A 57671-nucleotide genomic window follows, 5' to 3' on the forward strand; every position below is an offset into this window, starting at 1 on the left:
GCTTCTGGTCGGCGTACGGGCGCGTTTTGCGGCGAGTAGACGAATGGTTCACCGAGTTGCGTTCGGAATTCCCGAACGAAGCTCGAGAAACAATCGCATACTCGAGTTACCGCGTCGCGTTTGTGGATTATTGTCGCACTAGTTTACAGCCATATGAGTGTCAGAAATCCGGCGGTACGTTCGGCGTCACCGAACGCTGCGTTCGGAGTCGCAAAACAACTGGTGAGACGGTTCCAAATCGGTACGACCGAAAGCTCGAACCAGCCCAATGCAGTCCAGCCCAGCCCATCTCGAACCCGACGGTGCGGCTCAGTTCGGCGGGGACTGCAGCTTCAACTCGAGTTCGTTCGTCGCCTCGAGCAACAGGGGCTCGATTTCCTCGTGACAGCGCTCGACGGTGAGTCGGTTAGCTGGCCCTGAAACGCAGATCGCGCCGTGAATCGTTTCGTCGTCGATCACCGGCGCGCCAATGGCGCGCAGCCCGGCCACCGTCTCCTTGTCGTTGATCGCGATGCCGTCCTCGCGGATCGCCTCGAGTTCGGCCCGTAACTCCTCGGGGTCGGTGATCGTGTGCGGCGTGCGCTCGGGGAGCCCGTGCCGATCGATGATCTCGTCGACGCGCTCCTCGGGCAGATACGCCAGAATGAGCTTTCCCGTCGCCAGGTGGTGCAGTCGGGCCCGTCCGCCAACGCTCGCGTGCGTCTGGACGGCCCGCTCGCCCATGGCCTTCTCGAGGTAGACGGCCGTCCCGTGTTCCTCGACGATGAGCCACGCCACCTCGCCCGTCGCGTCCGCGAGGTCCTCGAGGACCGGCTTCGCGAGCCGCGCCAGTTCTCGGTTGTTCTTGACGAACATGCCGTGCTCGAGGAACTTGAGGCCGAGTTCGTACTCGTCGCCGGTTCGAACCACGTACTCGTTGTGTTCGAGCGTCGCGAGGTGGCTGTGAATCGTGCTCTTGGCGAACTCGAGTTCGTCGGCCAGCTCCGCCAAGGTGGCGCCGTTCAGCGACTGGAGCGCCTCGATAATCTCGAAGAGGGTGTCGGTTGTTTTGACCCGCCGATCCGGACCGTCTCCTTTCGCCATGCGATAGCGACGCCAGCGGGAGCCAAAGTCGTTTCGAAGTACGGCGGAAACGACGAGACTCGCCCACCCACGGCGCCGGTCGTTTACAGACATATGGCTGTATTAGTCGACTGCGTCCGATGGAGTCGAACGCGGCAAAACGAGGACGGCCGGACCGGACGATATCGTGTCACTCAGCGAAGCGATAGGTTGACCTCGATCTCGTTGACGGCAGTTTCGATTTCGTCGACGAGCGTCTCGCGATAGGCCTCGTCGTCGAGTCGCTTGATCGGCCCCGCGATTTCGACAGCTCCGTGGGGCCGACCGTCATCGCCGAGTATCGGCATCGCGATCTCGAGTACCCCCTTGATGCTCTCCCCACGGCCGTACGCGATCCCCGCCGTCCGGATCGACTCGAGTTCGGTGTAGAGTTCGTCCTCGTCGGTAATCGTGTTCGGCGCCTCCGGCGGCATCCCCCATCGTCGGACGATCTCGTCGACCCGTTCGGGAGACAGGTGCGCCAGAATGGCCTTTCCCGTGGCCGTACTCGTCATCCGAGCCTGGCCGCCCGGGAGGAACCGTCGACGGATGGAGTTCTCGCCCTCCGCGACGGCGACGTTCGTCGCCAGGCCGTTCTCCTCGACGGCGAAGTAGGCCTGTTCGCCCGTCTCCTCGGCCAGCGTCTCGATCGTCGGCGAGACGATCTGGCGCAGTTCGTGTGACTGCTCGATCGTCCGACCCAGGTGGACGAACCGATAGCCGAGGCGGTACGTGCCGTCGTCGTTGACCAGATAGCCCAGCTGGTTGAGCGTCGCCAGATGCGAGTGGACCGTGCTCTTGGGGAGTTCGAGGTGAGCCGAAATCTCCGAAACGCTCCCGGCCGTCTCTCGTTTGAGGAACTCGACGATCTTGAACGTCGTGCGAACCGACTTGAGCTGTGTCGTGGCCGGGTCTTGGCGTGCCATACCACATGACACAACGTGCGGACAATAAAGCTATCCGATGCTATCGGACAGCGCTCGCCCGGGAGAGACCGATCACCACAACGGGGAACGGCATCCGGCTCGCTATCCCGATCCGCTTACTGCCCTTCGAACTCCGGTTCGCGGCCCTCGAGGCGGGCCGTGAATCCCTCCGTGTAGTCGTCGGTTTCGGTCAGTTTCTCGCCGAGTTCGCCCTCGAGTTCGAGTCCTTGCTCGAGCGGCGTCTCGAGCGCGGCGTTTAGCATCCGCCGGGCGTGTTCCATGCCGAGCGGCGCGTTCTCGGCCAGCGAGTCCGCCCACTCGCGGGCGCGGTCGTCGGTGGCCGATCGATCGTCGACGACCTCGTGGACGAGCCCGCACCGTTCGGCCTCCCGCGGATCGATGTAGTCGCCGGTGAGGACGAGTTCCTTCGCCTTCGAGAGCCCGATCAGTCGCGGCAACCGCTGGGTCGCCCCGCCGGAGGGGAACAGCCCCAGTTCGACCTCGATCACGCCGTACTTCGCGTCCTCGCTGATGATCCGGAAGTCGACCGGCAACACGAGTTCGAACGCGCCCGCGATGGCGGCGCCCTTGATGCTCGCGACCGAGGGGACGGTCATGTCGTCGATGAAGTGCGTGACGTCGTCTAACCCCATCTCGAGGTCGGGCGCGTCGTCCTCGCCACGGCGTTTCATCATCTCGAGGTCCATCCCGGCACAGAAGACGTCACCTTTTCCGCTCAGGACCATCGCCCGGACGTCGTCGCGGTCGTCGACCTCCTCGAGTGCGGTACGGAGGTCACGGAGGAGCGCCTGATTCATCGCGTTCCGCCGTTCGGGTCGGTTGAGAACGACGTCCGCGCGGTGGTCGTCGATACGCAGCAGTACGTTACCGTCGCCTATCTCTCGCATACGCACTCGAGTAGGACGAACGGGTACGTAAAAGTTCAGTCGACCGCGGCGGTCGGCCCGGCAGACGGAGTGACGTACGACGAACGACGATCGATCCCGACCGCCTAGATGGGGTTGATCGATCGCTTTTTCGGCGGCCAGTCGCGGTCGCGGTCGTCGGCGGCCCGGTCGAACGCACGGCGAATTCTCCCTCGAGTCTCCGCCGGCTGAATCACGCCGTCGACGCCGACGCGTTCAGCCGCGCGAACGGCGTCGGTTCGGTCCTCGAAGGTGTCGATCAGTTCCCGCCGGCGGGCCTCGGGGTCGTCCGCCGACTCGATCTCGCGCTTGTACGCGATGTCGACGGCGCCCTCGATCCCCATCGCTGCGAGTTCGGCCGTGGGCCACAGCACTGTGAGTTCGGAGTCGAGCGAGCGGCCCCCGCCCATCGCGACGTAGCCGAACCCGTAGCCGCGGCGCAACACGACGTTGGCGATCGGCACCGTCGCGCGAGCCAGTTCGAACGGCAGCTTCGCGGAGTGGCGCGCGATTCCTTCGCGTTCGGAGTCCGGCCCCGGCAGGATCCCGGGGACGTCGGTCAACGTGACGATCGGCAGCCCGAACGCGTCGCAGACGGCGGCGAAGTGAGACGCCTTCTCCGAGGCGGCGGTGTCGATCGTCCCCGCTTTGAACCGCGGATTGTTCGCGATGACGCCGATCGGTTCGCCCTCGAGGCGAGCGAAGGCGGTCACGATGTTTCGGCCGTAGGTCGGCTTGAGTTCGAACGTCGATCCCCGGTCGACGATTCCCTCGATGATCGCGTCGATGTCGTATCCCTTGCGCGGACTCGAGGGGATGATGTCGCGCAGTCGCTCTCGAGCGTCCTCGTCCGGCGGTTTCGCCTCGACGGTCGGCGGTTCGCACTCCGCGTTTCGCGGCAGGTACGAGAGGTACGTCCGGATCGCGTCGAGACACGCCTCGTCGTCCTCGCAGGCGAGGTCGGCCATCCCGGTTTCGGTCGTCTGGAACCGCGCGCTGCCGAGTTCCTCTTTCGTCTCGTCGACGCCGAGGGCGGACTTGACGAGCGACGGGCCGGCGACGCCCATCGTTCCGGTCCCCTCGACGATGGGGACGAAATCCGACAACGCGGCGAAGTTCGTCGGCGCGGCAAACGCCGGGCCCATCATCGCGGAGACGACGGGGACCCAGCCCGAGAGCGTCGTCTGGAGGTTCGAGAACCCGTTGTCACCGCGCGCGAACGGCGCCGCGTCGAGTCCCTCCTGGATCCGGTGGCCGCCGCCGTCGTGGAGCATGATCAGCGGCGTGCCGCGCTCGAGGGCTCGTTCGGTGACGCGCTTGATCTTCCGGCCGCCGGCGTGGCCGATCGACCCGCCCTTGACCGTAAAGTCCGTCGCGAAGATGGCGATCGGCCGGCCGTCGATCCGACCGAATCCAGTGACGACGCCGTCAGCAGGGGCGTCCTCGCGTTCCCAGTCGGTCGTCTCGGGCGTCGTCGGCATCGGCGCGGCGAGCCGTCCGATCTCGTCGAACGAGTCCTCATCAAGCAGGTAGTCGATTCGCTCTCGAGCGGTGAGTTTCCCGAGGTCGTGTTGGTACGCGACGGCGTCCTCGCGAGTCTCGTCCGCCAGTTCGTCTTTCGCGGCGTCGACGGCCGCAAATGGATCATCGTCAGTCATCGAAGAGTTGGTCTCTCAGTTCGACCTTCCGCATTTTATTCGTTTCCGTCGTCGGGATCTCGTCGACGACGACCGTCTCGTCGGGGTGCATGAACGAGGGAATCCGTCCCTCGAGGTGCGAGCGGAGCGTCGCCTCGGTCACCGATTCGTCGCCGCGGGGTTCGACCGCGAGGGCGATCCGATCCTCGCCGCCCTCCGGGGCCGGAACCGGAAACACGGCCGCCGCGTCGACGGACTCGTGGCTCGCGACGGCGTCCTGAATCTGCATCGAGGAGATGTTCTCGCCGCGCCGGCGGATTACGTCGCCGAGTCGGTCGACGAAGTAAAAGTCCCCGTCCTCGTCGCGGTAGGCCGCATCGCCGGTGTGAAACCACAGGTTCGTCGTCGCCTCTGCCGTCCGTCCGGGTTTGGCGTGGTAGCGCTCGAGCAGCAGTCCCGGCTGTCTGGGTCTGACGCAGAGTTCGCCGACCTCGCCCGTCTCGACCTCCTGGTCGTGTTCGTCGAGGACGGCGACCTCGACGATATCGTCGCGGACGCGGCCCATGTAGCGTTCCTCGTCGACGCCGTCGACCACGGGCAGGTTCATCTCGCGAGCGCGTTCTTCGACGGTTTCGGGCTCGAGACCGCGTCGGTACGACCTGGGCGTCCCGCCCGCGTCGTCCGTCCGAACGACGCCGACGATCGGCGAGCCGGTTTCTGTCTGGGCGAAGGCGACGGTCACGATCTCGAACCCGAACCGCTCGGCGAGCGCCTCGTACTCCTCGGGGAGAGGCTGCATGTGGACCTTGTTGAGCGTGTTCTCGTGATCGGACTCGGTCCGCGGGGCGTTCATCAGCCACGGCATCATCACCGAGATGAGCGTCACCGAGGTCGCCTCGTACGTCTCGATGCGATCCCAGAACTCCCGCGGGGAGAACCGGTTCCAGAGGGCGACCGTGCCACCCGCGACCAGGCCGGCGACGACGTCGGCGTAGACGCCGCCGATATGATACAGCGGTAAGGAGGTGTGGACGACGTCGTCCCCGTTCAACACCGCCCGCTTCGGCGCGATGTAGTTCGCGAAGATCCACCGATGTGGAATGACGACGCCCTTCGGCATCCCCGTCGTCCCGGAGGTGTAGACGATGCTCGCGGTGTCGTGCCAGGAAACGTCGACGTCGGGGTCGGTCGCCGGCTCCTCCCGGAGCGCGTCGAACGACGTCGTCCCGAGGCTCGTCTCCCGGCTCGGGCCGTCCGTCTCGATCACGACGAGTTCGGGCTCGGTCTCGAGGTCGTCGCGGACGGCTTCGAACCGCTCGAGGTACCGATCCTCGAGGACGAAGACGTCGGGATCGGTGTCGTCGAGCTGGTAGGAGAGCGTCTCGCCTTCGTACTCGAAGTTAATCGGCGAGTAGACGCCCCCGGCCTTGTTGATCCCGAACATGCCGTACAACGTCTGTAACGGGTGTGCAGCCATCAGCGAGACGTTCGATCCGCGTTCGACGCCAAGCCGCCGAAGGCCGTTTGCGATCCGGTTTGCGGTCGTATCGAGTTGCTCGTAGCTGACGTGCGTGTCGTCCGGACCGTAGATCAACGCCGTCTCGTCGGGGATCGTGGCGGCCCGCTCTCGAAGCATGCTATCGACGGTGATTTCGTCGATGGGTCTCTCGTCTAGTGTGCTGACAACGCCCATGACTGTGAGTCACCAACACGTCAGTTAAACGTTCTGGTGGATAGACTCGTCGGCCGAAAGCGCTCGGTCTCGGCTCGAGGCCTCCCAAATCATTATATAGTGTTATGACACACCATGTCATAAGATGGCGAAACAGTACGACAGCGAACGAGTAGACGACGGAACCGTCTCGACGTCGGGATTCTTCCGTCTCGACAGGATGTCCTCGGCGATGCTCGTCCTCACGGGGACACTGATCGCGGTCGCGTACGCCCCGTTGCTCACGGGCGCGGAACTGACGATCGCCGGCCAGCCGTGGCTCCTCCTCTCGCAGCCGATCGTGATGATCGTCCTCGGCGCCGTGTTCGTTACGGCGACGTACTACGTCGAACGGGCGGACGGTGACGACGCATGAGTCAGGCGAGCGAACTCGCGATCGTCTTGCTGTACTTTCTGGTCATTCTCGGGATCGGCTACTACTTCAAAGATCACCGATCGGGCGACGAGTACTGGTCGGCGGGCGGCGAGATCGGGACGGTGATGAACACGCTCGCGATCTTCGCCGCCTTCGCGAGCGGCGGAACGTTCCTCGGCTCGATCGGATTCGCCTACACCTTCGGCCTCCCGTTCGGCTGGACGGCGATCACCGGCTCCGTGGTCGGGTTCATCGTCGCAGCCATCCTCGTCGCGAAACCGATGCGACGCGTCGACGCGTACACGATCACCGATATCTTCGATTTCCTCTACCGAGATCGGCGGATCAACCTCCTGGTACCGATCGTCGTGATCCTCGCGTTCGTCTTATATATGGTCGCACAGCTCAAGGCCGCCGGGGTCGTCACGGAGTACCTCCTCGGCATCGGCTACCTCCCGTCGGTGATCATTATCGGGCTGATCTTCATCGCGTACGTCTCGCTTGGCGGCATGTGGGCGATCACAGTCACCGACGTCTTACAGGGCGTCCTGATCTGGGGACTGATGCTCGTTATGGCCGCGATGGGGTTCGCCTACTACGGGTTCTCCGTCACCGCACCCGGCGCCGAAACGCCCGGCCTGCTCGAGATGGCGACGGTTCATCCCGCATCGTATCTCGGATTCTTCGTCATCTGGGCGTCGACGGTCGCGATCCTTCCGCACATCGTGATGCGCGTCCTCTCCGCGGACAGTCCGGAGTCGGCCAAGATCGCCTACAGCTGGGTCGCGATCCTCTATGCCGTCTTCAGCGTCATCGCGTTCTACATCATCCCCTCGACCGCGCTCAGCATCGATCCGGGCCTCGCGGATCCCGACCTCGCGCTCGTCGTCGTCATGGAGTCGCTGCTGCCGGCCATCGTCGCCGGACTGGTCGCGGCCGCGATCCTCGCCGCCGTGATGTCGACGACCGACGCCCTGTTACTCGCGATGTCGGCGTCGATCGCAAACGACATCTACGGGACGGTGCTCAATCCCGAGGCCTCCGACGAACGGGTCGTCCGTATCGGAACGTTCGCCACCGTCGGCATCGGACTCGTTTCGATCGCCATCGCCGCGCTCGACCCGCCGGACGTTCTCGTCGTGCTCTACACCGACGCGACCGGGATGATGGCGGCCGCGTTCTTCTTCCCGCTCGTGCTCGGCATCTGGTGGAAGCGCACGACATCGTCGGGGGCGCTCGCCGGAATGACGGTCGGGCTCGCAAGCTACGTCGGCGCCTGGCTCGTCGTGCCGATGTTCGCGGCGATTCTGGTCGCGCTCCCCCTCTCGCTGCTCGTCACCGTCGGCGTCTCGTTCGCGACGGACGCACCGTCGGTCGAACGAATCGAACGGCTCCGGGAGAAACTCGGCCACGAGGAGACCGGGTGGTGACCGCGGTGAGTTCATCGCGTACACCCGCCGGTCGTCTCGTCGATACCCTGCTCGTCGGCGACCGCTGGCGGACGTTCTGTGGCTGTTCGCAGACAGCGTTTCTCGAGGCGCTCACCGCCGCGCTCGAGGAGTACGACTTCGCCTTCGACGTCGACGAACAGCCCCCCTCGGGGACCGAACGGGTTCTCTACGGCAGCGACGGCGACGGCACCCGAGTGACGATCACCGAACCGCTCGAGACCGAGCTCACGGTCGTTCCCGTCACCGCCGATCCGATCGCCCGCGCGGCGCTCTCGCTCGCGACGCGGGCGGACGGACGCGAGCGAGCGACGGCTAACGTCTGCCTCGTCGACGTCTCGTCGATCCCGGACGAGCGGAAAGACGAGCTCGCGACGCTCATGCAGGGGGTTATGGATCGCCTCGAGTGTGAGCCGTGGGACCTCGCTGACCACCCACGATTCAAGCTCGCGGTGCTTCAGCGGTACAAGATTCGTCGGAAGTGGCGCTACTGGTCGAGAAGGGACCGATCGGTCGCGTGAGCCGCTTGGGCTCTCCGTCCGTAGTGGCTCGCTGGCCGGACGAGCGCAGTTCCGGTTGAATCGTTTCGGTGGTCGACAACGGACCGTCCGTCGTCGTAATTTCGGCTACCTGTAACGAACACGGTAGTATGGTCGGCGCTCCGTCGTTGACCGTCCCGACGACGACAGCGGCTGAAACGCGGTCACGCTATCGATGGCATCGGAGGCCGTAGGGAACGGGCGACAGGATGCGACCGGCGTCCGACTCGAACCCGTCGCGTAAGGCACTTCTCTCATGCCCATCGGAAAACAGTTTCGTAGCAGGCGATCCACCGAAAGGCCGAAGAACCCACTATTTGTTTATTCGTTCTATTACGTTCGGGTTTTGGTAATATTTTGCACGCAATACAGCGTGATTCACCCCACGAGGAACGAGCGCGGATTAGATAATTTCGCCGGATGATAAACGGACGCACGATCTCGGTCCGCAGTAAGCGGAGAATACTCCAGATTTCGTTCAGGATCGAACGCAGAACTATTGCGAACGCGTTGTGAACCGTTCACTCGAGGCTTTGGTTGAATTATAGGAAATGTGAATACTGGAAACGAAGTTGTAGTTTATATTCGTTTTTGGTGCTCACGACGCCACACCATAGCCGGGCGAGAAAACTTGATCACGGCGACTCGAGCGCCGGTGGCGCCGAGCGGACGCCAGCGGTACGGATCCCCACGAAAAGTGTTCTCGGCTCGGCTAGACGGGCTCCCTCGAGACGCCCCGGCGGTTCAATCGTGCATGACGGTCACCGTCGGCGCGTCGACCTCGAGCAGCACCGACTGCGTGATACTGCCGAAGAGCGCCTTTCCGACCGGCGATCGTTTGCGACCGCCGAGAACGAGAAATCGTGGATCGCTCCGGTTTGCCGCCTCGCTGATCTCCTCCGCCGGAGCACCGACTCGGCCTTTGGCGACGACGCGGCTCGTCTCCTCGAGCGTTCGCTTCGCGATCGTTTCGGCCGTGTTCGCGGCATCGTTCGCGCCTTCGTCGACGTAGTACTCCGGTTGACTGCTAGAGCGCGTTTCGAACTGGTCTTCGGTCATCACGTGTAAGACGACGAGGTCGTCGTCGAACGCGTCGGCCAGGTCGCTGGCCGTGCTCACGACCGGTTCACTGAACTCGTCGTCGTCGACTGCACACAGGATTGCCATACGTGTGGTATACGGTCACCCACTACTAAAAGTTCAACCGTACTGTAAGGTGCTGGAAGTTCTGGAAGAATACTACGCGAGCGGATCGGAGGGTCACAAAACAGTCGGATAGACAAGCTCGATTCCGTTCGGCCGAATATCGTTTCGAATTATAAATGTCTGATAGTCGGAATGCTTAACCTCGAGAACGTCCATTGGTAGTATTGACCATGGTTACTGCACAATATACACACGTTACGATCACCGCCGACGATCTGGACGAGTCCATCGACTTCTACGAGAACGTCTTCGGAATGGAGAAAATCCCGACCCCAAACTGGGATCTACCGATTCAGTGGGTGAACTGCGGGGGACTTCAGTTACACGTCGTCGAAACCGACGCGACGGTGCCGAACTTTCATCACTTCGCGGTCCACGTAGACGACCTCGAGTCCGTATACACGGCAATTCGAGCACACGAAACGGCAACGTTCGAAGTGCTCGAGCAGTACGTCAGCGGTGACTACACCGACGGTGCACCACCGGTCTACTATCTGCCGAGCGGAACGGTACAGATGTACGTGCGCGATCCGGCCGGAAATATGATTGAGGTGAACTACCCGAACGTAGACGAACTCGACACGGAAACGGTTCCGAACCTGATCGAGCGCGATGACGTCGCGCCGCCGGAATCCGGGTCGCCTCGGGGAGATATCTACGGCGAATGGGGGGTTCAACCGGCCGACGAAACCAGTTGAGCAGGTATCGATTGCGATGGAAAAAGCACACAGAAAGGAAGCCCCGTGGTGGATTCGATTGTCGGCTAAGAACGGTCGAAAGCCGCGTGAGTCCGATGATCTACTCGTCCTCGTACGGCCGTAACTCGTCCCAGTCTGGAACGAGGCCCAATCCGGGTTCCTCCGGAAGCGTGATCGACCCGTCGGACGGCTGTGGCGGCGACTCGTAGATTTTGTTGGCAACCTCCCAGACGATGTCGTGGAATTCGACCAGTTGACCCGCCGCGAGCCCTGCATAGAGGTGCATATTCTGGTACGGCCACCCGCCGCCGTGGACGAGGCGACGGTTGAACGCGGCGGCCATTCCGGCGACCTTCGTTGCTTCGGTGAAGCCGCCGGTGAAACACACGTTCGGCATACTGACGTCGACGGCATCGTTTTCGATCAGTTCCCGGTGGCGAAAGCGGTGTCCTTCGTTTTGCCCCGCCCCGATCGGAACCTGCGTCCGTCGCCGGAGATCCGCCAGCAGCGACGCGTCGTTTCCGTACACCGGCTCCTCGAACCAGTCGATCGAAACCGACTCGAGTCGGTTGCACAGCTCGAGTGCCTCGTCGACCGAGTACAGGTAGTTCGCGTCCATCGAGAGTCCGATTTCGTCGCCGACCGCATCCCGAACGGCGGTTACCCGCGCCGCGTCGATGCGCGGCGTCGCCCACTCGCCCTTTCCGACGACGACTTTGACTCGAGTGGCACCGTCGGAAACGAGGTCGCTCGCGAGGTCGGCAAGTTGTTGCTCGTCTCGGATCGCTCGGCCGATCGTATGGTAGACCGGAATCGTCTCAGATGCGCCGCCGAGAAGGCGCCAAACGGGCTGGTCGTAGTGTTTCCCTTTGATATCCCAGAGTGCGATATCGACGGCACTGACGGCGGTACTCCAGGTTCCCGTCTGTGCTCGCGGGTTGAGTTCTCGGTAAAGATGATCCCAGATGCGTTCCGTCTCGAGGGGGTTTCGCCCGCGTATCTCGGGCGCGATCTGCTCGTTGATGAACGAAGCGGTTGCCTCTGGATAGAGGTAACCGGTTTCACCGTATCCGGAGATGCCCTCGTCGGTTTCGACGGTGACGAAGACGATCGTATCGTCCAGTTCGTCCGATCCGGGAAGGTCTACCGGAACGGTGTATGTCGTCGAGTGTACGCGTGTGATTTCCATGCAGAAGCTCTCGTCGGTATCAAGCGTTCGGAGCGTCAAATAAGTACCTATCGAACGAACGAGCGGCCTTGAAAGAGAAGATCAGGAATCCATAGCACCGTACTTACGCAACGTGTTGGTAAGCGCCTTCAACAGCGGCAGACCGACGAGCAGAACGGTCAGCGACGTGAGGATCAGCGGGATCGGTTCGTTGACGAAGATCAGCAGCGATCCGTCGGACAGTTGGAGCGACCGAACGAGGTTCTCCTCGGCGATCGGTCCCAGAATAATGCCCAGGACGAACGCGATAATCGAGTAGTTGTACCGCATCAGGAAGAACCCGAACACGCCGAACAGCAAGACGGTAAAGACGTCGAGCCAACTTCCGCGAAGGCCGAGGGCACCGAGCGTCGAGAAGACGACGACGAGCGGAATGAGGTAGTTCGAGTTCACCTGCGTGATGTAGGAGGTCTTTGTGATGAAGAGGAGACCGACGGCGAGGATGATCGCGTTACCGGCCAGCAGCGCGAGGAAGATGCTGTAGGTGGTGTCGATGTTCGTCGTGAACAGTTCCGGGCCCGGGTTCAACCCGTGCATTACGAGTCCCCCGAGGAGGATCGCCGTCGCACCGCTGCCGGGAATCCCGAACGAGAGCGTCGGAATCAACGATCCGGCGACCGTACCGTTGTTCGCCGCCTCGGACGCGATAACGCCGCGGTGGTTTCCGTCTCCGAACTCTTCGTCGCCACCGCCGCTTCGAACCGTCTCCGCGTACGAGACGAAGTTCGCGATCGACGCACCGGAGCCGGGAATGGCGCCGATAAACATCCCAATAAAGCCGGATTTGATCGTCGTTATCGGCGCGCGAACGACGTCGACGACACCGGAAGCGACGTTTCCGCCCATGTCGAGACCGCCTCGAGCGATTCCGCCTCGTTCGCCGGCCAGCTTGATCATCTCGCCGATGGCGAAAATACCGATCAGGACGGCGACGAAGTCGAGTCCGTCGAAGAGCATCATCGTATCGAAGGTGTATCTCGGCTGTCCGGCGGCGATAGGAAAACCGATCGTCGACAACAACAGACCGAACGCACCCGCCGTGAGTCCTTTGACGAGCGATCCGCGTGCGACAACTGTGATAAGCGCGATCCCGAAGAGCGCGATGAGGAAGTACTCTGGTGATCCGAACATCAGGACGATCGTTGTCAGATGCGGGGTCAACAGGATCAACGTGATCGTCGCCAGTACGCCGCCGATGACAGACGCTGTCGCCGAAACCGACAGCGCTGTCATCGCCTTCCCCTTTCGCGTCATCTGGTAGCCATCGAGCGTCGTGGCTGCCGCTGCTGCGGTACCGGGCGTGTTTATCAATATCGCCGCGATACTCCCGCCGTACATCGCCCCGCTGTAGATGCTTATGAGAAGGATGATCGCATCCGGACCGTCGAGACGGACCGTCAGCGGCAACACGATCGCCAATCCGAGGTTCGGTCCCAGGCCGGGAATCGAGCCGATAACGATACCGAAGAGGATGCCGGCGATGAGCCAACCGAGCGTCGATCCCGTCAGCAGGATATCGAGTGCCCCGCTGAGTCCCTCGATAAGCATTTACAGCCCCCCTCGAGTCAGATCAACCGGCAAGATGTGGTTGAACGCGAGTGCGATGACGATTGCGATGACGAGCAACGCCAGTGCGATCCGTCGCCGAATGGAAAACGCCATCGCGTACGCGATAACGAACAATGGCGTTGCGAGAACGAGACCGACGACGTACCCGACGGCTCCGTAGCCGAGGAGGAGTCCGACGAGGATGGTCTGCATGCGACGGGCTTCCGGTTCCATCGTCGACGACTGGGAGCTAGAATCGCGGTCTGACGTCTCCTGGGTGTGCTGTTGGCTACTCGACCGCGTCTTCGCCTCCGTCTCGGTTGATTCGTCACCTGCTTGCTGGTCACCGTCTACCCCGTCGACGTCGACGAAGTCGCTTTCCTCGTAATCGAACACCGATCCCGAATCATCAACGGCGGTTCGAACCGATTCAGGAAGGTAGTTTTTGCTCAACAACAGAAGCGTACCACAGATTGTGACGAGCGCGGCGAACCGAGGGAACAGGCCGACTTCGTAGGAGAACGTGAACGATTCGACGAACATGTATATCGAAACCACGAGCATACTGACGAGCAGCGCTACTTCTGGCGTCGCTCGCTCTCGTACGAAAGAAGACAGTGAACTGAACATGGGTGATACCTACTCCAGGTCGTCGAGGTCGATGTTTGCGGGGATTTCCTCCTGATTCTCCTCCATGACCGACAGCGCCTCCTCGGGTGGAATAAACTCGACGTCGTTACCCGTTTCTTCGGCCCACTCCTCCATTTCGTCGCTCTCGAGCACCTCTTCGAGACTGTCCGTAAGAACCTCGAGTTGATCGTCGTCGACGTCTGGCGGTGCGATGAACGCACGAAGAAATCCACCCATGAAGTCGATATCGTCGTCGTATCCGTATTCGGTGTACGCCGGGAGGTCGGGGAAGACGACGCTGCCGTCGCTGTGCAGTGCAGTGAGGACATCGAGTTGATCTTCGGCGTCCTCCGCGGCCGTCTCGGTCACGATGCCGACCGGGACTTCGTCGCCGGCAACAGCCTCGATGACGGCGCCGCTGCCGTCGTATGCAATGTAATTATCCCATTGGATATCCAGTTCGTTTTGCATCGTCTCGGCGAGGATGTGGCTTGGGGATCCGGTCGGTTGACCGCCGATTGCCTCGATATCGCCGTCGTCGTATGCGTCTACGACGTCCTCGAGGTCGTCGAAGCCCTCGTCCTGATTGGCTACCAGCACCCAGACGTCTCGCGTATAGCCGCCGATGTAGCTGTAGTCGTCGACGCCGAATCCGGGTTCCTGAATGAGAAACTGGGCGACGTCCGGAGAGTTGATCGGTCCCAGCGTGTAACCGTCCGGGTCAGCGCTATAAATGTCGGTCAATCCTTGCATCCCCGCCGCACCTTCGATGTTTTCGAACTGCACGCCGACGTCGTGGTTGTCGGCGATGTGCTGCCAGATCTCGCGCGTATAGAGGTCGGTCCCGCCCCCCTGTCCCCACGAGATGACGACGCGAAGTTGACTATCCGGATACTCACCGTCGCCGTCTTCTCCGAGACAACCAGCAAGAAGCGCCGTTCCGATACCACCAGCTGTAGCACCAAGATAGCTACGTCTATTGAGCATGTAATATGTTAATGATAGACATAGGCATTAAAACTTGTGTATTATACCAATACAATTAATTCATAATTCACTTATAGAATAGGTATGTAATATTTATATTACTATTACTAGATAGTTTTTCAGTGACAGGAGCTAGCCAGACGCTGCTACTGGAGCGTCCACAACGGATCTCGTGTAGTGAGTTCTTCGGGAAGACATAGAATCGGATAGTGTGGAGACGACCCACAAGAGCTAACCGAACGTAGATAATTCATCAGCTATGAGCCTCCCCGAGGAACTCGAGGGCGCGAGAATCATCATCGAGCAGTGTGCCAACGTCGAACCGAGCGAACACGTCGCGATCGTCGGCGATTGGCGATCCGACGACGTCACCGAACGACTCGCCGCGGCGGCCCGAACGATCGGTTCCGAAGCGTCAGTTCACCTGATGGCGCCCCGAGAAGAGGACGGAAACGAACCGCCCGAAGCGATCGCCGGAGCGATGAGAGAAGCCGACGTCGTCGTGTTAGTTCCGACCAGAGCGATCGCCCACTCGGCGGCGGCAAAGCGGGCACTCGAGAACGGGACGCGAATCGTCGCGATGGCGAAACTCTCGCTCGAGGAGTTGCTCGCTGACGGACTTCGCGTCGACTTCGACGAAATCGGCGAGGAAGTGCGGGAGATGGCCGATCGGTTCGCAGACGCGGACACGGCGAGGCTAACCGCGGCAAACGGGACCGACGTGACGTTCGCTCTCGGTGATCGGCCCGGAAACGGACTGAACTGTACCGTCCGCGAACCGGGTGAGTTCACGGTCGCGTACTGTGCAGAGGCGAACGTCACGCCGATACCGGACGGAACAAACGGACGGATCGTCTTCGACGGATCGATACCGAACCTCGGAATCGGGTTACTGCGAGACGAACTCACGATGGAAATCGACGACGGAAGCGTGGTCAGTATCGACGGCGCAGAAGGCGAGCGAGTCGAAGCGATCTGGCAACGGTACGACGACCCGGCGGTCCGGGAGGTCGCCGAACTGGCCGTTGGACTGAACCCTCGTTGTACCGAACTTACCGGTGGCTTCATCAACGATCACGGCGTCTACGGAACCGTTCACGTCGGGTTCGGGACGAGCAGTAACCTGGGCGGGGAAAACCGAACGCCGCTTCACTTCGATTGTACGCTTCGATCGGCCACCCTCGAGTTGGACGGTGAAACTGTCGTACAGGACCGGGACGTACAGCTCTAGTCTCCTCGGCGCCAGAACAGCATACTAGCGGCCGTCGACAGTGCCGGCGGCCATCCGTCGGATCCCCACCGTTTATCTATCGAGACGGCAACGATATCGCATGGTCGAAGATACCACCCAGCAGGATACCGTCCCTGAACCGAGCTTCGAGCACGTACTCGACCTCGAGATCGAGGTCGAAGAGCCGATCGAAATCGGAGACACCGGCGACGGACGGCGACGGATCATCCCGATCGTCGACGGCACCGTTTCCGGCCGAATCGACGGCCACGTGATCCCTGCCGGTGCGGACTACCAGCTGTTTCGCGTCGAGCGACCGACGGAACTAGTCGCGAAGTACGCCTTCGAGACCGACGACGGCTCGCGCGTCTACGTCGAGAACGAGGGCATTCGGTACGCCCCGCCGGAGACGAAAAAGCGGCTTCGGGACGGCGAGCCGGTCGATCCGGACGAGGTGTACTTCCAGTCGACGCCGCGGTTCGAGACCGCCGATCCCGACCTCGAGTGGCTCACCCAGAGCGTCTTCGTCGCCTCGGGGGTTCGACAGCCCAAGGGCGTGAAGCTGGCGGTGTATCGAGTCTACTATAGTAGCCAGTGAAACGATTTACACACCGATCGCGACGCTGTCCTGCGATCGGGTGTGCATTGACTTTCACTGGCTACTATAGANACTATAGTAGCCAGTGAAACGATTTACACACCGATCGCGACGCTGTCCTGCGATCGGGTGTGCATTGACTTTCACTGGCTACTATAGACGCCGCGAAAGAATGAGCCGTTAGTTCCCGTCGTCGACGTAAACGACGCCGTCGTCGACGACGACATCGTAGGACGGGAGGATGATGCTGTCGTCGGCGACGTTCTCGCCGGTTTCGAGGTCGAACGACCAGCCGTGCCACGGACAGGAGATGATCATCTCGTCGACGAACTTCTTCTCGACGCGTTCTCCGGGTTCGACGAACTCGCCGACGAGTTTCTGCGAGACGGGGCCCTTGCAGACCGGACCGCCGTCGTGGGGACACTGGTTGCGGAAGGCGTAGAACTCCCCGTCGGCGCGGACGACGCCGACCTCGACGCCGTCGACGTCGACGAGTTCGTGGTCGCCGTCGTCGAACTCGTCGGCGGCTTTGACCAGCACGAGGTTATCGATGCTCACAGGCCGAACACCTCCGCGGCGTTGCCGGAAAGAATGCGTTTGCGGTCGTCGTCTGAGAGGAACGGAAGATCGGTGATCGTCGATGGGCTATCGAAGTCCCAGTGGGGGTAGTCCGACGCGTAGAGGAGGCGATCGGTGCCGAGCATGTCGAAGCAGAGTTCGAGGAGTCGGGGGCTGGCCGACACCTCGAGGGGCTGGGTGCCGAAGTAGTAGTCGGTGATGTACTCGCTGGGCCGTTTCTCGAGCAGCGGCGCCTCCTCGGGCCGTTTGAGGTACTCCTCCTCGAGGCGGCTGATCAGCCCGGGAACGTAGGTGACGCCCGACTCCATGAACACGATGTCGAGGTCCGGGAACTTCTCGGGGACGCCCCGGCAGGTGACGCTGACGAGTTGGGACATGTTCGACTCGAGGAAGCCGAGCGTGTGCGTCTCGATCATCTCCTCGTAGCCCGCGCGGACGTAGTCGTCGAGACCGGAGCCGCCGGTGTGGTAGACGATCGGGAGCCCCATATCCTCGAGTCGCTCGTAGATCGGGTCGTACTTGCGGTTGCCGAGCGGCGGATTCGCTCCCGCGGTGACGAAACAGCCGCCGCGGATCGCCTCTTCGTCTTCGACCATCTCGAGGATCTCGAGCGAGGAGTCGACGTCGCTGTACGGCAGCGGAACGAGCCCGTAGACGCCGTCGTCGGGATCGAGTACCTCCTCGAGCATGTACCGGATGTGACCCTTGGCGAACGCCTGCGTTCGTTCGTCGTCGGTCTGGACGCCACCCATCGCGAGCGCCAGATGAGAGATCTGGAGGCTCGCGTCGATGTCCAGATACTCCATCCCTTCGCGGATTCGGTCGGGGGTCTCCGGCTCGTCGGGGTAGTTCGAGTGCTCGCGGACGACCTTGCCGTAGGCCTGCCGGTCGCCGGTCGACGTCGGGAAGAACGAACTCAGGTTCTGCTTGACCCCGCTGTCGCCCCAGTTACTTCGCTTGTACTGGGTGCGCCAGGGGTCGTCCATGTACTCCGCGATCTCCTCGAAGGAGTCCTGATAGTGCCAATCGCAGTCGATTATGCGGTGCTCTGCGGCGTCGATCACGCTAACTCACCCATATTGTATGGCATTGCCACACACACTAGTGTTCGTGTTACAAGATAAAGGTTATGCGGCGGGAGTAGAATCGCCCCACTCGAGAGCTTACAGTTGCAGATCCGAACGAATTCGCTCGTGAGCGGCCGCCAGTCGCTCGCGTTCGTCGTCCGCGAGGTCCCACTCGAGGATCTCGTCGGCGCCGTCGGCGGACAGCGTAACCGGGACGCTGAGACAGCCCTCGGAGAGGCCGTACTCGCCGTCGACCGGCGTCGAGAGACAGACCGGCGTCCCAGTGTCGCCGGAGCCGCCATCTGCGATCGTCCGAATTAGTCGGCTGGTGCCGGCGCTGGTAACCCAGCGAGAAGTCTCCGCCGCACCCCGGCGTTTGGCGATCTCGAACGGAATTTCGCGCACGTACTCGCGGACGTCGGCCCGTTCGTCGGCCGAAAGCGTCGCCGGTTCGCCGTCGATTCGGAGCTTCGAGAAGATCGGAACGATCCCGTTGCCGTGTTCACCCATGACGGGGCAGTACACCGTTTCGGGATCGACGTCACGCAGTTCGCCGATACGGTGTGCCGTCCGGGCCGTCTCCGACAGCGAATACCCGAGGAAGTGGCCCCGGGGCCACTCGAGTCGACGCCAGAGACGATACGTGATGCGATCGATCGGATTCGTCATGACGAGTATCGGGATCGGATCGATCGACCGTAACTGTTCGGCGACGTCGTCGACGATCCCACGATTTGCCTCGAGTTCGGCCTCTCGGGCGTCGGTATCGGTCGCGTCGTCGGGTCGCGGAGCCGCCGCGGTGAAGACGGCGAGGTCGGGTTGGGGGTCCAGGTCGCCGATCTCGTCCGCGCCGACCGCTCGAACGGTGCCGAGGGAACCGGCCGTCTCGCCGTCGACGGGCGCGTCGACGGTGTGGAAGACGGAGTGTGTGACGTCGACGGCGTGGGCCCACGCCGGCTCTTCGGCCTTGTCGACGAGCGTGATCTCGAACGTCGGATCGGCCGACGCCAGCGTGTACGCAACCGTCGAACCGATCGTACTCGCGCCGCCAATAATCGCTACGTGCATTGTGGCATCCCTACTCGAGTGTGTGACTGCCACTCACTTATACGGTTGCATCGATCCGCCCACTGACGGACGGTTCGAGCGTAAACGGGGAGGAAAAGCCGCGCCGATCGACGGCTCAGTTCAGGTCCACGCGAGGAGCCTGTGGCGCAGGATCCTGAGGGCGCGGTCGAGTGCGAACCCGAGGATCATGATCGCGATCAGGCTCGCGTACACCTGCACCGAGTCGAACGAGCGGACGCCCTGGATCTCGATGTGTCCGAGGCCGCCGCCGCCGGCGACCATCTCGAAGACGAACGTGATGATCAGCGAGATGGGCAGCGCGATCTGGAGCCCGGAGATGATCCCGGGCGCCGCCGCCGGCACGACGACCCGCCGGAGCAGTTCTCGGTCGGAGGTCCCCATCATCCGGGCGGACCAGATGAGGTTCTCGTCGACCTCGCGGGTCGCGTTACGCGCGTTGATCGCCACCGGCCAGAAGCAACCGAGGGTGACGAGCGCAATCTTCGACACGTCGCCGGTCCCGAACCAGAAGATGAAGACGGGAACGAGCGCGATCACCGGCACCGGGTAGCCGACCTCGATGATCGGATCCCAGAACCAGCTCATGATCTTGCTGCGTGCGCTCAGGACGCCGACGGCGATCCCGAGGACAGTCGCGATGACGAGCCCGACCAGCGCGCGGCGGACCGTGAGGTAGCCGTGGTAGATCAACGTGCCGTCGGCCGTGAGCGCGACGAACGAGGAGTCCGTGGCGAACAGGATGTCCGACAGCGGCGGGAGGAAGTAGTAGTGAATCATACCGAGTTGCGTGACCACTTCCCAGAGGACGAGGACGACGGCCAGCGAGACGGTCCCCTTGGCGAAGCTCACGAGGGAAGACCGGTCGAAGGTCGCGGAGCCTACGTCCATCGAATCAACCTCCGTTCGGCCCACTCGTAGCCACGGACGGCGAAGAACGCCGCCGCGGAGATGATCACCAGAACGGCGAACATCAGCGTGTACGCGCCGACCTCACCGTAGCGCAGGATCTCGAAGCCGACGCCCTCGTTCGACGCGATGAGTTCGGCGCTCACCAGCGCGATGAAGGCGATCGGAATCGCCTGTCTGATCCCGGTCAGGATGCTCGGGAACGTCGCCGGGATGACCACCTTGAGCGGAATCTTCCACGACGGCATCCCCATCATCTGCGCCGACCAGATCAGGTTCTGGTCGACGTCCTGGGCCGCGTTGTAGCTGTTCAACACGATCGGGAGCAGGCAGGCGAGGAAGACGATCAGGATCGCCGTCTCCGTCCCGACGCCGAGCCACAGGATGGCAAGCGGCACCAGCGCAGCCTTCGGAATCGGGTAGATCAGCGCCAGGAACACCTCGAAGACGTTCTCGACCGGCTGCGATCGAGCCATGCCGACGCCCAAGAGGACGCCGACGACGATGCTCAACGCGAGTCCGACGCCGACGCGGTACAGCGAAATCTGCAGGTGTGGCAGGACGTCGCCGGTCACGAGCAGTTCCCACACCGCAGCCCCGACCTCGAACGGCGAGGGGAGGACGACGCTCGGAACGACGGTACCGCTCATCAGTTCCCAGACCCCGACGAGGATCGCGAGCGGAATCCACTCGAAAACGAACCACGCGATCCGCTGGACCGGTTCGGGGACCGATTCTTCCAGGCCGTCCAGTCTAAAGTCTGCGTATGACATCGTCCTAGAGCTGTGCCTGTGGTTTTGTCTCCTCGCGGAGCGACTGCCAGACGTCGTTTTTCATCGCCGTGTACTCGTCGGACATGATAATGTCCTCTCGAGGCTGGGTCCGGTCGACGTCGATCTCGACGGCCGTCTTCTTCGTTCCCGGGTGGCGAGTCATGATCATCACGCGCTCGGAGAGGTAGACCGCCTCCTCGACGTCGTGGGTGATGAAGATCACCGTCTTCTCCAAGTCGCGCCAGATATCGAGGAGGTGATCCTGGAGCGCCTCCCGAAGCGGCTGATCGAGCGCGCCGAAGGGCTCGTCCATCAGGAGGATCTTCGGATCGTAGGCCAGCGTCCGCGCGAGCGCGACGCGCTGTTTCATCCCCCCGGAGAGTTCCTTCGGATACTTATCCTCGAAGCCATCCAGGTCCATCATGTTGATGAACTTCTGGGCGGTGTCCTGGCGCTCTTTCTTGTCGACGCCTTTCTGCTCGAGACCGTACGTGACGTTGCCCATCACCGTCCGCCAGGGGAACAGGGCGTAATCCTGGAAGACGACCCCGCGGTCCGTCCCCGGGCCGTCGATCGGAACGTCATCGACGGCGATCGTTCCCGCCGATTCGTCGAGGAACCCGGCGATCAGGTACAGCAGCGTACTCTTCCCGCAGCCGCTGGGTCCGACGACGCTGAGGAACTCGCCGCTCGGGACCTCGAGCGAGAGATCGTCGATCGCTTTCGTTCGTTCGCCGCCCGACTCGTAGACCTTCTCGAGATTCGAGATCGTAACGTGGCCTTCAACCATTTTGATCAGATACTATGGGAAGTGTGTATTTGTACTTTGTGCGGGGCGGTAACATTGGCCACGACTAGATATCGAGCTGATCCAGGTGAGGTTCGATATACTCGTTGGTCGCGTACTCGTCGACGTCGAAGCTGTCGTCGATGAGGCCAAGTTCGTCGAGTTCGTCCATGATTTCCTGCATGGCGGCGGTGTCGATACCGAAGTCGCGGTAGAAGTCGTGTTCCGTCAGGAACTCGTTGACGACGCCCTCGTCGAGTTCGAAGTGATCGGCGGCGAGTTCCGAAACCTCGTCGGTGTTGTTGTAGATGTAATCGATGACGCCGACGTAGTCTTCCATCCACGCCTCAATGGCGGCTTCTTTGTCGTCGAGCGCGTCGTTGCCGGCGACCACGTATGCGAACGGATACTCCTCCTCGAACGCGTCCTGGCTCGAGAAGACCTCGGTGTATCCCTCGTTGCGCGGCTCGACGGCGTACAGCCCGGGGAAAATCCCCACGTCGATAATACCGTCGGCCATCCCTTCGAGGAACGTCGCGAACCCTTGCTCTTGATAGGTGACGTCGTCGTCGGGATCGAGTCCGAGTTCGGTGAGCATCTTCACGTACACCGCGTGAATTCCGGTCCCGGTCGCGTTGACACCCAGGTCAGCCCCCTCGAGATCCTCCGGTTCGGTGATATCCGAGTCGGGTTCCGAGTAAATCTCGAAGCCGAAGTGATCCGGATGCGCATCCCAGAAGTCCGTCGCGATCGCGGTCATACCTCCCGGGACGGCTTCGCCGGCAATTGCGTTCCCGTAACTTTCCGTCGTCACCAGCGCCATGTCCGCCTCTCCGGCCGCGATTGCGTTGATCGAATCGGGCGTACTGGCGTCCTGTGAAACCTCGATTTCGTACTCCTCTCCCAGATTGTCCAGCTCGTCCTGAATATCGGGGATGTCCAGCATCGAACCGATATTTTCGACGGGAACGACGAAGTTGAATCGAAGCATATCCTCGTCAGTTCCCCCCATACACCCCGCCAGTCCAGTCAAGCCCGCGGTTGCTGCGACTGTACTGGTCTTGAGGAATGTTCTCCTGTCACCAGATAGCATATGCCTCCAATNCCCCGCCAGTCCAGTCAAGCCCGCGGTTGCTGCGACTGTACTGGTCTTGAGGAATGTTCTCCTGTCACCAGATAGCATATGCCTCCAATTATGCTACACTGGTAAAAGAGTTGCGCATAGTATAAGGTGCTATACAGCATCTGTGTGCAATATAGTCCTGCCGGAGGACGTCGGGTCGGGCGAACGGAACGGGTGTATCGACCCAACAACAGGTGAGGGAACTATCGGTGATTCATATCGGTAATTCCAATTGACGAACGCGCGACCGCGTTCGCGCGCGCCCTCGCCCTCAATAACCGCCGGAACAGTGTCGGAGAAGTATAGGTAATAATCTCCGGTTGAAGAACTCGTATATCGAACGTTAGGAGATGTTACATCGTACAATGGATAACAGTCCGCAGTCCATCTCCCCCCCATCGGTAGACGTCGGTGTCGACCCGATTTCCCAAGGGGACGTGGAGATCGAAACCTACCAGGTCGTCCGACCCGACGGCTCGTTCGACGCGGATCGGGTTCCGGACGTCGACGACGAAGCGCTCCGCGATCTCTATCGCTGGATGCTGCTCCAGCGCGTCTACGACAACCGCGCGACGAAACTCCAGCGACGGGGCCGACTCGGCACCGTCGCCTCCGGGCGCGGCCAGGAAGCGGCGATTATCGGCAGCGGCTTCGCGCTGTCTCAGGACGACTGGATCTTCCCGTACGGCCGCGAGGCGGGTGCGCTCTTGATGCACGGGCTCTCGATGCGCGACCTCCTGTTGTACTGGCGCGGCATCGAGGACGCCTCGAAGATGGAGGGCGCCAACATCTTCGGCATGGCCATCTCGATCGGCTCGCACATCCCGCTTGCGACCGGCAAGGCCTGGGGAATGCAACTGGCCGGCGAGGAATCCATCGCGTTCGCCAACCTCGGCGACGGCGCGACCTCGACCGGCGCGTTCCACGAAGGGATGAACTTCGCCGGCGTACTCGACGCTCCGGCAGTGTATTTCTGCCAGAACAACCAGTACGCCATCTCGCTGCCCTTCGAGAAGCAGACGAACGCCGACACCGTCGCCCAGAAGGCACTCGCCTACGGCGTCGACGGCATCCGCGTCGACGGCAACGACGTGCTCGCGGTCTACAACGCCGTCTCGAAGGCCCGCGAGCGCGCCCTCGAGGGCAACCCCGTCCTCGTCGAGGCGGTCACCTACCGCCGCGGCGCCCACACGACCAGCGACGATCCGACGCGGTACCGCTCCGAAGAGGAGGTCGACGAGTGGGAAAAACGCGACCCCCTCGAGCGGTACCAGGCCTTCCTCGAGGAGACCGGTCGCTGGGACGACATCGACGAAGAGGCGATCCGCGAGGAGGTCGAAGAGGAGTTCTCCGCCGCCGTCGACGCCGCCGACGAGTTCGAAGAGCGCGGCATCGAGGAAATCTTCTCGTATCTCCACGAGGAGACGCCGCCGGAACTTCAGCGCCAACTCGAGGAGTTCCGCGAGTTGCTGGAAGAGCGCCCGGACATGTACGAGTACATCGAAACGCGGCCGAAGGGATAACATGAACGCGACAATCATTCAGGCGGTCAACGACGCGCTACACGAGGAGATGGGCAACGACGAGCAGACGGTCGTCTTCGGGCAGGACGTCGCCGAGTCCGGCGGCGTCTTCCGCGCGACCGAGGGGCTCAAAGAGGAGTTCGGCGGCGAGCGCGTGCTCGATACGCCGCTGTCGGAGATCGCGATCGTCGGCTCGGCGGTCGGACTGGCGACCCACGGCTTCCGACCGATCGCGGAGATCCAGTTCTCCGGCTTCCTCCCGCCGGCGTTCGACCAGCTGGTGACGAACGCCAGCCGCATCCGCTGGCGAACCCGCGGCGAACTCACCGCGCCGATGGTCGTCCGGACCCCCTACGGCGCCGGCGTGCGCGCGCTCGAGCACCACTCCGAGAGCCTCGAGTCGATCTACGGCCACGTTCCGGGTCTGAAGGTGGCGATCCCCTCGACGCCCCACGACGCCAAGGGGATGCTCATCAGCGCCATCCGCGACCCCGACCCGGTGTTGTTCATGGAGCCGAAACACGTCTATCGCTCCTACCGGGAGGACATCGACGAGGGAACCTACACCGAACCGCTCGGCGAAGCCGCGGTTCGCCAGGAGGGCGAGGACCTGACCGTCATCTCCTGGGGCGCGATGATGCACCAGACCCTCGAGGCGGTCGAAAATCTCGCGGACAAGGGCGTCGACGCCGAGGTCATCGACCTGCGAACGATTTCGCCGCTCGACAAGGAGACCATCGTGGAGTCGGTCAAGAAGACCGGCCGCTGCGTCGTCGTCCACGAGGCCGCCAAGACGGGCGGCTTCGGCGCCGAGATCGCCGCCACGATCAACGACGAGGCCCTGATGTACCTCGAGGCACCGATCGAGCGCGTCGCCGGCTTCGACGTACCGGTCCCGCTGCTCTCGATGGAAGACTACTACATCCCGCCCCCGCCACGTATCGAGGAAGCGATCAAAGACACCGTCGCGTACTGAGGATCCAGACTCCGGCCTCCGCCGCTGTGTTCTTCTGTCTACTATCGTCAGACGGGCAACGCCGACGTGTTCGATCGACGGCGTACCCAACGAGGAACGTTCGTTGGTCGAAGCACCGGCAACTCCTGTTTTTGACCAACATATAGAATTCGAAAAGTAGGTTCGCTACACAGATGTGCAGTTCCCGTTCCGGCAGTGGCCTCACGGTCACTGCTGAATGGTGAGATCACCGCGTATAACATTCCCCAGTCGACCACTGAGAACAGGTGATAAACGTAACGCGGAGGCGACCGTCCATCAGTGTCAGACGGTATCACGCAACTCAGTGAGTCCGACGACTCTCGGAGCGACCCGTCGATGCCGGCTCAAATGTGGGCGGGCAAGACGGTAGCAGCAGGCCTGCGAGCTGGTGATGGGCGCTATTCTCCGACGGTAACGCGTCTGAAATCGAACAGGGAAATCCAGATTCGGATCCAGACGGGCGAGCGCGTCGGAAGCGTCCGCAGGCTCACTCGAGAGGCCGATCGCTCGGTTACCGATTCAACGTGTGGATCGCCTCCTCCCGAGCGTTCTCCGCGGCTTCCATCACCGCCTCCGAGAGCGTCGGGTGAGCGTGAACCGTTCCCGCGAGGTCCTCGAGCGTCGCGCCCATCTCGACGGCGAGTCCGACCTCGGCGATCAGCTCCGAGGCTTCCGGGGCGACGATTTGGCCGCCGAGGACGAACCCCGTCTCGTCGTCGGCGACGAGTCGAACGAAGCCGTCCGTCTCGCCCATCGAAAGCGCTCGGCCGCTGGCTCGCAGCGGGAACTCGCCCACGACGGGGTCACACCCCGCTTCCTCGGCGTCGGCCTCGGCCATCCCGACGGTGCCGATTTCGGGATCCGTGAACACGACCGCTGGGATCGCCTGGTGGTCGAGCGCCGCCGGCTCGCCGGCCGCCACGCCCGCCGCGACGAGCCCCTCCGCGCTCGCCTTGTGGGCCAGCATCGGCTCGCCCGCGACGTCGCCGACCGCGAAGACGTGCTCGAGGTCGGTCCGCGCGTGGTCGTCTGTCTCGAGGAAGCCGCGGTCGTCGGTCTCGAGGCCGATCTGCTCGAGTTCGAGCCCGTCGGTGACCGGCTCCCGGCCGACCGCGACCAGCACGCGGTCCGCCTCGAGGGTCGATTCCTCGCCGTCCTGACTTTCGGTGATGAGCTCGATACCATCGTCTCCGTCCGCATCGTCGCCGGCCGCGAGCCACTCGCTCGCGCTCTCGCGAAAGCGGAAGTCGACGCCGAGTTCCTCGGCGCGGTTCCTGACGATACGGGAGATGTCGTCGGGATAGCCCGGCAGGACGTCCTCGAGGGCTTCTACGACTGTGACGTCGGCGCCGGCTTTGGCGTACGTCGTCGAGAGCTCCATGCCGATGTAGCCGGCGCCGACGACGACCAGTTCGTCGGGGAGCTCGTCGGCCGCGAGCGCGTCGCGCGAGGACCAGACGGGGTCGTCGGCGAAGTCGAAGCCGGGGAGTTCGATCGGACGGCTGCCGGTCGCGATAATCGCATACTCGAACTCGATCGACTCGCTGCCCTGCCCCTCGCCGCCGTGGGCGATTCGAACCGCCTCCTCGTCGATGAACGCGGCCGTTCCCTCGATCAGGTTGACGCCGTTCGCTTTGCAGAGCTTCTCGACGCCGCCGGTGAGCTGGTCGACGACGCCGTCTTTCCACGCGACGAGTTCGCGCATGTCGATCGTCGGATCGGCGTGGACGCCCATCTCCTCGGCGTGGCGAGCCTCGTGGGCGACGTTCGTCGCCGTGATCATCGCCTTCGAGGGGATGCAACCGTAGTTCAGACACGTTCCGCCGTAGGCGTCCCGCTCGACCAGCGTCGCGTCGAGTCCGTGTTGTGCGGCGCGGATCGCGGCCGCGTAGCCGCCGGGTCCGCCGCCGATTACCAGTACGTCAGTCGAAGTCCGCACGTCTCCCATGACCATTATTCGAGCAGTAGCAGTTCAGGATTGTTCAGGTATCGCTTGACCTCGTTCGTAAACTGTGCGGCCTCGGCGCCGTCGACGATCCGGTGATCGACCGACATCGAGATCGGCATCGTCGGCCGGGCGACGACCTCGCCGTCGTCGACCCACGGCCGTTCCTTCATCGACCCGAGCGCGAGAATGCCCGCCTCGGGGTGGTTGATGATCGGCGAGGCGTACTCGCCGCCGATCGCGCCGACGTTCGTGATGGTGAACGTCCCGCCCTGCATCTCCTCGAGTCCGATCGTCCGGTTTCGCGCGCGCTCGGCCTTGTCGTTGATTTCGCGGGCGAGCTCGAGCAGCCCCTTCCGGTCGGCGTTATCGATGACGGGCACCATGAGCCCCGCATCGCTGGCGACGGCGATCCCGACGTTGTACTCGTCTTTGAGCAGGATCTCCTCGTTTTCCTCGTCGAGTTCGGCGTTGATCTGTGGCACCTCCTTCAGCGCCGCCACCACGGCCTTGACCGCGAACGGCATGTAGGTGAGTTTGACGCCTCGCTCGGCCGCGCGCTCTTTGAGTCGCGACCGCGCGTCGACCAGGTCGGAGACTTCGACCTCGTCGTGGTGGCTGACGTGTGGCGCCGTGTACTTCGAGGCCGCCATCTGCTCGCCGATCGTCCGCCGGACGCCGGTGTACGGAACGCGGTCGCCGGGAACGGGGCCGTCAGTTGCGGACGCGCTCGCACCCGCACCCGCGTCGCCGCCAGACACACTCGACGTACTCGAGTCGCCGACCCCAGCCGCGTCGTCCGGAGTGGGCAGTTCGGCCGACTCGGCCGTCGCCGGACCGCCGGCCGCGTACGAGCGGACGTCCTCGGGCGTCACGAACGCCTCGCCGTCGCGTTCCTCGCTCGCCGGTACGGCATCGAGCGAGACGCCTCGTTCGCGGGCGAGACGACGCGTCGCCGGCATCGCCAGCGTCCGATCGCGGTCGGCGCTCCCGCGGTGGTCGACGCGTACGGCACCGTCGTCGCGGTCCGTCGCTGCGGAGTGTGCTCCGCCGGCCGTCGCGGTCGCCGATTCGCCGCCGGCCGCCGCGGCCTCGAGTTCCCCACCGCCGGTCGACTCCGCACCGGCGGCCGAGGCGCTCGCCCGAGTCGGGGCGTCGGACGTGGAATCCGTCGTTCCCGCGCCGGCACTGGCCCCGTTCGCGGCCGCGCGGACGTCGCGCTCCGTGAGGCGGCCGCCCGACCCGTTGGCCTGCAGGGCCGCGACGTCGACCTCGAGTTCGCGCGCGAGTCGGCGGACGCTCGGCGGCGCGAAGACGCGGCCGGACGGGACGGACGCGCCGTCGCCCGCGGTGTCGGGACCCGTCTCGCTTCCGATCGCATCGTCCGGCGTCGGTGCCGTCTCTGGCTCGTCGTCGGCTTCCGTTCCCGCGTCGTCCGGCGCGGTCGACTCGGCCGGCTCGGCGCCCGAGTCGTCGTCGACCTCGAAGACGACGAGAACGTCCCCGACCGGGACGAGTTCGCCTTCTTCGGCCCGCAGTTCCGCGATTTCGCCGTCGTGGGGCGACGGAATCTCGACGAGGGCTTTGTCCGTCTCGACCTCGGCCAGCACCTGATCCTCTTCGACTGTCTCGCCGACGTCGACGTGCCAGGCGACGAGTTCGCCTTCGGCCACGCCTTCGCCGACGTCCGGTAGTTCAAACTCCGTTCTCATCGTGTACTAGAGACACTCACACAGAGCAGTATACGCTCTTCGGTCAGTCCCCGCAGTCACCCGCTCGGTCCCGGACAGTTCGTCGTCGACAGGTCCGATCGTGGCTAACGGGAGCGATACGACGGGTATCGCGCCCGAGAGCCGCCCACGCCGCCAGTTTCGATGTTCAAACGAGCGAGACGTGCGTAATTAACTGATCAGGTGTTCGTAAGGGACGAATAACAGTTATTGTCTAGCGAACCCTCGATCAGCGTATGGAATCTACAGACGCGGCGGAAGGGGCGGGGGTCAAAACGGTCCGGACAGCCTTCGAGATTCTCGAGGCGCTAAAATCGCTCGACGGCGCCACGACGACGGAGGTCGCGGCCCACCTCGATCTACCGAAGAGCAGCGCGTACAACCACCTCCAGACCCTCGAGCGCGAGGGATACGTCGTGAAAAACGACCAGACGTACGAACTGGGGCTCCGACTGCTCGACCTGGGCGCGTTCGCGCGACAGAAACAGACGCTATTCGACGTCGCACAGCCGGAGATGGAGACCGTCGCCGAAGAAACCGGCGAACTCGTCAATCTCCTCGTCGAGGAGGGCGGACGCGGCATCTTCCTCCTGCGCGAACGGGGCGACAATGCCGTGAACGTCGACTCCTACACCGGCCAATCTGTCCACCTCCATACGACCGCACTGGGAAAGACCATCCTCGCACACCTCTCCGAGGAGCGACGAGCGTCGATCATCGAGCGCCACGGTCTCCCCCAGATGACCGAGAAAACGATCACCGACCGCGATCGACTCGAGGCCGAACTCGAAGAGATTCGAACGGAAGAAGTCGCCTACGACATGGAAGAGCGCGTCAGAGGACTGCGCTGTGTCGCGGTGCCGATCTTCAACGACGAGACGATCACGGGAGCGGTCAGCGTCTCGGGTCCGAACAGTCGGATGAGCGAAGACCGAATTCGAGACGAGATTCTGCCGCAACTGAAACACGCCGCGAATATCATCGAACTCAACCAGACGTACTCGTGAGGCGGTAATCGACGGAGATTCGGTCGGACGAGGTGAGTTGGAAAGATGACCTGACTCGAGTTGAGAACAGATCGCCCAGATGGGCGAACGTTATTTCGGCAGTGGCGAACAGCCATCTAGATACCCAAACACCGATATCGAGAGCGCGTTCGCACACCAGACACATGTGACAATTGTTAACACGCAAATAGTCATTTACACAAATACCTGTGTAAACACCCCAATCCATCGACAACGACCAGTCGCAATTGGCCGGAGCAAAGACGCGATATAGATATGTTGAGATATCATTGTGATTACAGTGTAATATTCAATATAATAGTTGTCGGAAGTTCGAAATCGATTGAATGTGAAAGCGGGCCGCGGTGCCAACGCCGTCGATAGTAGCCACGGAACGTCAGTACGCACTCGGTCGCACAGCTGTCGTGTGATCGGTATACCATCTATTCGAACACGGCGAATCTGCCGCAAGAAAACCGTTACTTCGAACAAAAGTCGGATATAGCACGAGATCACGTGACAGTCTACCTACGTACAGTTATTTGTCTGTCTTTCTGTAGAGATAACTGGGGTAAGTGAGGGAACTGTAATATGAATATAGACAGGATCAGAGACGTTGCCATACCTGTACTATAGGAGATATGTTATGGGGTGAGTGATTTGTGAGCGGGGTTGGGTGTGCACCCGGCCGGTAGCCGCCGATTGGCAGTTCGTTCGTCTATTATGAACGGGGAGTTGGCTTGGACGAATGGGATAGGTCGATGGGTCGAATCGAATCGGCGGCGCACGAAGCGCCAGTGGAGCGTTAGGCTGACGAGATTGATTTCCACAGACGGGGGCGGCGTGAGATATTGGGTAAACTTTTTACTGTGTATCCCACACGAACGATTACAATGGATGACGACGAGTCCTTCGACGTTTCACCGCGCGATATCGCCATTCTGAAAGCGAGAGTGGACAATCCAACCTCGTCGACCCGCGAACTGAGCCGCATTCTAGAAAAAGACTACGGAATCTCGCTCTCGCACAATCGCATCAACGAAATCCTGCGGACGATGTCCGAACAGGAAATCTTTCGCGAGACGATCCTCCCGAACCGGGAAATCTTCCGCCACTATTTGTTTCGAATCGCTTTCAATTTCCCGAACTTCGAAGAGAACTGGCGAGACTGCTACGACGCGCTGCAGACCGATCCGCACGTGCTCATGTTTTTCACTGCGGACAGCGATTACCAGTGGCACGCAATCGCGCAGTTTCGGACGGACGACGAGATGGAACGCTGGGTCCACGAATTCTTCAAAACACACGGCGATCTAATTTCAGAATTCCACAATACAATGCTGCACAGCGTCCACAAATTCCAAACTGAAGCCGCCGTCTTCGATAACATTCTTTCAGAAACAGAAGAGGGACGACAGTATCTCGAGCACGACGAGTAATTGAATCACGGATATTTTAATATTCAGTCGTTTTCCAGCACATAGAATCTTCGCTTCGCAATTTATATTACATTGTTCGACGATCCTCCGATATGGGAGTAACTGACCTTTTCGATCCGGACGGCATCGCTGTTATCGGCGCGTCGAAAACACCCGGCAAACTCGGGAACGATGCGATGACGAACATTCGGACCTACGACGGCGACGTCTACCCGGTCAACCCCTCGAGCGAGGGCGAGGTGTACGGCTACGAGTTCGTCGACTCCGTCAGCGAAACGGACGCGGATCTGGCGCTTTGTTGCGTGCCGAGTCCCGTCGTTCCGGAAGTTCTCGAAGAGTGCGGCGAGGCGGGCGTCGGCGCCGCGGTGATCTTCGCGGGCGGTTTCGCCGAGGTCGACGAGGCGGGCGAGCAGCGAGAGGAGGAGATCATCCGCATCGGCGAGGAGTACGACATGACGATCCTCGGGCCGAACACGGCGGGCTACTGCATTCCCGACAGCGACCTCTACGGCTCGTTCGTCCCCCAGATCCGCGAGGTCGAGACGGGGAACGTCGCCCTCGTCGCCCAGAGCGGCGGCGTCGGCATCACCTCCGCGTTCCAGTTCGATCGCGAAGAGTACGGCGTGTCGGCGATGTTCGGACTCGGAAACCGAGCCAACACCGACTTCGCCGAACTCATCCCGCTGCTCGACGACGACCCGCAGACCGAAGCCATCGCGATCCACATCGAGGGGACGGACGACATCGAGAACACCCTGGCAGTCTGCCGGGAGGCCGAGACGCCGATCGTCGCCTACAAAGCCGGCAGCGAGAACCTGAGCGAGTTCCTCGAATCGCACACCGGCGCGCCGATTCAGGACCGCGCGACCTACGAGGACGCACTCGCCGGCGAAGGCGTCGTCTTCGTCGACTCGGTGACCGAACTCATCGATTCGGCCCGCGCGATCGCGGACACGCCGACACCCGACGGAAACAACGTCGGCGTCGTCACGGCTCAGGCCGGCCCCGGCATCATCATCGCCGACGAACTCGATAAGCGCGGCGCCGAGTTCCCCGACCTCGAGGACGAAACCCAGGAGCGCGTCGACGGCGTCCTGCAGGATATCACGTACACGGAGAACCCGGTCGACACCGGCCGGCCGCTCCCCGAGTTCGGTCAGGTCGTCGACGCCGTCGCCCGCGACGAGAATATCGACATCGTCGTCGTCTACGAGATCTACGAGGACTCGCTCGGCTACCCGGTCGAGGAACTCGAGACGCTCGCCGAGGAAGTCGACAAGCCGATCCTGTTTACGGTCGCCGGACCGGACAGCTTCGAGGAAGAGCGACTGCAGATGGAAGCCGCCGGCATTCCGACCTTCCAGGCGCCCGAGCGCGGCGCACACGCGGTCGGCGCACTGATCGATTCGGTCGCCGACGAGTAAGTCCGCCGGAGCGTCGGTTTCCGCTCCCGGTTCCCGTCGTACCGTTCGCTCGACGAAAACGAGTTCTTTTGGAACTAGCAGCTTTTGGAGAAGTAGTGAAATTCATTGCTCGATCGGAACTGCTCACCGATATCAGTAGAGGAACGTGAAAAACGCTAGCTGGAGCGGGATCAGCAGGCAGATGGTCGCGACCGAGCACGCGACCGTCGTTCGGATGACCTCGCCGGTGTCGGCGGTCCCTTCGGCCAGGATAACGATGAGGACGGCGGACTGGTAGGGGAAGAAGTACGCGCTCAGCGCCATCGCTTCGGACATCAACACGGGCGTCAGCGGCAAGCCGGCGGCTTCCGCGTACGGAATGAGAATCGGCGTAAGCACGCTCGCGACCGCGAGCCCTTCCATCAGGAACGCCAGCAGGAACGTGATGGCGAAGACGACCGCGAGGACGACCATGAGCGACGCGTCGGTCGGAACCAGCGCGAGCAGATGCTCCGCCGCATCCTCCGTGAAGCCGGTGTGAGCCAGTCCGTCGCCGATCGCGAAGACCGCGGCGATGAAAAAGATGATCGAGAAGTCGGTCTCGCCGACGCTCTCGAAATCGGTGACGCCGATGTTCGGGAGGAAGGCGAGTACGACGACGGCGACCGCGCCGACGACGGGGTGGAACCCGTGGACGAAGTCGGTCGCCCAGATCGCGGCGCCGACCAGCAAAAACGCGAGCATCCGCCGCTCGGTCCGCGTCGGTCCGCCGGTCTGCGTCGGGAGGTCGACGCTCGAGGACGGATCCGGACGGAACAGGAAGTAGACGATCGCACAGACCATCAGGACGCGAGTGAGTCCCATGATGGGGTACATGTGGAACAGCCACTCGGTCCAGGAGACGTGGTGTCCGGCGATCGAGCCGCCGAATCCGGTGATCATGATGTTCGGAAGGTCGGCGGTGAGAATCCCCGAAGAGCCGTAAAACGTCGCGAACGCGGGACCGAGAAAGAGACCGACGCGGGCCGCGCGGTCGTCGAAGAGGTCTCCTGTCTCCTTGAGGATCGGTGCGATGATGAGGATGCGAACGAGCGCCGAGGGGATCAAAAGCGCCAGCGCGTGGGCGCCGATCGACAGGGCGACGAGGAGGCGTCGATACGTCCGAACCGGTTGAACGCTGGCCGACTCGGAGACCGTCCGTGCGGTGATCTTGCTTCCGGCCCAGTTGGCGAGCCCGCTTCGGCGGGTCGCTTCGCCCATCAGGAGGCCGAATCCGATGAGCCACGTCGCCGGCTTCTGAAAGCCGGTCAGCGCCAGTTCGGTCGAGAACGTAACGGCGATGAGTCCGATTCCGATCAGCCCCGTGTAGGCCGGGGGAACCGGCGTTAGAATCCACAGCGCGATACAGAAGATCGTGATCGAGAGCATCCACGCGGCGTCACCAGTACCGGAGAGTGCGAACCACGTCGTCGCAGCGACCGCTATCGCGAGGGCGAACGCGACCGGCGGGGCTCGAACGGACTCGATCACCGACCGATGGTTCATCTACGAACACACTCACCCAGACCTGGGTTAAATCTATCGGAGAGACGGGAAGACGCCGACGGCTGGACGACGTCACCGATCCGCATATGCCAACAGTTATTACGCATCTTCGTGAGGTATCGATGAATGGTAACTGGGTTGCTCAGAGCCTTCCTTCGATCGCTCGCGGGGCTACTGGAGCGTGCGAACGTCATCGAGCGCTCGCGGCTGCGAGCGACGGTCGATCTCGCGTGGCCGCGTATCGTCACCGGCCTCGCGCGGATGTCGAAACAGACCGCGGACGTAGCGATGGTCGGTCTGGTCCTCGGACCGTCGGCCATCGCCGGTCTCGCGTTCGCGTACGCGTACTGGCAGCTCGGCGACCGCATCTCGCTCGGACTCTCCGGCGGCTCGATCAGCCTCGTCTCCCAACATTACGGCGCCGACGAAATCGGTCTAGCCAACCGGACGATCACCCAGAGCTACCTGATCGCGACGGCCCTCTCCGTTCCCCTCGCCGCCCTCTTTTATTGGCAGGCGGAGTTCCTGATCGGGATCATGAGCAGCGATCCCGACGCGATCCAGTACGGGGCGACCTACCTGCTGATCGTCGCGCCCGCGATCATCTTCGAGTTCTACAACAAGGTTGCCAGCCGCATCTTCGCCGGCATCGGCGACACGTTCACGCCGATGTTGATCCGCGGCGGCGGCGCCGCCGTCAACATCGGCCTCAACGCCGTGTTGATATTCGGGCTCGGCATGGGCGTCGCCGGCGCCGCCATCGGCACCGCCGTCTCGACCGCGCTGATCACGCTCGGGCTCTTCTGGGGACTCGCTGGAAAGCCCTACCCGAACCGAGACGCGCTCCCCGTCGGCTTTACGACGTCGGGACCGCTAATCGACCCGTCGCTGTTGCGGCCGCTGATCAGCGTCAGCACGCCACTGATATTCCAGCAGATCGCGCGAGCAGCCGTCGCGTTCCCGCTGCTTGCGATCGCCGCCATCTTCGGCTCCGTCGCCGTCGCCGGCTACGAGATCGCCCGCCGGACTCGAGACCAGATCAACAGCCTCTCGTGGGGCTTCTCGATCGCCTCGAGCAGCCTCGTCGGACGCCACATCGGCAGCGAGGAAGAAGATCTCGCGGCGGCCTACGGCGACGAGATTATCCGCTTTTCGCTGCTGTCGTACGTCGTCACGGCCGTGCTCGTGATCATCTTTGCGGAGCCGATCGCTCGGCTGTTCGTCACCGATCCGGACGTCATCGACCTGGCGGCGACGTTCGTCGCCGTGACGGCCGTCGCGACGATCGGCCTCGGCCTCGACGAGGCGGCTACGGGTGCGCTGCGCGGCGCGGGAGACACCCGCTGGCCGTTCTACGCGGCGCTGGTCGGGCTCTACGTCTTCGCCCTGCCGATCGCCTATCTCGGCGTCGTCACGCCGCTCGGCGTCACCGCGCTGTACCTCTCCCTGGTCGCTGAGATGTTCATCCCGGCGACGATCACGCTCTATCGATACTACAGCGGCGCCTGGCGGGACGTCAGCCGGTCGCTGCGCGACCGATCGCAGAGCGCGACGGACTGAGTCCGCCGGCGCCCCGCCCGTTTCGAATCACCGTTCGATGAGGACGGTTCGGAAACCGACCACCCCGAGATCCGTCCCGCTCGAGCGAGCCCCACTCGTTCGCTGAGAGAGAATAGCACGATCCATCGCAATCGAAAACCGCGCCGACCGATAATAAACTCGAGCGTGCAGTCGCAGGCGCAATCGATTTTGGCCGTCAGCGGGACTGACCGCGTACACGTACCCAGAAACCACCCAAAACCGGCAGTAGATACCTCTGATTACATGCATACCTGCGTAAACCACTCCGGTATGCGAACATTTTTTACCGGTCGGATAGTAGTGGTTCACAGTGACCGATCGAAGCCAATCGGCCGACGTAGAGCCCACCTGTGGGTGCAAACTCGGTCGCGTCGCAGCGGAGCACGGCCTCTCGACCCTCGACGACGACCTGGTCGCGTACTGGACCGGCGACGGTGACGACCAGATGAGTACGCGCCAGCTCGCGACACACGTCAATCAGCGGGTTCTCGAGGCGGCCCTCGACGAGGCGGATATTATTCCCAAAGACGGCGAAGTGGAGAACACGTACCGGCTGTTGACCGACGACGACGTCAGCAGCGGGACGCGGGTCCAGACGCGCAACGAGTTGCGCCGCGACGGCGTTCCGATCGACGACGTCGAGTCGAACTTCGTCTCCCATCAGACGGTGTACAACCACCTGACGGGCTGTCTCGAGACGGAACTCGAGACGCCGAGCGACGAGGAACGGATCGAGCGAAGCGCCGATAAACTCGGCGCGCTCCAGAACCGAACGGCGGCCGTGACCACCGACACCGTCGAGCAGTTGACCCGCAACGACGTCGTCGATATCGGCGATTTCAACGTGACCGTCTCGGTGACCGTTACCTGCGAGGACTGCCTGCAGGAGTACCCGATTCGAACGCTGCTCGAGGAGCGAAGCTGTGGCTGCCAGGAACGCGACGGCGCTTGAGGCGAAACAGCGGTAATCTGCCGCGAGAGAGCTCCTTTCTTCGGAAATTTCGATGCTAGTGTGAGGGATAAAATATATCTGGAGGCGGCGAGAACGGGGTAGTATGAAAACCGATTTAGAGACAGCGGAACGAGACACCCCGGCACAGGCGACGTTGTACGCCGACAACATCGGTGGAATCGACGAGGCGAAAGTCTCGTTCGAACAGGGAGTGACGGTTCTCTCTGGCCGAAACGCGACGAACCGAACGTCGCTGCTGCAGGCGATCATGGCGGCACTCGGAAGCGATCAAGTCAGCCTCAAAGCCGACGCCAGCGAAGGTGAGGCCGAACTCGAACTCGGGGACGATCTTTACCGACGCTCGCTCGAACGTCGAAACGGCACGATCGTCACCGATGGAGAGCCCTACCTCGAGGATCCAGAACTCGCCGATCTCTTCGCGTTCCTCCTCGAATCCAACGAGGCGCGACGGGCCGTCAGACGCGGTGACGACCTCCGCGAACTCATCATGCGTCCGGTCGACACCGAAGCGATCAAAGCCGAAATCGAACGCTGCGAACAGCGCAAACGCCAGATCGACGAGGAACTCGAAGAACTCGACGAACTCGAGGGACGGCTTCCGGACCTCGAGGCCAAACGCACTCGCCTGAACGACGAACTCGAGGAGCTTCGCGAGGAACTCGAGGCCGCACAGGAGGAACTCGACGAGACGAACGTCGACGTCGAGGAACGCCGGGAGGAACAATCCGAACTCGAGACGAAACTCGAGGAGCTCCGCGAGACGCGGTCGGAGATCGAACGCGTCCGCGAGCGGATCGAGACCGAACGCGAGAGCATCGACGCCCTCGAGGAGGAGCGCGAGGAAGTCGAGTCGGAACTCGAGTCGCTCTCGACGGGCGACGAGACCGACCGCAGCAAGCTCGAGGCCGAGATCGACACGCTACAGGCGGAGAAGGCAGACCTCTCGGAAGAGATCTCCCAGCTCCAGAGCACGATTCAGTTCAACGAACAGCTTCTCAGCGGCCAGGAGTCGATTCTGCCGGAAGGGAGTAGCGACGACGGCGGCGACGGCGACGGCGACGTGACGGATCAGCTCTTAGCCGACGACGAGACGGTCACCTGCTGGACCTGTGGCTCGTCGGTCGCCCGCGACCAGATCGAGACGACGATCGAGCAGCTCCGGACGGCTCGCCAGGAGCGACTCGAGGAGCGCTCGGAGCTCAACACCGAACTGGACGAGCGCCGAGAGACGCTGTCGACCATCAACGAGAACCGAACCGAGTACCGACAGACCCAGCGTCGTCTCGACTCGATCGACGACGAGATGGAGCGACGCGAAGAGCGGGTCGACGACCTGATCGACGAGCGCGAGGAACTCACCGACGAGATCGACGACCTCGAGGCGGAGATCGACGACCTCGAGACCGAAGACTACGGCGACGTCCTCGATCAGCACAAGGAAGTCAACCAGCTCGAGTTCGAACTCGAGCGCAAGCAACGCGAACTCGAAAACATCGAAGAGCAGATCGACGACATCGAAGACCGCCTCGACGAACGCGAGGGACTCGAAGCTCGCCGCGACGACGTGACCGACGAGCTGACCGATCTGCGGACGCGGATCGACCAGATCGAAGCCGACGCCGTCGAGGCGTTCAACGAACACATGGAGAACCTCCTCGAGGTGCTCGGCTACGGGAACCTCGACCGGATCTGGATCGATCGCACGAGCCGCGAGGTTCGCGAGGGTCGACGAAAGGTCACGCGCTCGTCGTTCGACCTGAAGATCGTTCGCAGCACCGACGACGGTGCGGCCTACGAGGACACGATCGACCACCTGAGCGAGAGCGAACGCGAGGTGACCGGGCTGGTCTTCGCCCTGGCGGGCTACCTCGTCCACGAGGTCTACGAGACGGTCCCGTTCATGCTGCTCGACTCCCTCGAGGCGATCGACTCCGAGCGGATCGCGAAGGTCATCGAGTACTTCCAGTCCTACGTGCCGTATCTCACCGTGGCGCTACTCGACGAGGACGCACAGGCCGTCGACGTCGACCACGAGGTCGTCTCGGAGATCGGATCGCCGACGACGCCGTAACGGTCGTCTCCAGCAGTCGGTATCGATTTGCTCGTCGGCAAGGAACGGCTCGAATCGATCGCTCGAGGGCGCTCAAGAGAACAATAGGTACAGAAGTTGCAATAGGTGAAATATTTTGAATAGCTAAAATAGATGAGATTCCGTGAACCAATCGTTTCTCCAGAGCCAAGCGTTTATCAGACGCGAAAGATTCTAGGGATCCATGGATGACGGGCCACAGCCGGGGAAATCGGCCTTCTGGGCGAACGGGATGGCGGAGGCGGATGTGCGACGGCGATCGCGGACTCTCCTCAACACGCTCGACGACGGCCTCTATCACCTCGACGCCGACGGTATCGTCGTCGGCGCGAACGACGCCCTCCTCGAGTCGGTAGGATACGCTCGAGAGGCGCTCCTCGGGTCGCACGTCTCCGCCCTACACGACGGAGACACGGTCGAACGCCTCGAGGACGCAGCGCGGACGCGACCCGAAAGCGACGATAAAGAAGCGCCATCGGCGCTCGACGCGGGTCTCGAGACCGCCGACGGTGGCCGCGTCGCATGTACGCTTCGAATTCGCGTCGTCGAGGCCGCGGACGGCACCACCGAAATCGTCGGCATCGTCCGGACGGACGAAGACCGGGAGAAACCAGCGAAACGGGATTCGCGTGACGCTACAGACGGGTCGACTCGAGTGAAACGCGAGGGAAGCGACGACGCGGACGGTCGGGACGTCTGCATCGTCCTCGTCGACGACGAGGGGACCGTCGCCTGGGTCGACGACGCGGTCGTGGCGAACGCCGCGTGCACCCGCGACGAACTGCTCGGCCGAGACGCGCAGTCGATCCGCGAACTGCTCGCGGAACGGAGCGAAAGTGACCGTGCGTTCGCTGAAGCGAAACGCGAAGACGTCAGCACCAACTCCGGACTCGAGTGGCAACGTCGGCCCATCGAATCGGACCCGTACGCCGGCGGGCGAATCGACGTCTATCGCTGTCCGCACGACCGAACGCTCACACCGGGCGACGGGGAACGAGAGACGGAGTTCGCCTCGCTCGTCGACGCCGTCGAAGAGTACGCCATCTTCCGGCTGGATACGGACGGTCACGTCGTCTCCTGGAACGAAGGCGCGGCGACTATCAAGGGGTACGAGCGCGAGGAAATCCTCGGCGAGCACTTCTCGGTGTTCTACACCGACGACGACCGTGATTCGGACGTTCCCGAACGGAACCTCGAAATCGCTGCCGAGAGGGGCAGCCTCGAGGCCGAGGGATGGCGACGGCGGGCTGACGGCTCGCAGTTCTGGGCGACCGTCACCATCACGCCGATCAGGGAGGACGGAACGCTACAGGGGTACGCGAAGGTCACCCGTGAGATGACCGACCGGCGCGAACGCGAGCAGCGACTGCAAGCCGAACGAGACCTGAGCAACCGCATTCTGGAGACGAGTCCGATCGGAATCGCGGTCATCGACGCGGACGGGACGCCCGTCCGGGCAAACGATCATATGGCGGAGATACTGGGCCGTTCCCACGAGACCACGACGTCGCACATCCTCGAGCAGGTCGACGTCTACGACGCTGACGGCACCGCGGTCCCGATCGACGAACGCCCGGCGATTCGCGCCCTCGAGACCGGCGAAGCCGTCACGGACAGAGAATACAGGATCGAAACCGACGACGACACCGGCGACACCGACCGTCAGTCGCGGTGGCTCTCGATCAACGCCGCGCCGGTTACCGGCGACGACGGAGCGGTTCGTCACGTCGTCGTCGCAGCGACCGACGTGACGGCGTTGAAACGCCAGGCCAAACGCCTCGAGCGACAGCGCGACGACCTGCGGAACGAACTCGACGCGCTTCTCGAGCGGATCGACGACGCCTTCTACGCCGTCGATACGGACTGGAAACTGACCTACGCGAACGAGGCGGTGGCCGAACTGGCAGGCGTGTCGCGAGACGAGTTGCTCGAAATGACCCTCTGGGAGGCGTTTCCCGAGTTCGCCGACACCGACTTCGCCGCGCTCGACCGACAGGCGATGGCGACCGGCGAGTCGCTCGAATACGAACAGTACTACCAACCGGCGGACGTCTGGTTACAGGTCTCCGTTCACCCCTCGTCGACCGGACAGTCGGTCTACCTCAACGACATCACGCAGCGCAAGGCGGCTCGAAACAGCCTGCAACAACGGGCCCACCAGCAGGAAGTCATCGCGGAACTCGGACAGCTCGCGCTCGAAACGGACGACCTCGACGAGCTACTGACAGAAACGTCGAAGCGGGTCGCTAACGCCCTCGGAAACGAGTACTGTTGTGTGCTCGACCTCGATTCCGAAACCAACCAACTGCACGTCAGACAGGGCGTCGGCTGGGAGGACGGGACCGTCGGTACGGCGACCGTGTCCGCGGCCGGCGACTCGCAAGCGGGGTACACGCTCCGCTCGCCGGAACCCGTCGTCGTCGAGGATCTGCCGTCGGAGACGCGATTCACAGCGTCGCCGCTCCTGACGGACCACGACGTCCACAGCGGAATCAGTACGACCATCGGATCGGCCGCCGATCCCTGGGGAATCCTCGAAACTCACACCACCGACCAGCGGTCGCTGACGGTCGAAGACGTCAACTTCGTTCAGAGCGTCGCGAACATCCTCACGGAAGCGATCGAGCGCCGGGAGTCCCAGCAGGAACTCGAGACGACGATCGCTCGACTCGAGGCGTCGAACGAACGGCTCGAGCGATTCGCCTACGCGGCGAGTCACGATCTGCAAGAGCCGATCCGAATGGTCTCGTCGTACCTTCGGTTGATCGAAAAGCGATACGAGAACGCACTCGACGAGGAGGGAACGGAGTTTCTTACGTTCGCCGTCGACGGCGCCGATCGAATGCGCGAGATGGTCGACAGCCTGCTTACGTACTCGCGGGTCGACAGTCGGGAGACCCGACTCGAGCCGGTCGCCGTCGACGAGGTCCTCGAGCAGGTGTGTTCGGACCTCGAACTCAGGATCGACGAGACCGACGCCGTCGTCACGGTCGGATCGCTCCCGCGCGTCCGCGCCGACGAGAGCCAACTCCGCCAGCTCTTCCAGAATGTGCTCTCGAACGCGATCGCGTACGCCGGGTCGGAGCCGCCGCGGATCCACGTGTCGGCCGAGCGCGACGGGGGGAACTGGCGGCTTTCGGTCGAAGACGACGGGATCGGCATCGATCCGGAACACACCGACGGAATCTTCGAGGTCTTCGTGCGCGCCCACTCGCGGTCGGAACACGACGGGACGGGGATCGGGCTCGCGATCTGCCAGCGAATCGTCGAACACTACGGCGGCGACATCTGGCTCGAGTCAGCCCCCGACGAGGGGACGACGGTCTCGTTTACCCTCCCCGCAGCACCCGAGTCAGAGTGACGGGGGAGGACGCGACTCAGCGGTCGTCTCGCAGTTCGGATGCGTCCACCAGTCGCCGACACTCGGAAACAACAATGCGCGTATGTGACGCGTCACTTGGCAAGTTACTAGAATGGGTCAGAGGCAGTCGTATTAGCGCGTCGAAATCGGTTGTTGTGAGTTATAGGTGCAGTAAGCGACGGGTAGCCATCTCCACTGACGATCGAGTTGCACGGGCCCACACGTGATCGCTACGCTCGTGTTACCCGTATACACCGCCCCAGCGATACTGAGTTGCGTTCGGAGCGGCTGTGTCGCATAGAGCCAGAATGTTTCCGTTAGATAAATACTTGTATTGTGACAGTTCGTCCCCTAATCGGAGCTCTGAACTGGGTATAGGGATGCGCGAGAGATTTCGATCCACAGTCCGTTCTACTCGCAGCACTGTTGACCGGATCGCCATCGAACTGGCAGTGATCGTTCACGAGCCGATGAATTAGATCCAATCGAGACAGAATGTTTAAAACTATCAGCGCCAACTACTGGGGTATGGGTCCTCAAAGCGGATTTGACGACATCCTTCTCGTAGAGGACAACCCCGGCGACGTTCGACTGACCAGAGAGTTGCTCAAGAACGCCGAGCAGGACCCGACGCTACACGTCGTCTCCGACGGCGACGATGCACTATCGTTTCTCCGCCAGACCGGCGAGTATCGAGACGCACCACGTCCAGACGCGATACTGCTGGACCTTCACCTTCCTCGAATGGACGGCGAAGAGGTATTACGCGAACTGGACGAGGGACTGCGCGACATTCCGACGATCGTGCTGTCGGGCTCACAGCAGGGTGCCGACCTCAAACTCGACGACGTCGAAGCGGACGTCGACGCCTGCATCGAGAAACCGCTCAGCGCGAAGCGACTCGACGAGTTCGCTCGAGCGAGACACGGTTGAAGGCGTCAGTCTGCCGTCCCGATGGTGATGGCCCAGAGTCCGCCGACGGTCGCCCCGAGCGTCAGGAGGACCGCGACGTGAAATCCATCGGCGTAGGCGACGCTCGCCGTCCCGAGCGGTGGCATCGCGAGCGCGGTGAACCCGATTCCCACGTTGAAGATGCCGACGACCGCCGTGTCTTTTTCCGGCGAGTATACGGTCATGAGCAGCGGGATGTAGAGCGTCGCGGAGCCACCCAGACCGAGCCCGATGAGGAACACGGCGACGAGGAGCCCGGGCGTCGCGGGAACGAACAGCAACGCGATACCGACGGCCGCACAGACGAGCGATCCCAGAAACGCTCGTCGCGAGCCGATCACGTCGGCGAGGTAGCCGCTGCCGATCCGCGAGATGATACTGACGCCGCCGATCAAGCCGAACGCGACCGACGCGGCGGCTTCGGTCATCCCACGAGTCGCGAACAGTTCGACGGCGTATGCTGCGAGCAGTTGGTACCAGGCGAACGAGAGTGCGATACCGACGAACAACAGCCTGAACGTCCGCGTCCCGCCGAGTCGACCGAGCCACGCCACGAGTTCGGCGGCGTCCGCACTCGAGTGAGTTGCCCAGCGCGGGCGGCGACAGACGAGCGCGGCGAGGACGAAGCTTCCAGCGGTCACCGACATGATGAGCAGAAAGCCGCGACGCACGCCGACCTCGGTAAATGCGAACTGCCAGAGCGGCGGAAGGACGGTCAACCCGAGGCCGTTCCCGACGAAGATCAGTCCCGTGGCGGCGCCTCGCCGAGTCTCGAACCAGCGCGGGACGATCGACGCCAGCAGGACGAATACCGTCCCGAGGGCTAGCCCGAGGACCGCGAAGACGAGCGTGAGACCGACGGCTGACGAGACGAGATAGAGCGACGGCGCCAGGGCGGCCGTCGCGACGGCACAGCCGAACAGCAGCGCTCGAGCCGAGTATCGCGTTCCGAAGACGCCGACCAGCCCGGAGCCGATAAAGAACGTAAAGAGCATGACCGCGAAGACGCCGGAGAGTGCAATCGGCGCAGTACCGAAGGCGTCGCTGAACGGTTCGCGAAAGATACCGTACGACAGCGGCGTGCCGAACGTAAAGATCATCGCCACGGCGCCGATAATCGCGACGAGCCAGCTACGGCGACCGTCGGGACGCTCTACGCGGTCAGTTCGCACGACTCAGTCTCGGCGATACGAGGTCGAAAACGTTCTGCTTCACGACTGGTCGTCGAGTTCGGTGACGGTACAGAGGTGGGACGGAGACGACACGCTCGAACCGACGGCGACGTCGCTCTCGGTTCAACAGTCGCGAGGAAAACACAACACCCTACTCTCGGGCAGGAGCAGCGCTATGGACACGATCGATTCAACGCAGGTCGGTCGACGGTGGGGTCCGGTTCGTGGCGGTCACCTCCATGGTATGCTATAACAACCCACCAATAATAATTATTTCCATGGCGGCAACACTCGAGGGGCAGACGGTACCCCCATCGGCCACGGTATCGACGACGTCGATGGCATCGACGGGCGAGTCGGAAGTCGTTCCGGAAACCGAATCCGACTCGAGTGGTCCGATCGGAACAGTCAGGCGAGAGCAAATATTCTTTTGGTGCTGAGTTGCGAAGTGAGCACGAGCCGATGGCCTATGAGACACCGTACTACCTCACTTTCGATGATCACGAGTCGCCGAGCGAGCGACTGATTAGCGCGATCGCAGCCATCGTTGGCGTGCGACCGAGGGAGCTTTCGGCGCTCTACTCCGCGGTCGATCCGGACGCACTCGATGGCATGACGTCGTCGTCGGGCGAGTACTCGCTTTCGTTCGAGTACGAGGGATTTCACATCACCGTCCACAGCGACGGATCGATGCTGCTTCGCGATCCCGAGTCGATACACGCGACCAACGGGACGATTTCGAACGCACTCTTGCTCGCATCGGAGACGGCCGACGATACCTGTACGGATCTGCAGTTTCCCTATCCACCCAGTCACGAGAACGTCCTCAGCGTGACGACCGATCGGACCGCTTCCGCGGTCGTCAACGAGTGGCGACACCGAGACCACGAGCCGCCCGTCAATCGGAAGCTCATCAGTCTCGCCGATTTCACGCGCTCGGCCGACACCCAGTCGGTCACCCTTCCCGGTTCGGTCGAAGCGGACCTCCTCTCCGATCCAGTGGACCTCTCGACGCTTCACAACCGAATCGTCCAGTCACTCGACGCGTGGCAGTCGAATTCGTACGTAACGGTTCTGTGTTTCCGCTCCGTCGAGACGTTGCTCGAAGAGGTCGGGCTAGACGACGTGTACAGTTTCCTCTACAGCCTTACGTCGCGGGTCGCCGACGCGGACGCACTCGCCCACTACCATCTCGATCCGCTCGCCTGCGACGACGAAGCGATCACCGTCCTCGCGCCGCTTTTCGACGCCGTCGTCTCCGATGACGGAACCGGTACGACCGTTCTCGACGGGTGAACCGGTTAGTTCGGTAATCGACCTCGACGCTCGAGAAGCGCGAGGACGACGACCGTAACGGCGAGGAAAACGGCCGCGACGCGAAAGACCGAGTCGTAGGCGTAGCCGTGCTCGATGAAAACGCCGAGAACGAGCGACCCCAGCGCCTGTGTGAGCATCCAGACGGAGCTAAAAACTGCGTAGGCGCTCCCGCGACTCGAATCCGGGAGCGTATCGAGGAGGAACGTGTCCGTCGCCGGAAACAGCGAGTGGATGACGAACCCGACGACGCTCGAGATGGCGATCAGTCCGACCACTCCCTCGACGAACGTAAGCACGAACAGCGACGCGGCGAAACAGGCGACGATTCCGAGCAGGTACGGAACGCGCGGCAGTCGGTCTGCCAAGTCGCCGCCGACGAAGAACGCGGGGATGCCGGCCGCGAAGACGACCGAGAGCAACAGCCCCGAGGCCCGCGTGGAGAGTCCCTTCGACTGCATGTAGAGTTCGTAGAAGTTGAAGACGCCCTGCCAGACGAACGACGTTACGCCGACGATCGCCAGCGCGGTCACGATCAGCCGCCACTCGGAGAGCGCGCCGGCGACGAACTGTCGGTCTGCTGCGCCCGCCGTCGGGAGTTCGGTTCGTCTCGCGGCGAGACCCGTATACGCCGTCACGACGACCGAACCGATCGCGATCAGCCACAGCGAGAGCCGCCAGTCGACGACCAGCGTCAGCGTTACGAGCGGCGCCGCGATCACCGCGGCGATCTGACTCGCGGCTCCGTGGATGCCCATGATGCGTCCGACGCGACCCGGAAACAGTTCGCTCAGGAGCGGGTTCGCAGAGACGAAGTAGGTGCCGGAGGCGATGCCCATCAGGAAGGCACCGGCCATGAGGTGTTCGATCGTCGTCGCGGTCGCGGCGAATCCCGAAGCGACCGCGAGGATCGTTCCCGAGCCGAGTACGACGTAGTGTCTGGGGACTTTCGTCAGCAGCCAGCCGGTCGGCAGGCGGGGAGACGCGCTGCCGATCCACGCGAGCGTAACGAGGAGTCCGGCCGCCGCCTCGCCGATCGTGAATTCGGCGATGATCACGTCCAGCAGCGGCGCGAAGATGATTCTGGCGAGGTTGAGAAGAAAGACGAGGCCACAGAGGGAGGCAAACAGTCGCGTACGGCTCACGGTCGATATTCAAACTGAGACGTCTCAAACGTTCCGAATGTCGTGGACGCGAGACGCTGTGTCCGTCGTAGAGACCGAGCGAAGAACGGATCCGAGACGCTCGCGATATCTGTTCGATAGCGATACGACAGCGACAGCGACAGTCGATACGCTTATTCGGGGGCAGTCGAATAGCTCACCCGCGGGGGAACGCTACCGTCGGTATCGGCAGCACCTGTTCGAACTGAGACATTCGAAAACCCCGCCGATGGTCACGCAGTTGAGCGCACAACCGACTCGACCATCGTCTCCCCCATCGGCCCACCACTGTCGTTTCGGGGGGTTCCGGCGCCGACCAACCCGTCGGCGTTTTCGACCAGCGAGCGTTCGGGCGAGAGCGTTGCGCATCGGCCGGTACGCTATCACCGCACCGAGCAGATTCGAGACGAGCCCGAACGGGATCTAGTACCGAAGGTTTCGTAATAAGGGTAGCGTCGATTTCGAACCGTGAGCTAACAGATAGCGCTTTGGGCGTACGAGAGCCAACGGAGAGACAACGCGCTCGGAACGTCAGAGATCGTATCGAGAGATTTCCGCCGACTCGCAAACGGGACACGTTTCGGTCTCGGCGTCGACGTTCGTCCCGCAGCGACGACACTCGAAGAGGGACTGGCTTCGACGTCGTTGGAACAGCTGTCTCAGGACGTTCATCGATCGTGATGTCGTAACCGGCGTCGACTGGTCGTGGGGAGCGGCCGCCACAGGGGGTGTTAACCGGCAGGCGATCGCATCGAAAGCGTGACCCGCAGCCGTGTCCACGCCCTTCACGTCCTCGTTTCCGTCGCCCACGGGATATACGTGAGCCAACCGGAGTGAAAGTGAAACGGACGCCCCGAGTGCGTATTCGTGAGCAGTTGGGCCTCGAGACAGTCACGTCAGTCCGCCAGACATTGCTTTAGCGCTCGTCGGCGAGAGCTACGGCCGCATTATGGGAACCGTCGACGTTGCAATCGGTGTCGATCAGACTGTGTCGCCGGTTGGCTGAGCCCATACAGAGGAGAAGACTCCCTCCGCCGATCTCTCGAAAGTGCTGGCCGCCGGAAACGAAGGTATTCCGCGGATGCTCGCACTCTACGACGACCAGGAGATCGAGGCGTCGTGGTACGTCCCAGCCACACGGTCGAAACGTTTCGCGACGAGATCGAAGCCGTCGCCGCCGACGGACACGAACTCGGCGTCCACAGCTACTCCCACGAGAACCCGACCGACCTCTCGCGGGAGCAAGAAGACGAGATTCTCGAGGTGTCGATCGACCTCATCGAGGACGTAACCGGCTCCGAGCCCGTCGGACACCGAGCCAGCTGGTGGGAGTTCAGCGAGAACACGCCGGATCTCGTCGAGACGCACGGCTTCCTGTACGATAGCAGTCTGATGGAGCGGATGTTCGAGCCGAGGTGGCTGCGCAAGGGCGACAGCTGGGTGAAAATCGAGTGCGAACAGGATCCCGAGACGTGGATGGAGCCGCATCAATACGGCGAAGAGACCGACGTCGTCGAGATTCCGATTAGCTGGTATCGCGACGACATCCCGCCGATGCTGTTCATCAAGCAGCCGATCTACCACGCCGGCTACAAGACCCCGAGATAATGTAGAGCAGTACTACGAGCGCCAGTTCGACTACCTCTACAATCGCCGCAGGGCCGGCGTCTACACGTTTACCATCCACCCGGATATCCACGGCCTGCCCCACACGATTCCGCTGTTCGAGGAGTTTATCCAGTACGTCAAGAGCCACGAGAACGCGCAGTTCGTCACGCTCGAGACGGTCGCCGAGAAATTCAGAGACGATCCGTCGGTCTACGAGAGCGAGAGCGACTACGTCTGATACGGTTTGTTGTCCCGATATACCAGTGATTGCTATATCGATATGCCGGTGCAGTCTCACACTGCGGTGATCGGTGGATCGAAACGCCGGCCCTGTCGACGGTCGCGACGGGACCGACAGTTCGGGAACGAAACGCCTCGAGTGCAGCCGTGTGGGCCTTCGTGACCGCTCGAGCGCTGTGGACCTCCCCATTGAACGCGACGAACGTTCCACCGGCGTCGCGCTCGACGAACGCCTCGACGCCGCGAACTGCTGTCAACAGATTGTGCGGCCCATCCGAGCTTACTTCGTCCGGTCGACGTTGCGCTCCCGTCAGAAAGACCGGAAGCTCGGGCTGGACGGCAACGTCGAGGTAGTAGGCCGTCTCCTCGAGCGTATCCGTTCCGTGGGTGAGAACGACGGCGTCGACCGTCGAATCGGCCTCGAGTTCGCGCACTCGTCGGCCGATCGTCTCGAGCGTCTCGCCGTCCATCTCGAAACTCGGGGCCTGTGCGAGCGTTTCAACCGAGAGCGTAGCGTGGGACTCGAGTTCGGGGATCGACTCTACGAGTTCCTCCCCGGTCCGCGTCGGCCGCGGACCGCCGTCCGCGTCGGTACTCGCGATAGTGCCGCCCGTGCTGAGAAGCGTGACGTTCATGCCGGCCGCTACCACGGGGAGAATCGAAAAGTGCGGGGGAGCACGACGCAAAACGCTCGCTGTCCGGCGAGTCAACACCGACGAGAACTGTTCTTCACCAGCGAACAATTTTCGAAACGAGGCGAGGAACTATTATCTTGCGTTTCGAATGCTACCGTAATGAGTGAAGCCGTCGACGTCACGCAGCGGTGTACGTTTTCGCCGGCAATCGACGTTACCGCCGTTCTGGACCGTCTCGAGGTCCAGTTTCTGGACGTCCACGAGCGCCGCGCGATCGTCATCTTCGCCGGCGCGATCCTCAACCTCGAGTGTCTCGAGGGCGAATTAACTGCTCTCGAAACGGGAGCCGTGACCGTCTACGATCTACCAGTAGATGGACCGAGAGACGGCGTAACTGAAGACGAGGCTGCCAACGAACTGATCGAAGAGTTCGAACAGCAGTTGGTGACCGCCGCCCGGTCAGCGTAATTATGAGCGACGAGACGACGCACGGTAAGGCTCGATCTCCACACCCCCCGTGTGCGAGATGAATTTCGTGGCGGCGGTTCGGAGAGACCCCGTGTGCGAGATGAATTTCCTCCCCGTTGTAAGTGGACACCCCGTGTGCGAGATGAATTTTTGCTCGGTTTCGAGTGGACCCTCCGTGTGCGAGATGAATTAGCTGCGTTCCACTGACACCCCCCGTGTGCGAAATGAAATTTCGCACGCGTCCTCGAGGAATGTTTTCACACGTGTATGAGATACAATCTCGGGTCGTTGATTGTCACACATTCGGGACGGAATGCACCCCGTGTGCGAAATGAAATTACTGGTGGGTATAGCGTTTGGATACTGGCTCGGTCGACCGTCGGCACGACCGACCCTCCCCTACGATCCTTCGAAGAAATCGTCGATCTGCGCGTTGACGACCGATCGAATGAGGTCGTCGTTTTCCTCGATAACCTCGAGGCGAATATCCGTCTGGAGCGTCTCCGCGACGACCTCCGGATCGTCGACGAAGGTGTACTCCTTGTGGACGCCGCTGCCGTAGCCGCGGCCTCGCTTCTCGGAGGTAACGAAGTTGTAGGTCTCCGCCTCGGTCATATACCGGAGGTAGGAATCGCGTGACTTCTGATCCGCGTCCAGGAGGTCCGCGATGTACTGGTAGACGCGGAACGCAACGGTACTCGGAACCGCGCTGAGGTTTCGCTTGGAGTAGACGGGAACGATCGCGGTCGCGTACAGCGAGAGCTTCTTCTGGGTCGACAGCCCCTGCATCTGGGTGAGCGTCCGATCGCGTTCGGCCTCCCGCTGGGCGTCGCGAACGTGTGCTTCGCGAACCGAATCCTCGCCCTGGCGGTCGGCGAGTTCTCCCGCCTTCCGGAACAGATCGATCGCCTTGCGGGCGTCGCCGTGGTCCTGTGCGGCGAACGCCGAGCTGAGCGGGATGATCCCGTCCTCGAGGACGTCGTCGTGGTAGGCGTCGCGACGTCGGTCCAGGATCGCCTGCAGCTGATTCGCGTCGTAGTCCGGGAAAACGACGTCCTGCGGATTAAACGAACTCTCGGCTCGACCGTCGAGATTTTCCATGAATCGTGGGTCGTTCGTCAGCGCCGCAACCGAGATGTCGCCCTCGATCCGTCCGAGTTGAGAGGCTCGAGAAAGTTGGTAGAGGAGTTTCGAGTAGGCGGGTTCGTCGTTCGGATCGCGCTGGCGGCCGACGAGGAGGTCGACCTCGTCGAGGATGATGATGACCGAATCGAAGTACTTGCTCAGGAGTTCGTAGAAGCGACGGAGTTTCTGGTCGGTCGAAATACCGCTTTCGGGGATCTTGGCGTCGACGCCGGCTTCGGCCGCCGCGTTCTCGACGAGCCGATAGACCGCGCGGTCGTGGGACTTGATCGTCTGACAGTTGATCTGGACGACGCCGAAGCGAAGCTCCTGTGCGGTCGCCAGGTCGGCGACCTGCTCGCAGACCGCGTTGATGATCAGGGACTTGCCGGTACCGGACGGCCCGTAGAGAAGCATGTTCGGTGGACGATTCCCCTGTAAGATCGGTCGGAGGTACGTGATGATATCGTCGAGTTGCTGGTCGCGACCGACGATCCTGTCCTCGTCGATGACCGTATCCGGATCGAGTAACGCCTTATCACGAAAGACGGAGTTCTGGACCCCCTCCTGCAAACGACCTTTGATAGACTGTGAAAGAGACTGCTGGTCGTTGCCATCAGTCATAGTATCCGAGTCGCGGCGGTCCCATAAATAACTGTGGGAAACCGTGTGCGAGGTCAAATAGAGAGATATTGGGCGAGAGAAGGGCTCTCTCGGGATAGATTTAGATATTGAATATAACCGTGGGCAAAGTCAAATCGAATCGGGACACCCCGTGTGCGAAATGAAATTTGGACCGTATTCAGTCTGATCATTGGACCGTATTCAGTCTGATCACTGCTTCTATTCAGACTGGCCAATTCAGCGCTTGGCCCCAGGGCGGGTTACCACGGGGACGCCGGACACCGCGGAACGCTGGAGCACCGAATTCCGTCGGCGAGAGAGTACGTGAGAGGACCGCCAACCGGGGAAACACGGAAGAGGCCGTTTTGAGTATGAAGTAGCGTTCTCGAGATGTGGTTGAGCCAAGTCGCCGAACCACGGTTGCTCAGACACTGGGAGAAGTACTGGGAGCTACGGCGATAGTAGCCACAGCGAGACAAATAGTGCGAGACAAGAGGTAGATACGTGAGGTGGTAACGTCCACCATTAACACCCTCCCCCCGTGTGCGAAATGAAATTGGCCTCGAGAGTGGGTGGGGGTGAGCGGTAGTTTGGTGACAGAGATTGCTTATACAGCCGATATCTCACGATAGGATAACCGTAAACCCAATATAGTGCGTTCTTCGAGTTAACCATTCCTAGTGGAAAGATTTATTTCTATAGGTTAGAAACAGTAACCGCACTAGACCTTGCGGGACCTAGAATGAGATATCGGATGGTAATCTCTGATACTATCTAACCGGGCCGCTACTGACACCAAGGTAGGTTAAACAATCTCTGGCTTCGGCCGATTACGAATGCCTCAACGATTCTCCCGGCAGTTCCGTCGATCTTTTCCTCCACTTCCGATCGGCCGACCCGTTCTCACTCTCAGCGAATTCATTTCGCACACGGGGGGAGGGGGTGACGTTCCAACTCCCTGCTGTTCTATTTTCTCTCTGTTTGCCTCCCACTTCCTTCCCCACCGAACACTCAGGTTTGTCCCGATCTTCTCCCAACTTCTTTTCCTTTCCTTCACTTCCCTACTCCTTTTCCGACTGCTCTACCCTTTCCCAACTGCTCTAACTCCTGTCTTCCCTAACCGCTCTAACTTCCGACTTCCCTAACCGCTCTAACTTCCGACTTCCCTAACCCTTTCTCGACTGCTGGAGTTCGCTTCGCGAACAACACCAGTCTGGTCGAGACGGTCGATCAGTTCGACCACACAACTGATCGACCACCTGTCTCGTTGGATCGACAGGCCGACACCGTCGAGTTCTGTTCGGCCGATCTCGACGCCGATCACGTGGCGGACGCTTTCACTCGTCTCGAGGTACCGCTCGTCGGCGAACGGACGTCACGCGTTCTTCGCCTCAACCGGATGTCACGCGTCTCTCGTCCCAACCACCGCCGCCCAGATAGAACACGCCGTCGCCAGCCGGGTCGTTTCCCTCGAGGACGGCCGGTTTTCTTTCCTTGGCGACCGTGAACGCTTTCGAAGCACGGGGTGGCGAGGTAGTCGCGGAGTACTGTTACGTGCTCTCACCCGTGGCCAAGAAATACAGCTATGTGTGTGAGAGTGTGATCGATAACGGGTACTCGTTCCGACTGAAAACCCCGAAGACTACCAGTCGAGACTTCCTCCGCTCTGATATTCTGTCACCTGCGTCTCGAAGAAGTTCTTCTCCTTGTTCAAGTCAACCTGCTCGGACATCCACGGGAACGGATTTGCTGTCCCGTACTGTTCCGGTACGTCGAGTTGCCCGAGTCGTCGGTCAGCGATGTGTTCTACGTATTCGGCGAACTGCTCGGGACTCATCCCGAGGATTTCACCAGGACATGCCTCGTAGGCGTAGACTTTCTCCAACTCGACGGCTTCTGTTATCAAGTTAATCACTTCGGCCCCGAACTCGTCAGTCCACACACCGGGATTCTCCATCCGGATCTGATTGATGAGATCGACCCCGAACCCAACGTGGAGCGACTCATCGCGCATGATGTACTCGAACTGTTGCCCAACGCCAACCATCTTGTTTTGGCGCTTCAGACCGAGCATCATGGCAAACCCGGCGTAGAAGAATATTCCTTCCATAATTACGTAGAACCCTACGAGATCTCGAAGGAAACTGCGTAAATCTTCGTCCGTTTCGATAGTGAAGCCCGTCCTGTTGATTACCCGCGTCAAGTCGACTACAAACTCGTCTTTTTCCTGTATCGACGGGACACGATTGTACATTCCGTAGAGATACTCGGGTTCGAACCCGAGCGAATCACAACAGTAAATGAACGTGTCCGTGTGGATGGCTTCTTCGTACGCTTGCCTGAGCAGATACTGGCGACATTCGGGTGCAGTGACGTAGTCATAAACTGCGAGCACGATATTGTTCGCTGTCAGGGATTCGGCGGTCGAGAAGAACCCGAGGTTCCACTCAACGAGTTGGCGCTCGGCATCCGAGAGGGCGTCACCGTTCCACTGAGTGACGTCGTCTTGCATCGGAATTTCTTCGGGAACCCAATTGTTGTTCACCCCCGCTTCGTAGTACTCGCGGGCCCAGTCGTAGTCGATCGGAAGGACCTTGTTCGGATCGTGTTCGGCGTCGTTGTTGATGATTGGCATTGTCGTAGTGAGTAATGTCTGTATGTGTATGCGTGTCTTACTGACAGGCCTCACAGGTGGGATCCTCGACTCTGCAGCGGTCGTCCTCGTCATCGGAACGATCACCAGTAGAGTCGAGGGCCGCTGACGAAGACTTATCCCGATATTGGGTATTCCCGTAGTCAGACATATTCAACGTCGATTTCTCGATTTGGGATGCACCGAGTGTTCGGAGATAGTAGGTCGTTTTCAGACCCAACTCCCACGCAGTCTCGTACACATCGGCGAGGAGCGATCCGTCGGTGGAGGGGAAAAAGACGTTGTGCGAGACGGATTGGTCGATCCACGTCTGTCGGTGTGCCGTCAGTCGAATCTGATGGCGCGGGTCGATCTCGAAGGCGCCGCGGTACAGTCGCTTCAACTCGTCCGGGATGACATCGATCTCTTGAACCGACCCATCGTGATACTTGATACGGTCGACCAGTTCGTCGTCCCAGAGCTCCGCTTCTTGCAGATCTTCGACGAGGTAATCGTTGATGATCGTGAAATCTCCAGACATGTTCGACTTCACGTAGAGATTCGAATACAGCGGCTCGATCGACGGCGTCGTCCCGTTGATAGTCGAAATGGTCGCCGTTGGAGCAATGGCCATCGTGTTCGAATTTCGCATTCCGTGTTTTTCGACGTGTTCACGGACGACGTACCAGTCGAGCGTCTCCTCGCGATCGGTCGGGATCTCTCGGCCACGTTCGTCCTCGAGACGGTCGACAGTATCTTGTGGAAGGAGACCGCGATCCCACTTCGACCCCTCGTAGGATGGATACGGGTCTCGTTCCGCCGCGAGCTTCGAGGAGTTGAGAATCGCGTGATACGAAACGAATTCCTGCCAGCGGTTAGCCTTCTCGACCGCTTTTTCGGCGTCCATCGGGATTTCCAACTGCATGAGTGCGTCGTGAAATCCCATGATTCCAAGTCCGATCGGCCGGTGTCGCATATTCGAGCGTTCAGCCTCGTCGGTCGGATAGAAACAGAGATCGACGACGTTATCGAGCATCCGCATCGCCGTCTCGATGGTGTCTGCGAGGTACTTACGGTCGAGTTCACCGTCGGAGATATGCGTCGCGAGATTCACGCTCCCGAGGTTGCAGACGGCGTGTTCGTCCGCATCTGTGTTGAGCGTGATCTCTGTACAGAGGTTCGAGGAGTGGACCGTTCCGGCGTGGTCCTGTGGGGAACGAATATTGCAGGGGTCTTTAAACGTGAGCCACGGATGTCCCGTCTCGAACAATCGAGTGAGCATCCGCCGCCAGAGATCCTCGGCGTCGACGCGGTCGTACTGTCTGAGTTTTCCCCCGTCGGCTTGCTGCTCGTAGTCGCGGTAGCGCTCTTCGAACGCCTCTCCCGTCAGGGTGTGAAGCTCGGGAACCTCGTCGGGGCTAAACAGTGTCCACTCCCCGCCGTTCTCGACGCGCTTCATGAACAGGTCTGGAATCCACGCGGCGGTGTTCATGTCCGGCGTGCGCCGCCGCTCGTCGCCCGTATTCCGCTTCAGATCGATGAATTCGGGGAAATCCAGGTGCCAACACGCTAGGTATGCACACGCGGCACCTCGGCGTTTTCCTGAGCGGTTAATGGCAGCCGTAACGTCGTTACTGATACGGAGAAACGGCACCACGCCGGTCGACTCGACGCCTGTACTTTCGATGAGTGCGCCGGCCGATCGGATATTCGTCCAGTCATTGCCGAGCCCGCCGCTCCACTTCGAAAGCTGTGCATGGTGTTTGTATGAGTCGAAGATGTCCTCCAGGTCGTCCTGCACCGTCGTCAGGTAACACGACGAAAGCTGCGGGTGAGTCGAACCACTGTGGAACAGCGTCGGCGTCGAGGGGGTAAATTCCAGACTCGAGAGCACGTCGTAGAATTCCTTGGCCCGTGATTGTGGATCGTCCTCTTCGATTGCGAGCCCCATCGCGACCCGCATCCAGAACGCCTGCGGAAGCTCGAGGTATTCTCCGTTCTGCTCGGTTTTGAGGAAGTACCGCTGGTAAAGCGTCTCCATCGCCATATACTCGAACTGCCGATCCCGATCGAGTTCGAGGTAGTCGGCAAGGTCAGCCAGGTCAAACCGCTCGGTGAGACGCTCGTCGAGGAGATTGAGATCGACAGCCCGTTGGAGGTTCGTGACGAACGTCTCACGGTATGCGCGATCGAGTTCGAACCCAGTTAGGTCTTCGTCAAGTATCTCTCGGTAGTACCGCTGCCGGAAGACCGCGGCCGCAACGCGTTTGAGCGTCGGCTCGCTCTCTACGCGCGCAGTCAGTGCCTGGACAACGGCTCGATACACCTCGTCGGTGGATGCGCTTTCGTAGAGATTGCGTTCGATCTCGGTGATGAGGTCGTTCCAGTCTGCTGCAGTCAGATTCGTTTCGATGTCTGTGCGTGCTCGGTCAATGATCGACCGGATATCGGGGGTCGTCGCGGTGGATTGTTGGCTCATGTGTCAGGCGATTGGTTGTCTGCTGTCGCTGGTTCGAAGTCGTCGACGTCTGCATCAAGGACCGCATCAAGTTCGCGACGGAATTCCTCGGGTTCGGAGAAGGCCTTGTAGCCCGAGACGAATCGGATGTACGCGACCGTGTCGACCTCGCGTAACCGATCGGCGACATATTCCCCGATGAGACTCGACGGGACGGCGTGTGTCTCTCGGGCTTGAAGCGTACTCTCGACGTCGTCGACGAGACTCGTCACTCGCGTCTCGGCTACGCCGCGCTTCTCGACTGCGCGTTCGATGCCTTCGCGACGTTTCGTCCTGGCAAAGGGTTCGATGACTCCGTCGCGTTTTTTTACCCGGAGGGAGTTCCACTTCGGACGTTCGTCGGTCGTAACGCGGAACGAACACCGTTGGCACCCACGACGCCGTCGGACCGAGGCTCCGTCAGCACTGGTTTCGGTATCGATGACGCGCGTTCGTTTGTCTCCGCAGTCCGGGTAGTCCATAGTTGTCACTAGTCGGCCCTCTAGCTACTTGGCCCCATATGCAGGGGCTGCTGTTT

General features: G+C 61.7%; 45 protein-coding genes and 2 pseudogenes. 19 read left to right on the plus strand and 28 right to left on the minus strand.

Features of this window, described 5'->3' with window-relative positions:
* Positions 1-309: 309 nt before the first annotated feature.
* The 5 genes from C493_RS17825 to C493_RS17845 all read right to left on the minus strand — a co-directional run bounded on the left by C493_RS17825 (position 310) and on the right by C493_RS17845 (position 6283).
* Positions 310-1083 carry an IclR family transcriptional regulator gene (locus tag C493_RS17825; RefSeq protein WP_007260885.1) on the minus strand — a complete coding sequence of 258 codons (774 nt, stop codon included), beginning with the start codon at positions 1081-1083 and terminating at the stop codon, positions 310-312.
* 173 nt (positions 1084-1256) lie between these two features.
* Complete coding sequence (locus C493_RS17830; RefSeq protein WP_007260886.1) at positions 1257-2027, minus strand: IclR family transcriptional regulator; 771 nt, start codon at positions 2025-2027, stop codon at positions 1257-1259.
* Between the two features lie 116 nt (positions 2028-2143).
* Positions 2144-2935 carry an enoyl-CoA hydratase/isomerase family protein gene (locus tag C493_RS17835; RefSeq protein WP_007260887.1) on the minus strand — a complete coding sequence of 264 codons (792 nt, stop codon included), beginning with the start codon at positions 2933-2935 and terminating at the stop codon, positions 2144-2146.
* Between the two features lie 104 nt (positions 2936-3039).
* A complete protein-coding gene (locus tag C493_RS17840; RefSeq protein WP_007260888.1) occupies positions 3040-4611 on the minus strand; it encodes an acyl-CoA carboxylase subunit beta in 1572 nt (523 codons plus the stop codon).
* Positions 4604-6283: a class I adenylate-forming enzyme family protein gene (locus C493_RS17845; RefSeq protein ID WP_049889461.1), complete on the minus strand. Its 1680-nt coding sequence runs from the start codon at positions 6281-6283 to the stop codon at positions 4604-4606. Before C493_RS17845 ends, C493_RS17840 begins: the two co-directional genes overlap by 8 nt.
* Before the next feature lie 124 nt (positions 6284-6407).
* Between C493_RS17845 and C493_RS17850 the strand changes: the two genes are divergently transcribed.
* Genes C493_RS17850 through C493_RS17860 form a run of 3 tightly spaced genes read left to right on the plus strand, consistent with a single transcriptional unit; the run spans position 6408 to position 8646 of the window.
* Complete coding sequence (locus tag C493_RS17850; protein ID WP_007260890.1) at positions 6408-6677, plus strand: hypothetical protein; 270 nt, start codon at positions 6408-6410, stop codon at positions 6675-6677.
* Positions 6674-8107, plus strand: coding sequence for a sodium:solute symporter family protein (locus C493_RS17855; protein ID WP_007260891.1), 1434 nt, complete (start codon positions 6674-6676; stop codon positions 8105-8107). Before C493_RS17850 ends, C493_RS17855 begins: the two co-directional genes overlap by 4 nt.
* A 5-nt stretch (positions 8108-8112) precedes the next feature.
* On the plus strand, positions 8113-8646 hold the full coding sequence (locus tag C493_RS17860; protein WP_049889481.1) for a hypothetical protein: 534 nt from the start codon (positions 8113-8115) through the stop codon (positions 8644-8646).
* 762 nt (positions 8647-9408) lie between these two features.
* On the opposite strand, the gene C493_RS17865 is transcribed toward C493_RS17860, so the two are convergent.
* Entirely contained in the window at positions 9409-9831 is a 423-nt protein-coding gene (locus C493_RS17865) for a universal stress protein (protein WP_007260893.1), read from the minus strand.
* A gap of 209 nt (positions 9832-10040) precedes the next feature.
* Between C493_RS17865 and C493_RS17870 the strand changes: the two genes are divergently transcribed.
* Positions 10041-10568 (plus strand): VOC family protein, encoded by a 528-nt coding sequence (locus C493_RS17870; protein ID WP_007260894.1) that lies wholly within the window; start codon positions 10041-10043, stop codon positions 10566-10568.
* Positions 10569-10668: 100 nt separating this feature from the next.
* Here C493_RS17870 and C493_RS17875 read toward each other — a convergent pair whose 3' ends face one another.
* The 4 genes from C493_RS17875 to C493_RS17890 all read right to left on the minus strand — a co-directional run bounded on the left by C493_RS17875 (position 10669) and on the right by C493_RS17890 (position 14961).
* Positions 10669-11757, minus strand: a complete 1089-nt coding sequence (locus tag C493_RS17875) for a mandelate racemase/muconate lactonizing enzyme family protein (protein ID WP_152421197.1) — start codon at positions 11755-11757, stop codon at positions 10669-10671.
* 81 nt (positions 11758-11838) lie between these two features.
* Positions 11839-13344 (minus strand): tripartite tricarboxylate transporter permease, encoded by a 1506-nt coding sequence (locus tag C493_RS17880; RefSeq protein WP_007260896.1) that lies wholly within the window; start codon positions 13342-13344, stop codon positions 11839-11841.
* Positions 13345-13974 carry a tripartite tricarboxylate transporter TctB family protein gene (locus C493_RS17885; RefSeq protein ID WP_083912439.1) on the minus strand — a complete coding sequence of 210 codons (630 nt, stop codon included), beginning with the start codon at positions 13972-13974 and terminating at the stop codon, positions 13345-13347.
* A gap of 9 nt (positions 13975-13983) precedes the next feature.
* Positions 13984-14961 (minus strand): Bug family tripartite tricarboxylate transporter substrate binding protein, encoded by a 978-nt coding sequence (locus tag C493_RS17890; protein WP_007260898.1) that lies wholly within the window; start codon positions 14959-14961, stop codon positions 13984-13986.
* Positions 14962-15220: 259 nt separating this feature from the next.
* Here C493_RS17890 and C493_RS17895 point away from each other — a divergent pair, with 259 nt between their 5' ends.
* Complete coding sequence (locus C493_RS17895; protein ID WP_007260899.1) at positions 15221-16192, plus strand: aminopeptidase; 972 nt, start codon at positions 15221-15223, stop codon at positions 16190-16192.
* Between the two features lie 100 nt (positions 16193-16292).
* Positions 16293-16790, plus strand: coding sequence for a DUF3237 domain-containing protein (locus C493_RS17900; protein WP_007260900.1), 498 nt, complete (start codon positions 16293-16295; stop codon positions 16788-16790).
* A 180-nt stretch (positions 16791-16970) separates the two neighbouring features.
* Here the strand turns inward: C493_RS17900 and C493_RS17905 are convergent, their stop codons facing one another.
* From C493_RS17905 to C493_RS24250, 8 genes and pseudogenes are all read right to left on the minus strand, one after another.
* Complete coding sequence (locus C493_RS17905) at positions 16971-17348, minus strand: Rieske (2Fe-2S) protein (RefSeq protein WP_007260901.1); 378 nt, start codon at positions 17346-17348, stop codon at positions 16971-16973.
* Positions 17345-18433 (minus strand): amidohydrolase family protein, encoded by a 1089-nt coding sequence (locus tag C493_RS17910; protein WP_007260902.1) that lies wholly within the window; start codon positions 18431-18433, stop codon positions 17345-17347. The genes C493_RS17905 and C493_RS17910 overlap by 4 nt, the downstream gene beginning before the upstream one ends.
* A gap of 99 nt (positions 18434-18532) precedes the next feature.
* Positions 18533-19504: a malate dehydrogenase gene (locus C493_RS17915; protein WP_007260903.1), complete on the minus strand. Its 972-nt coding sequence runs from the start codon at positions 19502-19504 to the stop codon at positions 18533-18535.
* Positions 19505-19624: 120 nt separating this feature from the next.
* On the minus strand, positions 19625-20413 hold the full coding sequence (locus tag C493_RS17920; RefSeq protein WP_007260904.1) for an ABC transporter permease: 789 nt from the start codon (positions 20411-20413) through the stop codon (positions 19625-19627).
* Positions 20404-21204: an ABC transporter permease gene (locus C493_RS17925; protein WP_007260905.1), complete on the minus strand. Its 801-nt coding sequence runs from the start codon at positions 21202-21204 to the stop codon at positions 20404-20406. Before C493_RS17925 ends, C493_RS17920 begins: the two co-directional genes overlap by 10 nt.
* A 4-nt stretch (positions 21205-21208) precedes the next feature.
* Complete coding sequence (locus C493_RS17930; RefSeq protein ID WP_007260906.1) at positions 21209-21994, minus strand: ABC transporter ATP-binding protein; 786 nt, start codon at positions 21992-21994, stop codon at positions 21209-21211.
* A gap of 64 nt (positions 21995-22058) precedes the next feature.
* Complete coding sequence (locus C493_RS17935) at positions 22059-23003, minus strand: ABC transporter substrate-binding protein (protein WP_241430916.1); 945 nt, start codon at positions 23001-23003, stop codon at positions 22059-22061.
* 102 nt (positions 23004-23105) lie between these two features.
* Positions 23106-23174 (minus strand): annotated as a pseudogene (locus C493_RS24250) (twin-arginine translocation signal domain-containing protein); the annotation flags it as partial.
* Between the two features lie 305 nt (positions 23175-23479).
* Between C493_RS24250 and pdhA the strand changes: the two are divergent.
* Both pdhA and C493_RS17945 read left to right on the plus strand, forming a co-directional pair.
* Complete coding sequence (pdhA, locus tag C493_RS17940; protein ID WP_049889463.1) at positions 23480-24637, plus strand: pyruvate dehydrogenase (acetyl-transferring) E1 component subunit alpha; 1158 nt, start codon at positions 23480-23482, stop codon at positions 24635-24637.
* 1 nt (position 24638) lies between these two features.
* Complete coding sequence (locus tag C493_RS17945) at positions 24639-25613, plus strand: alpha-ketoacid dehydrogenase subunit beta (protein WP_007260909.1); 975 nt, start codon at positions 24639-24641, stop codon at positions 25611-25613.
* 532 nt (positions 25614-26145) lie between these two features.
* On the opposite strand, the gene lpdA is transcribed toward C493_RS17945, so the two are convergent.
* Together lpdA and C493_RS17955 are read right to left on the minus strand one after the other, a co-directional pair.
* Complete coding sequence (gene lpdA / locus C493_RS17950; protein WP_007260910.1) at positions 26146-27588, minus strand: dihydrolipoyl dehydrogenase; 1443 nt, start codon at positions 27586-27588, stop codon at positions 26146-26148.
* Positions 27588-29291, minus strand: a complete 1704-nt coding sequence (locus C493_RS17955) for a 2-oxo acid dehydrogenase subunit E2 (protein WP_007260911.1) — start codon at positions 29289-29291, stop codon at positions 27588-27590. Before C493_RS17955 ends, lpdA begins: the two co-directional genes overlap by 1 nt.
* A 254-nt stretch (positions 29292-29545) precedes the next feature.
* Here C493_RS17955 and C493_RS17960 point away from each other — a divergent pair, with 254 nt between their 5' ends.
* From C493_RS17960 to C493_RS17970, 3 genes are all read left to right on the plus strand, one after another.
* The gene (locus C493_RS17960; RefSeq protein WP_007260912.1) at positions 29546-30316 is read left to right on the plus strand and encodes an IclR family transcriptional regulator; all 771 of its coding nucleotides are present in this window, start codon (positions 29546-29548) and stop codon (positions 30314-30316) included.
* An 893-nt stretch (positions 30317-31209) separates the two neighbouring features.
* The gene (locus C493_RS17965; RefSeq protein WP_007260913.1) at positions 31210-31755 is read left to right on the plus strand and encodes a hypothetical protein; all 546 of its coding nucleotides are present in this window, start codon (positions 31210-31212) and stop codon (positions 31753-31755) included.
* A gap of 92 nt (positions 31756-31847) precedes the next feature.
* Positions 31848-33179, plus strand: a complete 1332-nt coding sequence (locus tag C493_RS17970; protein ID WP_007260914.1) for a CoA-binding protein — start codon at positions 31848-31850, stop codon at positions 33177-33179.
* Between the two features lie 132 nt (positions 33180-33311).
* Here the strand turns inward: C493_RS17970 and C493_RS17975 are convergent, their stop codons facing one another.
* Entirely contained in the window at positions 33312-34703 is a 1392-nt protein-coding gene (locus C493_RS17975) for an SLC13 family permease (protein ID WP_007260915.1), read from the minus strand.
* A gap of 126 nt (positions 34704-34829) precedes the next feature.
* On the opposite strand from C493_RS17975, the gene C493_RS17980 reads away from it, so the two are divergent.
* From C493_RS17980 to C493_RS18000, 5 genes are all read left to right on the plus strand, one after another.
* A complete protein-coding gene (locus C493_RS17980; RefSeq protein WP_007260916.1) occupies positions 34830-36263 on the plus strand; it encodes an MATE family efflux transporter in 1434 nt (477 codons plus the stop codon).
* A gap of 331 nt (positions 36264-36594) precedes the next feature.
* Positions 36595-37236: a rod-determining factor RdfA gene (gene rdfA / locus C493_RS17985; protein ID WP_007260917.1), complete on the plus strand. Its 642-nt coding sequence runs from the start codon at positions 36595-36597 to the stop codon at positions 37234-37236.
* Positions 37237-37339: 103 nt separating this feature from the next.
* Entirely contained in the window at positions 37340-39328 is a 1989-nt protein-coding gene (locus tag C493_RS17990; RefSeq protein WP_007260918.1) for an archaea-specific SMC-related protein, read from the plus strand.
* 202 nt (positions 39329-39530) lie between these two features.
* Positions 39531-42707: a PAS domain S-box protein gene (locus C493_RS17995; protein ID WP_083912440.1), complete on the plus strand. Its 3177-nt coding sequence runs from the start codon at positions 39531-39533 to the stop codon at positions 42705-42707.
* Positions 42708-43235: 528 nt separating this feature from the next.
* Complete coding sequence (locus C493_RS18000) at positions 43236-43640, plus strand: response regulator (protein WP_007260920.1); 405 nt, start codon at positions 43236-43238, stop codon at positions 43638-43640.
* Positions 43641-43645: 5 nt separating this feature from the next.
* Here the strand turns inward: C493_RS18000 and C493_RS18005 are convergent, their stop codons facing one another.
* Positions 43646-44830, minus strand: a complete 1185-nt coding sequence (locus tag C493_RS18005) for an MFS transporter (protein WP_007260921.1) — start codon at positions 44828-44830, stop codon at positions 43646-43648.
* A gap of 462 nt (positions 44831-45292) precedes the next feature.
* Between C493_RS18005 and C493_RS18010 the strand changes: the two genes are divergently transcribed.
* Entirely contained in the window at positions 45293-46126 is an 834-nt protein-coding gene (locus tag C493_RS18010; protein ID WP_007260922.1) for a DUF7504 family protein, read from the plus strand.
* A 5-nt stretch (positions 46127-46131) separates the two neighbouring features.
* Here C493_RS18010 and C493_RS18015 read toward each other — a convergent pair whose 3' ends face one another.
* Entirely contained in the window at positions 46132-47289 is a 1158-nt protein-coding gene (locus tag C493_RS18015) for an MFS transporter (protein ID WP_007260923.1), read from the minus strand.
* A 967-nt stretch (positions 47290-48256) separates the two neighbouring features.
* Here C493_RS18015 and C493_RS18025 point away from each other — a divergent pair.
* Positions 48257-49153: pseudogene (locus C493_RS18025) on the plus strand (polysaccharide deacetylase family protein).
* Here the strand turns inward: C493_RS18025 and C493_RS18030 are convergent.
* The gene (locus C493_RS18030; protein WP_241430917.1) at positions 49107-49790 is read right to left on the minus strand and encodes an asparaginase domain-containing protein; all 684 of its coding nucleotides are present in this window, start codon (positions 49788-49790) and stop codon (positions 49107-49109) included. The pseudogene C493_RS18025 and the gene C493_RS18030 sit on opposite strands and share 47 nt — an antisense overlap.
* Before the next feature lie 159 nt (positions 49791-49949).
* On the opposite strand from C493_RS18030, the gene C493_RS18035 reads away from it, so the two are divergent.
* Entirely contained in the window at positions 49950-50258 is a 309-nt protein-coding gene (locus C493_RS18035) for a hypothetical protein (protein ID WP_007260927.1), read from the plus strand.
* Positions 50259-50657: 399 nt separating this feature from the next.
* Here the strand turns inward: C493_RS18035 and C493_RS18040 are convergent, their stop codons facing one another.
* The 4 genes from C493_RS18040 to nrdR all read right to left on the minus strand — a co-directional run bounded on the left by C493_RS18040 (position 50658) and on the right by nrdR (position 57615).
* Positions 50658-52004, minus strand: coding sequence for an orc1/cdc6 family replication initiation protein (locus C493_RS18040; RefSeq protein WP_049889465.1), 1347 nt, complete (start codon positions 52002-52004; stop codon positions 50658-50660).
* A 1642-nt stretch (positions 52005-53646) separates the two neighbouring features.
* On the minus strand, positions 53647-54639 hold the full coding sequence (locus C493_RS18045; RefSeq protein WP_007260929.1) for a ribonucleotide-diphosphate reductase subunit beta: 993 nt from the start codon (positions 54637-54639) through the stop codon (positions 53647-53649).
* 37 nt (positions 54640-54676) lie between these two features.
* Positions 54677-57115, minus strand: a complete 2439-nt coding sequence (locus tag C493_RS18050) for a ribonucleoside-diphosphate reductase subunit alpha (RefSeq protein WP_007260930.1) — start codon at positions 57113-57115, stop codon at positions 54677-54679.
* On the minus strand, positions 57112-57615 hold the full coding sequence (gene nrdR, locus C493_RS18055) for a transcriptional regulator NrdR (RefSeq protein WP_007260931.1): 504 nt from the start codon (positions 57613-57615) through the stop codon (positions 57112-57114). Before nrdR ends, C493_RS18050 begins: the two co-directional genes overlap by 4 nt.
* Positions 57616-57671: the final 56 nt, after the last annotated feature.

The sequence above is a fragment of the Natronolimnohabitans innermongolicus JCM 12255 genome, from assembly GCF_000337215.1.
In the GTDB taxonomy this organism is placed as follows: domain Archaea; phylum Halobacteriota; class Halobacteria; order Halobacteriales; family Natrialbaceae; genus Natronolimnohabitans; species Natronolimnohabitans innermongolicus.

Coding starts and splice junctions, on each gene's coding strand:
- C493_RS17885 (WP_083912439.1), bottom strand. CDS start 13,974: ATGTTCAGTTCACTGTCTTCTTTCGTACGAGAGCGAGCGACGCCAGAA.
- C493_RS17855 (WP_007260891.1), top strand. CDS start 6,674: ATGAGTCAGGCGAGCGAACTCGCGATCGTCTTGCTGTACTTTCTGGTC.
- C493_RS17960 (WP_007260912.1), top strand. CDS start 29,546: ATGGAATCTACAGACGCGGCGGAAGGGGCGGGGGTCAAAACGGTCCGG.
- C493_RS18000 (WP_007260920.1), top strand. CDS start 43,236: ATGGGTCCTCAAAGCGGATTTGACGACATCCTTCTCGTAGAGGACAAC.
- C493_RS18010 (WP_007260922.1), top strand. CDS start 45,293: ATGGCCTATGAGACACCGTACTACCTCACTTTCGATGATCACGAGTCG.
- C493_RS17840 (WP_007260888.1), bottom strand. CDS start 4,611: ATGACTGACGATGATCCATTTGCGGCCGTCGACGCCGCGAAAGACGAA.
- C493_RS17830 (WP_007260886.1), bottom strand. CDS start 2,027: ATGGCACGCCAAGACCCGGCCACGACACAGCTCAAGTCGGTTCGCACG.
- C493_RS17925 (WP_007260905.1), bottom strand. CDS start 21,204: ATGTCATACGCAGACTTTAGACTGGACGGCCTGGAAGAATCGGTCCCC.
- C493_RS17890 (WP_007260898.1), bottom strand. CDS start 14,961: ATGCTCAATAGACGTAGCTATCTTGGTGCTACAGCTGGTGGTATCGGA.
- C493_RS17965 (WP_007260913.1), top strand. CDS start 31,210: ATGGATGACGACGAGTCCTTCGACGTTTCACCGCGCGATATCGCCATT.
- C493_RS18050 (WP_007260930.1), bottom strand. CDS start 57,115: ATGAGCCAACAATCCACCGCGACGACCCCCGATATCCGGTCGATCATT.
- lpdA (WP_007260910.1), bottom strand. CDS start 27,588: ATGGTCATGGGAGACGTGCGGACTTCGACTGACGTACTGGTAATCGGC.
- C493_RS17945 (WP_007260909.1), top strand. CDS start 24,639: ATGAACGCGACAATCATTCAGGCGGTCAACGACGCGCTACACGAGGAG.
- C493_RS17990 (WP_007260918.1), top strand. CDS start 37,340: ATGAAAACCGATTTAGAGACAGCGGAACGAGACACCCCGGCACAGGCG.
- C493_RS17865 (WP_007260893.1), bottom strand. CDS start 9,831: ATGGCAATCCTGTGTGCAGTCGACGACGACGAGTTCAGTGAACCGGTC.
- C493_RS17955 (WP_007260911.1), bottom strand. CDS start 29,291: ATGAGAACGGAGTTTGAACTACCGGACGTCGGCGAAGGCGTGGCCGAA.
- C493_RS17845 (WP_049889461.1), bottom strand. CDS start 6,283: ATGGGCGTTGTCAGCACACTAGACGAGAGACCCATCGACGAAATCACC.
- C493_RS17880 (WP_007260896.1), bottom strand. CDS start 13,344: ATGCTTATCGAGGGACTCAGCGGGGCACTCGATATCCTGCTGACGGGA.
- C493_RS17900 (WP_007260900.1), top strand. CDS start 16,293: ATGGTCGAAGATACCACCCAGCAGGATACCGTCCCTGAACCGAGCTTC.
- C493_RS17895 (WP_007260899.1), top strand. CDS start 15,221: ATGAGCCTCCCCGAGGAACTCGAGGGCGCGAGAATCATCATCGAGCAG.
- C493_RS18030 (WP_241430917.1), bottom strand. CDS start 49,790: ATGAACGTCACGCTTCTCAGCACGGGCGGCACTATCGCGAGTACCGAC.
- C493_RS17930 (WP_007260906.1), bottom strand. CDS start 21,994: ATGGTTGAAGGCCACGTTACGATCTCGAATCTCGAGAAGGTCTACGAG.
- pdhA (WP_049889463.1), top strand. CDS start 23,480: ATGGATAACAGTCCGCAGTCCATCTCCCCCCCATCGGTAGACGTCGGT.
- C493_RS17870 (WP_007260894.1), top strand. CDS start 10,041: ATGGTTACTGCACAATATACACACGTTACGATCACCGCCGACGATCTG.
- C493_RS17920 (WP_007260904.1), bottom strand. CDS start 20,413: ATGGACGTAGGCTCCGCGACCTTCGACCGGTCTTCCCTCGTGAGCTTC.
- C493_RS18045 (WP_007260929.1), bottom strand. CDS start 54,639: ATGCCAATCATCAACAACGACGCCGAACACGATCCGAACAAGGTCCTT.
- C493_RS17935 (WP_241430916.1), bottom strand. CDS start 23,003: ATGGGGGGAACTGACGAGGATATGCTTCGATTCAACTTCGTCGTTCCC.
- nrdR (WP_007260931.1), bottom strand. CDS start 57,615: ATGGACTACCCGGACTGCGGAGACAAACGAACGCGCGTCATCGATACC.
- C493_RS17835 (WP_007260887.1), bottom strand. CDS start 2,935: ATGCGAGAGATAGGCGACGGTAACGTACTGCTGCGTATCGACGACCAC.
- C493_RS17825 (WP_007260885.1), bottom strand. CDS start 1,083: ATGGCGAAAGGAGACGGTCCGGATCGGCGGGTCAAAACAACCGACACC.
- C493_RS17980 (WP_007260916.1), top strand. CDS start 34,830: ATGGTAACTGGGTTGCTCAGAGCCTTCCTTCGATCGCTCGCGGGGCTA.
- C493_RS17915 (WP_007260903.1), bottom strand. CDS start 19,504: ATGCACGTAGCGATTATTGGCGGCGCGAGTACGATCGGTTCGACGGTT.
- C493_RS18040 (WP_049889465.1), bottom strand. CDS start 52,004: ATGACTGATGGCAACGACCAGCAGTCTCTTTCACAGTCTATCAAAGGT.
- C493_RS17995 (WP_083912440.1), top strand. CDS start 39,531: ATGGATGACGGGCCACAGCCGGGGAAATCGGCCTTCTGGGCGAACGGG.
- C493_RS18035 (WP_007260927.1), top strand. CDS start 49,950: ATGAGTGAAGCCGTCGACGTCACGCAGCGGTGTACGTTTTCGCCGGCA.
- C493_RS17970 (WP_007260914.1), top strand. CDS start 31,848: ATGGGAGTAACTGACCTTTTCGATCCGGACGGCATCGCTGTTATCGGC.
- C493_RS17875 (WP_152421197.1), bottom strand. CDS start 11,757: ATGGAAATCACACGCGTACACTCGACGACATACACCGTTCCGGTAGAC.
- C493_RS17850 (WP_007260890.1), top strand. CDS start 6,408: ATGGCGAAACAGTACGACAGCGAACGAGTAGACGACGGAACCGTCTCG.
- C493_RS17975 (WP_007260915.1), bottom strand. CDS start 34,703: ATGAACCATCGGTCGGTGATCGAGTCCGTTCGAGCCCCGCCGGTCGCG.